The organism is Daejeonella sp. (assembly GCF_049655485.1).
In the GTDB taxonomy this organism is placed as follows: Bacteria; Bacteroidota; Bacteroidia; order Sphingobacteriales; family Sphingobacteriaceae; genus Daejeonella.
The window spans coordinates 1-46,411 of sequence record NZ_JBASJU010000014.1 but is presented as its reverse complement, the minus strand read 5'-3'; the positions used below and the strand labels follow the sequence as shown (position 1 = coordinate 46,411).

The following is a 46,411-nucleotide window of genomic DNA, read 5'->3' as shown; positions in this document are numbered from 1 at the left end:
ATTGACCACCGATTTGATCGGTTATATTCGAAAATAAAAGTTTACACCGCCAGAAATGTTACGGGCATGTCAATAAGCTACGAGTTTCGTTTGCCTGTTGCCGGTCTGGTCGGATATACTATTTGTTTAGCAATATCGGTTCCCCAAATCCTAAAGCTGTTAGCCTTGGCAATTGCGTTTTAGCATCCCCGACAATCAGCCAAATCATCTTGTCTGCATTAAGGTATTTATCAGACAGATTCCTGACTTGTTCTAAACTTAAATTCTTTACAATCTCTTCCCGTTGGTTTACATAATCAGGCTTCCAGCCAAACTTGCTAATATTCTCCAGCATATTCAGTTTTGATCCAGCAGTTTCAAAAGTTCTTGCATTACTTTTGATTAAAAATCCCTTGGTTGTTTCCAAATCTTTTTCGCTGTAATTCTTGCCATAATTTTGCAGGATTTCTTTAACCGCTTGTGCAGACTCCAGGGTCACATTGGTTCTCACACTGCTGGCGATAGTAAACGGACCTGCGGTATTTGAGCCTGAGAAACCTGAGTTAATGCCATAGGTATAACCCTTTCCTTCGCGTAATTGCTGGGTTAGCTGTGAGGCAAATCCACCACCACCCAGTATATAGTTCATCACAGTGGCAGGGTAATAATCTTTATCGGTAGCGGCCAGCGCCGGATAGCCAAAGCGCACCACAGATTGTTTTGCGTCCGGCACATCGTAAAAATACACCTGTGATTTTGCAGGCGCTTTTGGTGTGGTATAAACAGGTATGTTCACAGGCTTACTTTTCCAATTGGCAGCAAGTGCGGCCAAAGGATTTGTAATGGCTGTTTTATCTAAAGAACCAACAATGTGCATTTTGGCAAAGACTGGTGACATGCTTTTGCTGTAAAAGGATTTCAGGTCATCAAGGCTTATCGCATTTACGCTTTCAATGGTGCCGAGTAAGTTTTTTGAACGGATGTTGTCTTTCCCAAAGATCAGTTGATTGTAGCTGTTTTGCGCAATAGCCGTCGGATTTGCTTCCTGCTGACGGATTTGGCTAATGGTACTTTGTTTCAGGAGTTCAAATTCCTTTTCATCCCAGCGCGGTTCGAGCAGGATCTCCTGGAGGAGTGCCATTGTAGCCGGGTAATTTCTAGACAATGAGTTTACCCTGATGCGTACATCTTCTGTACCAGCAGAAACCGTTATGCTGGCACCCAATTGATCAATCGCTTCTTCCAATTGTACGGGTGTCTTTTTGCTTGTCCCTTGCGTCATCATCCGGGCCATCAGATTTGATACCCCCACTTTGTTAGGGTCTTCCAACAATAAGCCGCCATCAATTACCAACTCAAATTGCATGAGCGGGACTTCATTATTTTCAATCCCGTATAAACGCAAACCGTTAGCGAGTTTATCGGTCCAGATAACAGGAATTTTCACCTCGGGAGCTTTGCCGTATGACGGCTCTTTACTGCGATCGAAGCTGGACGGTGTACGGGTATAGGTTGCATTTGCGGAAGGATCAATCTTCTCCTCTGCTCCCTGTACGATTGCTTCTTCCACCACATTTGCTTTCGCAGACCCTTCCAAAGCCAATTGGATATTTCCTTTGGGTACAAAACTAGTAGCTACATAATTTTTGTTTTTGATGTATTTGTTATACACCCGCATCACATCGGCGGTAGTAACGGAAAGCGTATTGTTAATGTCTTTTTCAATGAAACCGGGATTACCCGCAAAAATGTTGTACTGAGCCAATTGGCTTCCTTTACCTAATACGCTCGAAAGCGAATTATAGAACCGCGTTTCCAGCCCTGCTTTAATGCGGTTAAGGTCGTTTTCTGAAATACCTTCTTTTTCAAATTTCACAAAGGCCTCATTCACTGCTGCTGCGACTTCATCCAGATCCTTTCCTGTAAAAGCCCTTGCAGATAACTGCATCTGCCCGGCTAATTCCGCTGTACTATTGTACATATTAACGTTCGACGTCAGCTTTTTATCTTCTACTAATACTTTGTAAAAAGGAGCTTTTTTACCATCCGAAAGGTATTGCGCCAAAACCTGCAAGGGATAAGAATCGGGGTGATAATCTTCTACAGTGACCCAGGCCATCGTTAGCTCAGGCAATCTTGCAAAATTATCTTCGTGAAAAAGCTTCACCGTTTCTTTCACAACTCCTGGCCGTTTTACAAGAGGGGGCACAGCCTCGCCTCTTTTTATTTCGATGAAATATTTTTGTACCCATTGACGGGCCTGTGCTTTATCAAAATCTCCTGCCACTACAAGCGTTACATTATTCGGCACATACCATCTTTTAAAAAACTCTTGTACGTCGGGCAGCGTAGCATTTTGCAAATCTTCCAGGGAACCTATTACCTGCCAGTTATATGGATGATCTTCCGGATACAGATGCTTATCGATCACGTAAGAAGTATGGCCATAAGGATTGTTATCGTAACTCTGGCGTTTTTCATTTTTTACTACCTGCTTTTCTTTAGCCAAAACAGCATCAGTAACTGTGTTAATAAACCAGCCCAGTTTATCCGCCTCAGCCCAAAGCATTTTTTCCAGTGCATCATTAGGAACTGTTTGCAAGTAGTTTGTGCGGTCAGTATTAGTAGATCCGTTGGCACCCGAACCACCTATCCTTGCGGTCATTTTGTCAAGCCCGCCTTTTCCAAGGTTCTCAGACTCGAGAAACAGCAGGTGTTCGAACAGATGGGAGAATCCTGTACGGCCGGGTTTTTCCCTTGCTGAGCCGACATGAGCTGTTAATGATACAGCTACAACTGGATCTGAACGGTCGATATGAAATATGACATCCAGCCCATTGGGTAAAGTAAATTTCTCGTAATCTACTTTAAAAGAAGCTTTTGCTATCAGTTGCTGGGCTAACGAAATAGTCGAAACCAATATAAAAAATGAAAAAATAAAATAGAATTTACGCATATTGATACGTGATGTTAAGTGAAAATTCGAGGGTTTGCTACAAAGATATAAAGCTATTTCTTTTGCCAGCAATAACAATAGAAACGCAACGCAAAATTAGCTATAGAGATGAGAAATATGGACAGGCGGTAATCGCGAGGTTTATTATTCATGGGTAAACTAAAACACAAACTAGCATCCCGAGTTTCAGCATCCAGCCTGGGCCGGGAGCAGCATTATTTCGTCGACGATAGCAATTATAAGTCGTACGATGAAAAGAACAATCTAACCCAGCTGTACGACAGTCGCAGCAATACGTACTATGGCTTTTGGAAAGATAAGACTGCCCACCGCATCGATGCAATGACAAGAACTTCGCAACAGTATCAGGTTACCCGGTTAAAGCAGAAGGAAACGATCCTGGGATATGAATGCGAGACTATCCAGGTGATTACTGATGAGTCCACTACGATATACTATTATTCCCCGCAACTCAGAATTGACCACAAGGCTTTTTCGAAACATAACTTTGGCGATTGGAACCGGTATTTGGAAGCGACGAACGGGGCACTCGCCCTTAAATATAAGATCACAAATCATAAGAAGGGGTATGTGTGGACGGTGCTCGCGACTAAAATTATTAGGATGACTTTAAAGGCGGGGGATTTTGAGTTTCCCCGTGGGTATGTGTTGCGTAACTAAGACTAGGATTTGTGTGGAATAGGAGTTGTCTGGAATAGGATTTATAGGATTATAGGATGAATAGGATGCTGGTCTCTCTAATTCCTAAAATTCTGCGTAACCATTAACCCGTACTTCCCTCCATCCAAAATACCAATACCAACTCTACCGAAGGCCTTATGAAGTATATTAGCCCGGTGGCCCGGAGAATTCATCAATCCGGTGTGGGCAAGTTTAAGGGTGGGTGCTAAAGCAAGATTTTCCCCTGCGGTCATGAAGCTGACATTTTCATCGCGGGCACGCTTGGCAGGACTCTCTCCTTCTTTATTTGTATGAGAGAAATAACCTTTAGCAAACATATCCGCCGAATGCAAGCGCGCTACTTTTCTCATTTCGGGATCGGCTAGCAAAGCCGGTAGCTTCTTTTTTTTCCTTTCCTGATTGATGAGTACAAGCATTTCAGCTTCCAGGTCTTCCCGGATTTTATAATTTTTGAGAGTAAAATCTAAAGCTATAGACTTGCTGGCTTCCGGCTCAACTGTAAGAGTAGTAATGGAACGATTTACAGCATCTTCAAATACAGGAGCTAATTTGTCGCCAATCCATTGAACATAAGGGCTGGCAGCAGTAGCAACCGAGCTCTCCCGGGCCCTGGCTGCGATTCCGTCCGACAAGGGTATTGCTAAGAGCAGTGAGCCGAGTACGGCTACATATATCAATCCGTTAATCATGCCTGGAACAATACCTAGTAAGCGGTTGGTGAAACTGATATGTACCCTGTGAGGAAGCTTCGTCAATCCCTTCATTGCTATAGACCATATTACCATCCTCGCTACAGCGAAACAAGCAATAAAAGCTAAAGGAAGAGTCCATAAACTTGCCGGCCCGACATACCTCTCGTAAATAGCTACTACATAACCCGACGCCCAAAAGGAAAACACCAGTCCCGCAGCTAGTACCAGCAAATCGATAGCCCCCAGAATAAACCCTTTCCGATAACCCGAGTAAGTGGCCAAGAGAATAATCAAAAGAAGTATTAAGTCTACCAAATTCATTAAATATATTCTTCAATTCTACCATCCCCTCTAAATTTTCAACCCTCTGTCCTTACTCTTTGCTCTTTGTTCCTTGCTCTTGTTCCTCGTTCCTTGCCCTACTTCCTTCTCCAGGCCTCCCCTCCTCAATCACCCGCTCCTATCTTGGCTCTGGTTCCTGGTTCCCAATCCGGCTTCTACTTCACCTCCACCACCGTCCAATTATTCTCCCTCCTATTCCAAATAATAGAATAATCCTTATTATGAATCAGCTTATAATTCACTGCATTAGGACTGTTTACAAGCCGTAAGAAACCATAGTTATATATCTCATATTTAAACACAAAAGGCTGGGTAGTTTTAAGCGTGACAGGGCTGTAATTTTTTCCGTCGTCCGAAAGATACACGGTCATTGCATTATTGCCATAAAGAGCCAAATTTATCCAGCCACCATCGCTGACTTGCGGGGGAGGATTTTCCTGTGGCTGAGGAACAGGGACCCGTGCAGAATTGGCAGTGTTAGTATTGTTTGCATTTGCATAGTACCAGCCTCTCTGAATAGCATTTACGCGTTCGGCTCTTCCCGGGTGACTTGCATTGCCTTGGGTAGGCGCAATTTTCTGTATAGCAGCGGTGGCCTCCATAAGGCTGGCTCCGATTTTCGCCAATGCATACCCCGAAAAATAGTCGGATTCAAGTTCTTTAGCCGGCGTGCTGCTCTTGCCATTGACCAGATGGTTATAATAATGATGCCCTATTTCATGAGCTAGTACACTTATTGAGGCCCAGCGGGTGTTAGAATATTGGTCCAGAGCTGTCAGGAACTTATTATCGTATATAATTACGCGCTTGCCGTTTTCAACTGCAGCGTAGGCATTATTAGTTCCACTTTCCTCACGAAGCGTAAAATTTTGTCGCCAGTTGACCTTCTCGAGAATAGCCCTGACATACCCCGCGGCTTCATAGCTATTGACAAAATTATGTACTAGAGAAGGAGGTGGTGATAATATCCCGCTGTGGTTAACCTGCTGTGCAAAAGAAAGCTGTGGAATTAAAAGCAGTAACAGGACAATTCGTTTCATCATAGGGAATTTATAACTTATAACGATAGTATCGCTAGCTATGTTATACAACTATCATTCCTGAATGAAAATCCAAAACTATTAGTTGATGCTCAGGATTCTTCTTCAAAATCACCGGGCATTCTAAACTCAGGTCAGTCTAACAGGAAGCACAGTGAAAATTGTTTATAACTACTTGTTAACAAGCTGATTACATATGTAAATATGTGGCAGGGATATTGCTAACTCTGCTTAAACTAATCATAAAAATGAAAACCTTAACAAGTACCCTATTCATGTGCTTTCTTGCGATAGCGGGAATTGCACAATCAACCAGTACCGTGAATATTATATTCCGGGGGATCACAAAAACGACCAACAACTTTGAGGTCAGGATTGATGACAAGCGGTATTTCTCCAATACCAGCCCGAACAATACACCGAACTATAAAATCGCAATTAATAATATCCTTACCGGGACTCGGGCATTAAAGCTTTATCGTTTGAGGAGCAATAATGTTTCTGCAAACGCTAATTCGCAGAACACCCTGATCTACTCTAAAAATTTCATATTAAGAGAACGCTATGACATGAACATCACCGTAAGTGCAAATGGATCTGTTCAATTTAGCGAAACTCTGTCTGAAGTGACTGAACAGCTTAACACCGGACCAATGTCTACGGATGCATTCAACACACTTAAACAGAGCGTAAATTCCCAATGGTCGCAAGCTTTGAAAGCTGAAAAAATCAGAGATGCCTTCGTGAACGCGAATAATCGATTTACCAGTGCGCAGGTGCGACAACTTCTTGTAATGGTTACTTCCGAAAGCGATAAACTTGACCTTGCTAAACTGGCTTATGCTGGTGTAACAGATACCGAAAATTTTGCTGCCCTAAGCAATGTATTCAGCAGTACTACGAGAAGAAATGAATTTGCCGAGTTTGTACGTTCAAAGGCGGAAGCTGAAGCCAGTGCGCGGGTACTTATTTCCGATTCGAACTTTAATACCCTTGTAGCTAATGTTAAAAGTAAATGGTCTCAATCTCTAAAAGGAGAAGCTTTAAGAGACGCATTTATAAACTCTAATCATAATTATACGACAATGCAGGTCAGACAATTAATGGGATTAGTGACTTCTGAAAGCGATCGTTTAGATCTAATCAAACTTGCTTACCCTGTAGTTACTGATGCAGATAATTTTGGTGCATTGTACGACGTATTTGCAAGTACTGCTAAACGTGGAGAATTCAACGATTTTGTCATATCAAAAGGCGGTGCAGCTGCGAATACAGGTGTTAAAGCTCAGATGACTGCTAACAATTTCAATGTCCTGATGACCAGCATCCAGTCCAAATGGTCGCAGGCGCTTAAAACAGATGCGGTAAGGGATGCGTTTAGAAATACGAATAATTACTTCAGCACCGAGCAGATCAGGCAATTAATGGCGCAAGTGACTTCTGAAAACGATCGGATGGAATTGATTAAAATGTCTTATCCGGCAGTAATCGACACGGATAATTTTGGTTCTCTGGTTGACGTCTTTTCAAGCACAGCCTATCGTCTTGAGTTTAACGATTTCGTGGTATCAAAAGGCGGAGTAACGGTCAACACGGGAGTTAGAGCTCAGATGACGGTCAATAATTTTAATATGCTCATGGCTGGTATTCGGTCCAAATCGTCCCAGGCACTTAGAACAGATGCGGTCAGAGATGCGTTCATCAACACGAACAACTTCTTCAGTACGGATCAAATCAGAACCTTACTTACGCAAGTAACTTCAGAATCAGATAGGCTTGCATTAGCGAAACAATCATTCCGTTCAGTAATGGATCCAAACAATTTCTATCAATTGGGTGATCTTTTTACTTCAACTACTTACAAAAATGAGTTCAACACTTTCGTAAATGCCCAAACCGGGACCACTGTAATTCTGCTGTAAAAACACCAATGTCCAACAGTGATTTTAGTGTCTTAGTTCTTACCATCAGAAGTAATTTTTTACAGATCCTTAAAGTTCAGGCTGAAAGAGATGTATTTGCTAACCCAAACAATTATTTCACAACCGCACAAGTAAAACAATTGATTTCTCTGATAAATGCAGAGCCAAGTCGTTTAGAATTGGCAAAACTTTCCTTCAAGACTATAACAGACCCCGAGAACATTTCTTTCTTATATGATCTGTTTCAACTGCAGTCGAGTAAGGATGAATTGGCGGAGTTTGTGAAGAGGTAGGGGACCGAAGTCCTAAGTCGGAGGTCGGAGGTCTGAAGACGGAAGTCGGACAGGGCTCTTCCGCGCTTGTTTGGGGATCTCGTCAATGACACGCGGCCACAGCCGCTGTGTCGCCCGGCTCGTGTCGTCTAGCTCTTCGAAGCTATCCTGACATAAAAGGCCTTTCAGAATGTCACTGAAAGGCCTTTCCCATTAACCTCACCCCCATCATCATTAACCAACCCCAAGTCCTTGCTCTTTGTTCTTTGCTCTTCTCCCCTAAACCAACCTCCCCACTACTTCAAATTTCCCAAACACGCTCACTGTATGCGGTGCATCCTTAAGCTCATCCGTTAAATCCTGCCCCGCCCAATGCTCGTAATGCTTCCCATTCTTCCACAGGCGGCTATGGGTCACATCGTAAATCAAACCTTTATAGGCAATCCAGATCTGGGGTTTGTCCTGCCCATTTCTGAGCGCCAGGTATTGCTTAGTGAACTCAGGCAAATCCATCAGCTTGAAATTGTCTTTCTGGATTTAAAGTACTCAAACAAACGGATATTGATAAGCAGCATCGACATGGAATAGAAATGATCCTCGAAGGGAATTGTACCTACCCGGAAAGCCATATTTTCCGCATCGTTATACATAACAATGGGTATAGAAGTAAGGATGCCGTTAACGATGTAGAAAGGGAGTAATGAAACCAGGAAAGCTAAATAGAACCTTCCCAGATTAGCCTTCTGGAAGAATTCAACATAGCTTAATACAACTAGTACCAGGCCGAATGTGATTAGTGTATACACGCGGTCGTAAAACATCACCAATAAAGTAATGCAGGTGATAATTAGCAGTATGCTTATGATACGGGAAACACCGGCAAGCAGATCCTTTTTGATATAGTAGTTCAGACATTCATAGATAAAGATGCACGCGAAAGGAACGGTTATAAAAAACAAGATCTCTTCGATCGGTAAATTCAGTATATAGGCTCCCATTACATAATCAGGATTAAATGACCACACATCCAGAATGGTGAAGAGGTAATCCCAAATCAGGAAAACAACCCCAGTGATCAGGAGGCCAGGAAAAGTATACTTCCAGCTTTCATAAAATCGAACGCGGCTGTCGAAGGACAGCAGGATGGGAAAGAGTATGGTCAGGAAGTTGATTAGTAGGTAGGAGGACTTCATGAACAAATATAGGAAAACAAAAAACACCGGAATTGCTCCCGGTGTCCTACTCCTAAAAGTATATATTGTTTAGTTTATGTCGATGCTACCTATAAAGTTTCTTCAATTAACCGAATACTGTGTATTTCGCGCATCCGTATCATACGGCTTCAATGATTTCTTAAGCAATTTCCTTGCAACGTGGATACGGGTTTTAACAGTTCCAATTGGAATAGTTAAGTGATCAGCAATCTCATGATATTTATGTCCGTCGAAATGCATTGTAAAAGGGATATAATACTCATCAGGAAGCTTTCCTAACGCATTTTTGATATCCTCCATGATAAACTTTGGCTCGCCCTGGTTTAATGTAGCACTGTACATCAGATTAGCAGACGAAATGTCGTCAGACTTGGTTACAAATGAACTTATCTTAACAAATCTTCTGTAATTGTTAATGAAAGTGTTTTTCATGATGGTATATAACCATCCTTTTAAATTTGTTCCTTCTTTAAACTTATTATAATAAGTGATCGCTTTTAACATGGTATCCTGTACCAGGTCGTTTGCATCGTCTGAATCATGTGTAAAGTGTAAAGCATACATTTTAAGAGAGCTCGCTTGACGCGTAACTAAGGTGTTGAATTCGATTGTATTCATTTTGTTTAGGTTTAGATGTTAAACAAATCAGTTCTTTTCTTCGCAATTCAAAAAAACGATAGTGTTTTTAAGCAGATGACACTTCAACTACAAAGTGTGTGCCCGTTTAGGGATTCTAATAAAAAGGATGGGAATATGGGGGGTGAAACAGGATGGGAAGAGGGAGTTGGAATCCTCGTTATTTGGTTCCTATAAAATATTTACTTCTCGCTCGAGGGTAATGTCAAATCTATTTTTAACGCTGAGGATAATTAATTCAGAGAAGTAATATATCTCATTTCCAGTAGCTTCTCCGTGATTCACAATGACTAAGGCCTGGTTCTTCCATGTACCGGTATTGCCTGAAACTTTGCCTTTCCAGCCGCATTGTTCAATCAGCCATCCGGCTGCAAGCTTTATAAACCCTTCTGATGCCGGGTAATAAACTATGTCCGGAAAATTGGACTGCAACTGTACAAATTTGCCTACCGGGATAACTGGATTTTTAAAGAAACTACCGGCATTGCCTATCGTTTTTGGATCAGGCAATTTGCTTACGCGGATATGCGATACAACCGAGGAAATATCCTTAATCTTCGGGTTAAGAATATTTCGCTTTTCGAGCTCTTGTTGAATCGCTCCGTAAGATATATTGGGTGAAAAGCTCTTAGAAAGTTTAAAGGTGACTTCCGTAATAATATAATGTCCTTTATATGCCGACTTAAATACACTGTCCCTATAACTGAATTTACATTCCTCTTTCGTGAATGTACGTATAGTGCCGCCCGATATTTCAAACGCTCTGCAGGAATGGAAAATATCCATCAATTCCACTCCATAAGCTCCGATATTCTGTACTGGCGAAGCTCCAACAGATCCCGGTATCAGACTCATATTTTCCATGCCTGCAAATTCATTGTCTACGGCATAATTAACTAGTTCGCTCCAAACCTCGCCCCCGCCTGCAGTCACATATACTTCATCTCCATCCACCCTGTTCCGGATACCCTGAATATTCATATGTATCACCAGCCCATCGAAATCCTGGGTGAAAAGCATATTACTGCCTCCCCCTAATATTAGTTTTGGAACTTGTCTGAGCTTTTCATCTGCAAACAATTCACTAAGGTCCTGCTCACTGTTGATATCAGCAAAATAGCGTGCCTTTGCCGGTACACCAAATGTGTTCAGTTCTTTCAGAGAAACGTTTTCTTTTAAAGTCATGAGTTGAGGGCAGCCTTATCCTTCGCGGGTTTCTTGAAATATTTCCCCGAAGCTAGTAATAATCCAAACTCCTCAGAAGGATTTTTATCCATCGACTTATGATGAATCTTATGAGCCCTCCTGATTCCCAGAAGATAAGAGTTCTTGGTTTTGAACGGTCTAACACGATTGTGTATGAACCAATCATGAAAGATGAAATATATAATCCCATAAACAGAAATCCCCACTCCGATCCAGAAACCAATATTCAAGCTTTCCCGTCCTACCCACATCAAATACAAAGAAATTCCCGCAAAAATCACACTGAACACATCATTAGCCTCAAACCATGAGGTACGCGGTTTATGATGCGATTGATGGATAAACCATAATGGCCCGTGGAAGAGGTATTTGTGGATAGCCCAGGAGAGGGCTTCCATTACGGCCACAGTTGATAAAATGATGATTACGTTTATGAGGAAGTTCATCCTTGAAATTGATTAGGCTGAAAGTGGAAAACTGAAAACTGAAGTATTAACGCTTTCCACTTATTATATTTCATTTCCAACCTAAACACAAGTTTTCTATTAAGCAGCCAGCTAAGCACCCAGTTTCAGTTTTTAATTTTCAGTTTCAATTAAGCGTCCAGTTTCAACTTTCAGTTTTCAGTTTTCAGTTCACTCTCCATTCTCCATTCTCCACTCTCCATTAAATATGTATCGCCCTGTTCTCCGTTGCCGCCATCGCAGCCTCTCTAAATGATTCCGTGTATGTCGGGTGCGCATGAGAGATCCGCGCAATATCTTCTGCAGATGCCCTGAATTCCATCGCAACCACCGCTTCAGCAATCATATCAGCTGCACGAGGGCCTATCATATGAACACCCAGTATTTCGTCAGTACTTACATCTGCAAGCACCTTGATAAATCCATCCGTATCCATGCTGGCACGTGCCCTTCCGCTTGCTTTGAAAGGGAAAGAACCTGCTTTATATTTTACACCGCGCTCTTTTAACTGCTCTTCTGTTTCGCCCACACTTGCCACTTCGGGCCAGGTATAGACTACCCCCGGGATTAGATTATAATTGATATGCGGTTTTTGTCCCGCGATACGCTCAGCAACATAAGTTCCTTCATCTTCAGCCTTATGGGCTAACATGGCTCCCTTAATTACATCGCCAATGGCATATATTCCCGGAACAGAAGTTTCCAGATGCTCATTAACCGGAATTTTCTTACCCCGCTCTTCGAGTGTGATACCAATATTCTCCAGTCCAAGGTTTTCGGTATAAGCCGTACGGCCAACTGCTACTATACAGTAATCGCCTTCAATACTTACTTTTTCGCCTTTCGCATTATCTGCGCTAACAGTAACTTTATTGCCTTTAACTGTTGCGCCGGTAACTTTATGGCTTAACAAGAATTCCATCCCCTGGCGTGAAAGAACTTTTTGAAGCTCTTTACCTAAACCTTTATCCATGGTACCGATAATAGAATCCATAAATTCTATTACCGTTACTTTAGCTCCAAGCCTGGCGTGCACTGATCCTAGTTCAAGTCCAATAACCCCACCACCAATAACTATCAGGTGCTTCGGTATTTCAGTTAAATTCAAAGCCTCGGTCGAAGTAATAATTCTCTTCTTATCCGTTTTCAGGAATGGCAGTTCAGTAGGTTTGGATCCTGTTGCCAGAATAATATGTGTACCCGTAATACTTTCTGACTTACCGTCTTCTTTGGTAATCTTAACGGTGTTCTTGTCAACCACCGAACCCATTCCCTGGTAAGCAGTAATCTTGTTTTTCTTGAACAAAAATGCAATTCCCCCTGTAGTTTGGGCAACCACGTCATCCTTACGCTTAACCATTTGTTTAAGGTCTGGCTTCAGATCTTTCAGGTTGATGCCATGCTCCTTGAAATTGTGTAATGCGTTATGATAATGCTCGGATGAATCCAATAAAGCTTTGGATGGGATACAACCCACGTTCAGGCAAGTACCGCCATAGGTGCTATATTTTTCAACAACTGCTGCTTTTAAGCCCAATTGAGCACAACGAATGGCGGCAACATATCCGCCGGGACCACTTCCAATAACTATTACGTCAAATTGCATGTAAGGATTTTTTAATTAAGCCCAAAGTTAATAAATAGGGATGAGAAACGGGAAAAGAGAAGGGTTTTATGGCTTTAGCTTGAAGATTGAGGGGAGCTATTCTTTCTGATTCTGGTAAAGTATACTTTTTTGAAAAGCAGTGCCTGTAGTCCTTTTGTTTTGTTAGTCGGGTGCTCTGCAGTAGTTTTTGCTGAAAATGGGAGCTAGACTGAAAATTTCTTCTAGCAAAAAGCTACTGCTGCCGCCCCCGTTTAGTTTACTCAGGACATTACATTTCGGATCGTCAGCAGATGGGCAATTCAGCAGCTCCATTTTTTTTACTAATTTTATAATCCTGCTAACCACAATGAATAGATATCCCGGAATGAACTTGAAATCAATATTGATATTTCTCCTTATAGCCCTGAGTACCCTTTCAGCATTCAGCCAGAATAAAACTCCTGTTTTTACAAAAGCAGATACCCTTCGTGGAAAGCTAACACCATTACGAACCTCATATGATATAGACTATTACCACCTGGATTTAAAGGTGGATATTGCCAATAGGTTCATCAGCGGCTCGAATGTGTTCAAGTTTACCGCTACAGATGACCTGCAGCGTTTACAATTTGATCTTTTTGATCACCTGGCTGTCGACAAAGTAATATACAAAGGCAAAGAGCTGCCTTTCCAACGAGAGTTTAATGCAGTCTTCATCGACTTCCCCGCACTTATTAAGCAAGGTTCAAAAGAAGAGTTCAATGTCCATTACAGCGGCAAAGCCCTTGTTGCCAAAAGGGCACCCTGGGACGGCGGCTTTACTTTCGCTCAGGATATACAAGGTAAACCCTGGGTCGGCGTATCCTGTCAGGGCCTCGGAGCCAGTTCATGGTGGCCTACCAAAGATCATCAATCGGATGAAGTTGATAGTATGATGATCAGCATTTCTGTTCCGGAAGGGCTTATGAACGTGAGCAACGGCCGCCTGCGTTCAACTGAAAAACTCAAAGACGGTTATACAAGATACAATTGGTTTGTTTCCTACCCAATCAACAATTACACGGTTACTTTGAATATCGCTGATTATGTGCATTTCGATGATTCTTATTCAGGCGAAAACGGAAACCTTACACTTGATTATTATGTACTTAGAGAAAATCTGGAGAAAGCAAAGAAACAGTTCGGCGCGAATGTGAAACCCATGTTAAAAGTGTTTGAGAACTGGTTCGGCCCCTACCCTTTTTACAGAGATGGATTCAAACTGATTGATGCACCCTACCTTGGTATGGAACATCAGAGTGCTATCGCCTATGGCAATAAATACTTAAACGGATACATGGGTACCGATCTCTCAGGCACAGGCTATGGCTTAAAATGGGATTATATTATTGTCCACGAGGCTGGCCATGAATGGTTCGGAAATAACATCACTTCAAAAGATATTGCGGATATGTGGATTCACGAAGGATTTACGATGTATTCGGAAGGCTTGGTTGTGGAGAGCATTGACGGGAAGAAAGCTGGCGCGAAGTATATAGCAGGTGTCCGGAAAAACGTAGCGAATAACATCACCATTATTGGTCCTTATGATGTGAATACCGAAGGTTCCGGCGATATGTATTATAAAGGCGCTAATCTCGTGCACATCCTGAGAACAATAATAGATGATGACACAAAATGGCGCTCAATCTTGCGGGGCTTAAACAAGGATTTCGGTCTGAAAACTACCACCACCGGGGAAGTCGAGAAATATATCGCAGCTAAATCAGGCAAGGATCTGAGTAAGATTTTTGACCAATACCTTCGCTTTAGAACTATTCCTGAGCTCCAATATAAAATTTCAGGTGGAACAGTTAGCTTTCGCTGGAATTCAGAAGTGCCGGGTTTTGATATGCCGGTTCGGATTATGGCAGGCAAGAAATATAAGTGGATACAGCCGTCAACAGAATGGAAAACCATGAAACTTAAAACGGCATTCGCGCCTGACCTGGAGAATTTCTATATTACAGCGAAGCGGCTAAATTAAATACCGGCCTTAGGCTGTTCGGTTGCTCCATCATTATTTAGCACTGAGAAGAGTTTTTACCCCTTTCTTGCAACGTTTGTAAGGTTGTGTCGTCTTATGTATATAAAGCGAAACCAAACAGACAACATATATGAAATTTTTTAAAAACTACCTGGCATTACTAGCCTTTCTGATAGCCAGTTATCAGTTGGAGGCATCATCCACTTTAATTACCGTAATTAACAAAAAAACCACTGCCGACGAAACGCGCAAAGTTTCTGGCTTTAGCGGCGTCTCTTCTTCAGGAAGCTATAACGTATTTATCACCATGGGTAATACAGAGAGTCTTCGCCTTGAAGGGGACGCTGAACACCTCGCAGAGATTGAAACCGTAGTTGAAAACGGCACCTTAAAAATCAGACACAAATCAAAGTCCGCAAGCTGGAACCGCAATTGGAATGGAAAGGTGAATATTTTTATCACTGCCAAATCATTAAAGTACATCAACTCAAGTGGCTCCGGCGAGATCGAAGTAAAAGGTGTGGTTAAATCGCCGGACATTTCCACCACACTTAGCGGTTCTGGAAGTATTTCCCTTACCCTTGATGCGACGAATTATGCCGCTACTATCAGTGGTTCCGGAGAAATCAAAGCAAGCGGTAAAACAGAAAATGCAAAGATCATGGTAAACGGATCGGGAGATTTTAATGGGAACGGGCTTCGTACCAATGTTACGAGTGCACAGGTCAGCGGTTCCGGAGATATTTCAATAAACGCTGATAAAGCAATCGAAGCCGCAATGAGTGGATCCGGTAACATCAGATATGGCGGGAATGCGGATGTTAAGTCGACTAAGAGTGGGTCGGGGAGGATTACGAAGCTTTAATTAGGATTCTTAGGATGCTGGGCGGAGTTTGTCTGGAATAGGATTCGTAGGATGATATGATGATAGGATTACACCGACCTTATACCGTCCTTATAGAGACCTTATAGCGATATACCATATGTATACATTATACCTAACCATAGTTAAACCTAATACAATCTGGAATTCACTGGATACACCATCCCGACCGCAAGGAGCGTCATCCCGACCGGAGGGAGGGAACTAAAAAAGCCCGCTGAATCCAGCAGGCTTTTTTTATATCGTATTATTCAGTTTTCAGTTTCCCCTTTTCAGTTTCCCCTTTTCAGTTTTCACCTTTCACTTTTCACCTTTCACCTCTTTAAACTCCCAACAAAAGTCTCGTCGGATCCTCCAACAACTGCTTAACCCGTACCAGGAACCCAACAGACTCCCGCCCATCAATAATCCTGTGATCGTAAGAAAGTGCTACATACATAATCGGGCGGATAACCACCTGGCCGTTTAAAGCTACCGGGCGTTCAACAATATTGTGCATCCCAAGAATAGCAGATTGCGGTGCGTTTATAATTGGAGTCGACATCATCGAGCCAAATACTCCACCATTGGTGATAGTAAATGTACCGCCTGTCATCTCCTCGATGGTCAATTTGCTATCGCGGGCTTTTACAGCCAGTTCCATAACCGAAGCTTCGATCTGGGCAAGCGACTTAGATTCGGCGTTTCTTATCACCGGCACAACTAAACCTTTCGGTGCAGAAACCGCAATTGAAATATCAGCAAAGTCGTTGAACACGATCTCTTCGCCGTCAATACGTGCATTTACAGATGGGAATTCCTTAAGGGCTTCACAAACTGCTTTAGTGAAGAACGACATAAAGCCAAGTCCTACACCATGTTTTTCTTTAAACTTATCCTTGTATTTAGTACGCAGATCCATGATTGGCTGCATATCAACCTCATTGAAAGTAGTCAACATCGCAGTTTCGCTTCTCACAGCTACTAGCCGCTTAGCAACTGTTTTGCGTAAAGAAGACATTTTCTCACGACGTTCGTTTCTTGAACCTGGAGCGGCAGCTTGTGCCGGCACTGTTGCCGACGGCTTCGCTGCTGCCGGAGCTTCAGTTTTCTTTCCAGCTTCTGCCTTTAAAGCATCTTCCTTTGTTAAGCGTCCATCCACACCTGTTCCTTTAACGCTTGATGAGTCTACACCTTTCTCAGCAAGAATTTTTGCAGCTGCCGGGGAAGGGCTGCCCGAAGCATAGGTTGATCCTTTTTCTTCTGATTTAGCCGCGGCAGGCTTATCTTCAGCTTTTGCCGGAGCAGCTTCTTCAGCCGCTGGCTTGCTTGACGCACTACCGCCTTCTTCGATGCTGCAAACTGGTGCACCGATTGCCAGGGTATCGCCTTCGCTTGCTATAGTTTTTAAAGTTCCGGCCTTCTCGGCGGTAAGTTCAAAAGTGGCCTTATCAGATTCTAATTCTGCAATTACCTCATCCATTTCCACGTAGTCGCCATCTTTTTTTATCCATTGCGACAAGGTTACTTCTGAAATAGATTCGCCAACTGGCGGAACTTTGATCACTAAACTCATATGTTTTTAAATTATATCTTATTAGTCAATATTAACCGCCTTTTGGGTTGCCTTCTCTACTTTCTTCTTTACTTCCGGACCTGCTGATGTTTCAAAAGCCTGACCGATAATAAATAATTGCTGAGCGACGTGCTGTTTTGCATAACCCGTAGCAGTACTGCTGCTTTCTTTACGGCACACCACATCAAAGTCGAATTCAGATCTGCGGAATTTCCTTGCAATATAAGGCCAAACACCCATATTTTCTGGCTCTTCCTGTACCCACACGTGCTCTTTTGCTTTTTTATACTTCAACCTGATATTATCCAGTTGTTCATACGGCATTGGATAAAGCTGTTCAACACGAACAATTGCGACATCCTTCCGCTTATCTGCCTGCTGTTTTTCCAGCAGATCGTAATAAATTTTACCGCTGCAGAATAAAACTCGTTTTACATCTGCTGCCTTTACGTAACTATCATCTATTACCTCACGGAAGCCACCATCAGTAAATTCATCCAATGTACTTACACACTGAGGGCTTCTTAACAAGCTTTTTGGTGTAAATACAACCAGCGGCTTACGGAAATCACGCTTCAGCTGACGGCGAAGCAGGTGAAAGAAATTTGCCGGGGTAGTGCAATTTGCCACTTGTATATTATCATCAGCGCAAGCTTCCATAAAACGCTCGATCCTTCCGGATGAATGTTCAGGTCCTTGCCCTTCGAATCCGTGTGGAAGTAACATAACGAGACCGTTTGAGCGCTGCCACTTGGTTTCTGCACTTGTAATAAACTGGTCTATAATAATCTGGGCACCATTCACGAAATCGCCGAACTGTGCTTCCCATATTACCAGGGCCATAGGATTAGCTAAAGCGTATCCATATTCAAAGCCCAAAACTCCGTACTCAGATAAATGAGAGTTGTAAATCTCAAATTTAGCAGCTCCATTGTCTAACTGAGCTAATGGTACATATTCTTCTTCCGAATCTTCAAGGGTAAGAACCGCATGTCTGTGCGAGAAAGTTCCACGCTCCACATCCTGCCCGCTAACTCGGACCCTGAAACCTTCCTGAAGAAGGGATCCATAAGCCATTAATTCAGCCATTGCCCAATCGAAGACTTTCGTGTCGGCCATTTTCTTACGCTCATCGAACAGCTTTTCGATCTTCTTAAAGAACTTCTTATCTGAAGGAAGTGTACTGATATCTTTAGCGATACCAAGAAGCTTTTTAGCTGGAACGATTGTATCAGTTGGCGTGCCTACCCAGTTCGTAGCCAGGCGCAGGCCCTGCCATGAGCCGGCAAGTACCGAATTCATTGCTGAGTACGACTCGTCCTCTTTCGCTTCATTTAGTCGCTCCTGCAAAAGGGCCCTGAAGTTTTTCTCCATTTCCTTCGCCAGGCTGGCGTCTACACTACCCTGATCGAGTAATTTCTTATTATAAATCTCCCTTGGGTTAGGATGTTTTTCAATAGCCTTATACAAGAGTGGCTGGGTAAATTTAGGTTCATCGGCCTCGTTATGGCCAAAACGGCGATAACAAAGGATATCGATGAAGACATCATTATGGTACTTCTGGCGATATTCAACAGCCATGTTTATAGCGTACACTATGGCTTCAACATCATCTCCGTTAACGTGAAATACGGGAGATAAGGTCGTTTTAGCGAGGTCGGTGCAATAAGTCGAAGAACGCGCGTCCTTATAATTAGTGGTAAATCCTACCTGATTGTTAATTACCAGGTGTATACTTCCTCCGGTTTTGTATCCATCGAGTTTTGCCATTTGCAATACCTCGTAGGTGATACCCTGTCCAGCAAGTGACGCGTCACCATGGATCAAAATTGGAGCGATACGTGTATAATCGCCGCCGTATTTGAAGTCTATTTTAGACCTTACCATTCCCTCTACAAGAGGGTCAACAGCTTCCAAATGTGATGGGTTCGGACATAAGCTCAAATGGACTTTCTTCCCCCCGACAGTCTCAACATCGGTTGAATATCCCAAATGGTATTTTACATCACCACCAAAAGGTGTGTTTATATCAAATCCTTTTCCTTCAAACTCTGAAAATATATTCTTGTACGTTTTGTACATGATATTGGCTAGAACGTTTAAACGTCCCCGGTGTGCCATGCCAATCACAAATTCTTCTATACCAAGCTCCGCGCCTTTTTCTATGACGGAATCAAGAGCTGGAATCACCGCTTCCGCACCTTCCAGTGAAAAACGTTTTTGCCCTAAGAACTTTGTTCCAAGGAAGTTCTCGAAAACAACTGCTTCGTTAAGTTTCTTAAGAATTCGCTTCTTAGTCTCAATACTGAAGTTTGGCGTGTTCCTTTCACTTTCCATACGCTTTTCGAACCACTTTAACTTCTCGGGGTTACGAACGTATTTGTATTCCACACCAATCGACTGGCAATAGGTTTGCTCAATCAACTCAATAATATCCTTCAGTTTGGCGGGGCCAAGGCCCACTTCAACACCCGCATTGAACACCGTTTCCAGATCCGACTCCTGTAATCCAAACGTCACAAGTTCCTTTCCGGGAAAGTAAGATCTCCTTTCGCGAACGGGATTGGTTTTAGTGAACAAGTGCCCCCGTTGACGATATCCGTTGATCATGTTTAAAACATTGATCTCTTTGAGAAAATGATCGGGAGTTTCAGCACTTACTACTTCTGCCGCAGAACCGCGTCCAAAATCAAACCCTTCAAAGAATTTCTGCCAGCCAAACTCTACTGAATTTGGATCTTGTTTATATGATTGATAGATGGAATCGATATAGGCAGAATTCGCGTGGCTGATGTATGATAAGTTATCCATTTAAAAACAAAATCTTTTGCAAGACAAAAATAAGATTTTAAGCAATAGATTGGGGAATAAAATGGTAAATCACACATCCGGTGCAAAAGCCGGCCGCACCCTATATTCACTTAGCTTGTATTCCTCCATTTCCGAACCCGACAAATTCCAGGGCTGATGGATTTTCGCACCCGGGATGGATGCCAGCTCTGGTACCCACAGACGAACATAATCACCATTTGAATCAAATTCTTTCGCTTGCTTTAAGACGTTGAAGTGCTGATATTCTTTAGGATCATTACCTACCCCTGCAATATAGGCCCAGTTCCCCCAATTATTTGCTGGACAGTAGTCGATTAGCTTTTCTTCGAAGTACGATGCTCCCCACATCCAGTTTACCCTGAGGTTTCGAACAAGAAAACCGGCAGCATTCTGGCGGCCGCGGTTGCTTATAAATCCAGTCGAATTCAATTCTCTGATGTTTGCATCAACGAAAGGGATCCCGGTCTTTCCCTGTTTCCACAATTCGAACAGGTCTTGCTGATCTTCAGTTTCTTCCGGGGCGACGCCTTTGAATCCTATTTTCTGGAAAAACTTATTTCCATACTTTTTAAACATAAAGCGAAAATAATCGCGCCAAAGTAGTTGAAGAAAAAGGGCGTAAGTAGAATCCGAGGAACCTCTTTCCTGCTCATATTTTTTAATTTCCCAATAGACCTCACGCGGTGAAAGGCAGCCGAAAGCAATCCAGGCTGAAAACTTCGAAGAGAAGTCGGCCCCGACTAAACTATTACGGGTTTGCTTATAATTCCTGACTGCATCCGTTTCCCAAAAGTAACTGTGCATCCGTTTTAATGCTTCTGTTTCGCCACCTCTGAATTTCATTAAGGAGCGTTCATCAGCTCCCGGGATATCCGAAAATCCCAAATCCGAAAGCGAAGGAAGCTCCCCGGTTTCCATATCCTGGGGTACATTGAACGGCCCGGGTGATTCTGTACATTTTCGGACAGAACTGTCGCGTTCAATTTTCTTTCGGAAAGAAGAAAAAACATCGGGGATATTATTTATTGGAAATGGAAGGTCCTCTTTATGATAAAGGGTATGCCCGATAAAGTGTTTAAGATTGATTTTCAATCTCCAGAGCGCATTCTCAACGTCTGCAGAGACCCTGGTTTCCTCAGAAGCAACTTCTCTGTGATGATATACCTCTGTGACTTTATACTTTGTTACAAGCTCCGGTAAAATATCTTCTGGCTTTCCTCTTCGGATGATCAAGTCGGCTCCAAGTTTCTTCAAGGAAGATTGAAGGTCAGCTACACAGTCGATTAAGAACCCTGCACGGATAGCGCCCGTCTTCTGGGTTTGAAATGAAGTTGTTTCAAATTGCCGCGGATCGAAACAGTATACCGGCACCACAGTCTCGCCCTTGCGAACGGCTTCGGCCAGTATCTCATTATCGTGAATTCGTAGATCTTTTCTAAACCAAACTAAAATGGTTTTCTCGCTCATATTTTGAATAGCTATTCAAATAACTTATAAATTCCGCTAGGGCAAATTAAATTTTATTCAAATTACGGGCATAGTTCTGACATTTATGATCATTTTCTTGTAAGTTTTTCATTCCCCGATTTAAATTAAGAGAAATACTCATTGAATATCTCCATTAAATATTAATATATTTAATAAAGCTAATCCTACCCTCATGAAATGCGTAAAACACATCGTCCAAAACAAATCTAATGCAATCTATTCAGTAAATCCTGACACTTCCGTACTGGACGCTCTTCAGGTAATGATGGATAAGAATATCAGCGCTTTGCTGGTTATGGAAGGCCCGGAATTAATGGGCATTTTCACTGAACGTGATTATGCACGCAAAATTATTCTTGTGGGAAAATCATCAAAGGAAACGCCAATCGCGGATGTGATGACCTCCAGGCTTGAAACAGTCGACATGAAAACTAGCATCGATCAATGTATGCAGATCATGACCACAAGGCACATCAGGCACCTGCCGGTTGTCGAAGATGCTAAGGTGGCAGGAATGATCTCCATTGGTGACCTGGTTAAATTTGTGATTGAAGATCAGAAACAAACGATCGAGCAATTGCAGACTTATATCAGTAGTTGAAACCCAGTGGCAGTTTGTCCTTGCAAGGAGGCACGACGAAGCAATCTTCTGTCAACGGTTATAGAGATTGCTTCGCTATCGCTCGCAATGACAAGCCGGTTGTCTTTGCGAGGAGGCACGACGAAGCAATCTCCTGTCAAATGTCATAGTATGTAAAAATCTCCGATACATTTGAGGTTTCACAGCATTTATGGTTTAATTATTGATTAGGTAAAGTATGATAATCAGTAATTATACAAGTAAAAAGGATGATTAAGACTATACTTATAACCGGCGGTACCGGTTTTGTAGGGACAGGATTAGTTGATTTACTGCTTAGCAAGGGATACACAATTAATTTATTGGTACGTGAACAGCCGGAGGGGCTGGAACATCCAAACCTCCGAACATTCAAATGGGATGTCTATAAAAGCGAAATCGATGAGGACTGCGTTGTGGGTGTCGATGCGATAATTCATCTCGCTGGCGAAGAAATAGCGGCCAAGCGTTGGACCGATGAGAGGAAAAAACAGATCGTAGAAAGTCGCACAAACTCTGTGCGAATGATTTATGATTTGTTACGCAGGACCAAGCATGAGGTGAACCACATCATATCCGCTTCTGCAGTAGGATATTATGGCGATAGGGGAAATGAACTCCTGACGGAGGACAGCCTGCCCTCCAAAGACTTCCTGGCAGAAACGTGTATTGCATGGGAAGAGGCGGTAGATGAGGGGCATAAACTGGGTTTACGAATAGTTAAACTTAGAAGCGGAATTATTCTTGCGAAGGATGGGGGCGTTTTGCCTCAAATGGATAAACCTTTACGATTCGGGTTCAGTTTTATTCCGGGATCAGGAAACCAATGGGTATCATGGGTGCATTACATGGACGCAGTGAATATTTACGCCTACGCCCTTGAGAATGAAAATTTAAAAGGTGTTTATAATATGGTTGCGCCGGAACCAGTAACACTTGAAAAATTGACGCATTCTATTGCAAAGGCATTGAATAAGTCTCCTCTTTTATTCCACGCACCCACATTTGCGCTCAAAATTGCAATCGGAGAGATGAGCTTAATGATACTGGAAAGCACTAAAGCTTCAGCTGAACGGCTGACAAAATCAGGTTACACATTTTTATACCCAACAATTGCTGAAGCAGTTGAGGAAATATATAAAACAAGGGCTTAATTTAAGCTCCCTGGTTAGTCCTATTTAGTAACTTCTGTTATTTTCACGTTGAAAAACAAGGCTGAGAAGGCTGGAATTCCAGTATTACCTTCCAATCCATAAGCTAAGGGCGAGGGCAAGATCATTCGTATTGTCCCACCTTCTTTGATTAATGGAATAGCCTCCTGCCAACCTTTAACTACAGTTGAGAGTAGAAAGGTAGCGGGACTTCCTGGTGAGGTTTTATCGAAAACGGTTCCGTTTAATAGTTTTCCTTCGTATTCGGCTTTAATCGTTGAGTCCAGAGCAATCGGGCTTCCGGTTCCGGGTGCATCAATTTTATAATACAGGCCGGAGGCGGTTTTTGTAAAACCCGTAAGAGAATTCGCCGCCATATACTTTTGAATCGTAAAATCCTCATAAGCTGGCAGTTTGCTCTTATCCAAAACCTTTACCGTAAGATCTAATGAGGCATTTCCTGGTATAGTACCTACGCCGTTCCGTCCAAACGCCGACCGTGAAGGGATAATCATCCGGATCGTGCCTGATTTCTTTTTAAGAACTTCCTTGATGCCTATACGGACACCTTCAGGATTAAAATAACCCAGGAAATTGTAATAGCGATTAGAAACATTAAAGGTGTCTAAGGCAGAATACTGTCCATCAAGAGATTTGATAGTAAATATCAATGGTAACTGATCAGAATATTGTACATCTTCACCTGTCCCTGGATTAATAACTTCATAATATATACCGCTATTCTGATATTCGACCATGTTAAGCTTGTTCGCCTGGATGTAAGCAGCAATATTACGATCGTCAATAACTTCTATCGTATCGTACTCCTTTTCACAAGCAACAATGATGCTCATCAAAAAAAGTCCGGGCAATGCATATTTAATAAATTGTTTCATTTTCAGTATTAATTTGTAACGTCTAACAGCTCAATATCGAAATCGAGTACTGCATTTCCTGGGATCGGTCCCTGTCCGTCCTGACCATAAGCTAAACCGGATGGAATTATCAAACGAATCTTTCCACCCTTCTGGATAAGCGGTATCCCAATCTGCCAGCCGGAAATAACCTGTCCCAGGGGAAAGGAAACCGCTTGTGTTGTTGTTCCGTCGAAAACACTTCCATTTAACAATCTTCCGGTATATTTTGTACTTACCGTGGTATTTGCGGTATACGTAGCGTTACCACTTCCGGGACTGAGAATCTGGTAATAAACACCGCTCTCATGCCTTTGAGCAGGAATATTCTTTTCGCTAATAAACTTCAGAATTGTCGCATCGTCGATTTTCACTTGCTCTTCCGCATCAAATTTCTTGCAAGAACCTAATATCAATAGTAAAGGCAGGATAAGTAGTAGTATATGTTTGATTTTCATTGAAAGGTGTATTCTCTTAATTTAATTCAAAGTGCAAATTTATCCTTTTAAAGTTGAAAAAGTAAGGATTAACATTATTTAACAAAAAACAGGGTGCGAAGGCCACAAGCCCTCACACCCTGTTTTTTGTATTGAGAGTTGAGAATGGAGAGTGGAGTTTAGCAAACGACACCTAATTCATTCATAATACTCATCTATATACGGAAATTTTCAACTCCCAATTTCCCTTACATTCTCAACTCTCCAATCTCCACTCAATAACAGTATTTATTCGCCTCAATCAACTCCTTCGCCACTCGTTGTCTGGTCTCTTTAATATTAAACGGCTCAGTTTTGGTAAATCTTCTTAATCCCACGAGCATCATTCTTAACTCATCGCCTTCGGCAAAGGAGTACAAGGCTTCCTTTCCGGCAATGGCAACTTTATCCACTGCCTGGTAAAGATAAATCCTCATCATATCGAGCTGGCCCTGGCATGCGGCTTCACCCCTCATGCTGACAAGCTTTTCAACTCGTAAAATAGTCGATTCCGCTACGTAGATATATCCGATGATATCTGATATGTTCATCAGGATTTCCTGCTCTTTGGAAAGCGTCATCATCAACTTCTGCACGGCCGCTCCGGCAATCATTAATCCGGCTTTTTTGAGATTTGCGAGGATTTTCTTTTCAGCAGCAAAGAGTGTATCATCTTCTTCGCCGAAATCAGGAATAGACATCAATTCTCCGGCAACAGCCTGTGCTGGTGTCATCAGATCGAGCTCCCCTTTCATCGCACGTTTCAATAGCATATCCAGAATCAGCATCCGGTTAATCTCATTAGTACCCTCAAAGATTCGATTGATACGGCTATCGCGATAAGCGCGGTCCATAGGTGCATCTGCAGAATAACCCATACCGCCATAAATCTGCACCCCTTCATCAACTATATAATCGAGCACTTCAGATCCCCATACTTTCAGGATAGCACATTCCACTGCAAACATCTCTGTGGATTTGAGCTTCGCTTTCGAAGGATCCATCCCTTCAGCTACAAGGCTTTCGTATGCGTCATCGATATTTTGACCAGCACGGTAAGCCGCACTTTCAATGGCAAAATTACGGGTGGCCATTTCTGCCAGTTTGTACCTGATAGCTCCAAACTTGGAGATCGGAAGATTAAATTGTATACGCTCGTTCGAATAATTAATAGCCTGATCAAGCACTCTGCGGGAAGAACCAATAGCAGCAACCCCCAGTTTAATACGCCCGATATTAAGAATATTGACAGCTATCTTGAATCCATTTTCCCTTTCGGAAAGCAGGTTCGCAACCGGCACGTGACAATCATTAAAAAATACCTGGCGGGTGGATGAGCCTTTGATTCCCATTTTATGCTCCTCAGGATTCATAGTGATCCCGCCAAATTCCTTTTCAACGATAAAGGCGGAAAGATTTTTATCGTCATCTATTTTAGCGAATACAATGAATATGTCTGCAAAGCCCCCGTTAGTGATCCACATCTTCTGACCATTAATCACATAATGTGTGCCTTCAGCATTCAGAACTGCCTTTGTCCTGCCCGAATTGGCATCCGATCCCGAATTCGGTTCAGTTAAACAATAAGAAGCCTTCCACTCACCAGATGCCAGTTTAGGAATATACTTATCTTTCTGCTCCGTATTACCATAATAAAGGATAGGTAGAGTTCCAATACCCGTATGGGCCGACAAGGCTACGGCAAACGAACATCCCGGACCTATCGAATCGGCCACAAGCATTGACGTGTTAAAGTTCTTACCGAACCCTCCATATTCTTCAGGAATGGAAACTGCCAACAAACCAAGCTCGCCGGCCTTGTCCATCAAACTTTCCATCAAGCCTTCTTCCTGCTTGTCAATCCTGTCCAGATTGGGATAGACTTCCGATTCCAGAAAATCCTCGCAAGTTTTCCGGATCATCAGTTGCTCCTCGTCGAATTCTTCAGGAATAAAAATATCATTGTATGAGGTTTCGCGGATGATGAATTCGCCACCGCGAATAGTGTTTTTGTTTATGGATTCCATATTGTATAGGGTTTGTTGATCAAGGAACAAGGAGCAAAGAGTAAAGACTTGTGACGGTTAATTTGACGTTTATCTCCCCCTTGTTCATATTATTATTGTAGTGTTTTTAAAAATTGTGACAACATTTTCTGTAGTGATATGATTTTAGTTCTAATCTCTAGCATCCTGTCATAGTTAATGAATCCAAACTCATTTGACAGGATAAGCTGTGTTTCTAACTCAAACAAAGATCCTATCGATATCTTCATAAAGTGCGAAAACTCTTTATTGGATGTTCTCGAAGAACCTTCGGCTATATTCGATGGAACTGATATACAAGCTCTGTTAATTTGAGAAACTAAGCCATATTTTTCCTCTTTAGGAAAAGTCGCAGTTATCAAATAAACTTCTTTAGCAAGTTTCATGGCATCTAACCAAATTGTAAGTTTTCTAAAATTATGCATTGAGTAAGTATTAAAACACATTCTTTAATACACTCATTATACACCTTTAATTATCAACCCAATCCCAAATCTCAATAGTGCTTCAAATTATCGAGTTAACGGCTCCAGTCCTTACTCTTTGCTCCTTGTTCGTTGTTACATTTATCAACCGCCCCAGTCTTTATTCTTTGCTCTTTGTTCCTTGTTCTATAATAATTCAAATATCCCCGCCGCCCCCTGCCCGCTCCCCACACACATCGTCACCATCCCAAATTTCTTTTCCCTTCTTTTCAATTCATTAAATAGTTGCACGGATAGTTTCGCCCCTGTACATCCAAGCGGATGTCCTAAAGCAATCGCACCACCGTTTACATTTACTATCTCCTGATTAAGGTCCAGTGTACGGATGATTGCCAGAGATTGCGAAGCAAAGGCTTCGTTAAGCTCTATCAGATCCATATCTTCCTTTTTCATCCCGGCTTTCTTTAGGGCTAATGGAATTGCTTCGATTGGTCCTATTCCCATAATCCGGGGAGGCACTCCAGCTACTCCATAACTTACCAGGCGGGCTATAGGCTGAACGTTTAATTTTTTAAGCATGCGTTCCGACACGACCAATACAAAAGCTGCACCGTCTGATGTCTGGGATGAATTACCTGCGGTAACCGAGCCTCCAGCTGCGAATACAGGTTTCAATTTTGCCAGCTTGTCTAATGCGGTGTCGGCTCTTGGACCTTCATCCGTATCTACAATATATTCCCTGGTTTTCTTTTTGAGGTTTTCGTCGAGATAATTTTCTTTGATTGTGATAGGAATAACCCCGTCCTTCAAATGGCCATTCTTAATAGCTTCTACTGCTTTCTGGTGTGATTTAAGTGAGAACTCATCCTGGTCTTCCCTGCTGACATTATATTCTTTTGCTACAGCCTCTGCGGTAAGGCCCATTCCCCAATACCAATCGGGGTGGTTTTTAGCTACCTCAGCATTCGGCACCAGTTTCCATCCGCCGAAAGGCATACCCGACATAATTTCAACACCGCCGGCTACGATGCAATCTGCCATGCCGGATCTGATTTTTGCTGTAGCGATAGCAATAGTCTCTAATCCGGAAGCGCAATAACGGTTAACGGTTACACCCGGCACTTTATCTGTGTCCAATCCCATTAATGAGATCATGCGCGCAACATTTAAACCTTGTTCTGCTTCAGGTGTGGCGTTACCAACGATTACATCATCAATTTCCTCCTTATCAAGGTTCGGTACTGATGCTACCAGGTTTTTAATGACTTCCGCTGCGAGATCATCTGCACGCGTAAAGCGGAATACACCACGTGGGGCTTTTCCAACGGCAGTTCTATATGCAGCTATTATATATGCTTGTTCCATGTTAGTTCCTTAAAGGCTTACCCTTTGTTAATATTGATTGTATCCGCTCTAAAGTCTTCTTCTCGCCACAAAGCGAAAGAAAAACTTCACGTTCCAAATCCAGAAGATATTGCTCGCTTACCAAAGTAGGTGAAGATAAATCGCCCCCGCAGAGAACATAACCCAACTTCTCCGAGATCTTCTTATCATGTTCTGAGATGAAATTCCCTGCGAACATGGAGTTAGCTCCGGCATAAATGATTCCCATTCCCTGCCTGCCTAATACCCGGATATCTTTCCGTTGTACAGGCTTAGTGTAGCCCGCATCGGCAAGTTCAATAGCCGTTTCTTTAGCATCGGCGATTAACCGGCTACGATTCATCGTAATACTATATTTATCCTTCTGGAGATAACCCAGTTCATAGGCCTCTACTCCTGATGTGGAAACTTTGGCCATTCCAATAGTTAAGAACCTATCGCGTAAAACCATCTGCTCGATCTGGCCCTCTTTAAACTCATCGGAAATCCGCAAAGCAAATTCCTTTGAACCGCCACCTCCAGGTATAAGTCCGACGCCAAACTCAACAAGGCCCATATACGTTTCAGCATTGGTTTGAACATGGTCGGCATGAAGGCACAATTCGCAGCCACCGCCGAGAGTAAGATTATGAGCTGCGGCCACTACCGGAATCGATGAATATCTTACCCTCATCATCGCATTCTGGAACATTCGAATAGCGATGTTAATCTCATCCCAATCCTGTTCAACTGCCGCCATGAAGATCATTCCAATATTTGCACCGGCTGAGAAATTAGCGCCATCGTTTCCGATAACAAGTCCGCGGTAATCTTTTTCGGCCAAATCCAGAGCTTTGTTCAATCCCTGTATTACTTCCCCGCCGATGGTGTTCATCTTTGTATGAATCTCAAGATTGAGAATGCCGTCCCCAAGATCTATAATACTCGTCCCGGAGTTCTTCCAGATCGTTTTGCTTTCGCGGATGTTATCCAGAATGACAAAATCATCGGTACCAGGAACAGCTTTATAGGATTTAGATGGGATGTCGTAATACACCTTCACCCCGTTATCTACTTTATAAAAGGACTCAATCCCGGAATCAAGCATTTCCACCACCCAGGGTGCTGGCTTGTTTCCATACTTCTCCATCCCTTCCAATGAATTTCTTACTCCCAGTGAGTCCCAAACTTCAAAAGGCCCCAGTTCCCATCCGAAACCAGCCCGCATCGCATCATCAATCCGGTACAGCTCATCTGATATTTCAGGAATACGGTCTGATACATATTCGAACAGGCCAAAAAAGGAAGTGCGGAAAAAGTCGCCTGCCTTATCGGTTCCTTTCGCAAATACTTTCATGCGTTCCCGGAGGTTTTCGACCAATTTGGTAGCCTCCAGTGTTGCCGATTTGATTTTCTGCTGCGGCTTGTATTCAAATGTTTTAAGATCAAGCGCAAGGATCTCAGATTTGCCATCAGCTCCCTTTATCTTTTTATAAAATCCCTGCTGGGTTTTATCGCCAAGCCATTTGTTTTCCTGCATTTTCTTGACGTATGCAGGTAATTCAAAAAGATCGTGAGCTTTATCGTTGGGAAGATTATTATATAAGCCGCCCGAGACATTGATCATCGTATCTAATCCAACTACATCCGTCGTTCTGAATGTCGCCGACTTCGGACGGCCCAAAGCAGGACCTGTATATTTATCAACCTCTTCTACCGTTAAGTCCATTTTTTCAACGAGGTGCAGGAGGGCCATTATGGAATACACACCCACCCGGTTGGCAATAAATGCAGGTGTATCCTTACAAAGTACAGTAGTCTTACCGAGGAATTTATCTCCGTAATGCATCAAAAAATCTATGATCTCGGGTTTAGTCTCCGGCCCGGGGATGATCTCCAGCAATCGCAGATAACGCGGCGGATTAAAGAAGTGAGTTCCGCAGAAGTGTTCACGAAAATCCTGCGAACGTCCTTCAGCCATCAGGTGGATAGGGATACCAGATGTATTAGAACTAATCAAAGTTCCCGGTGTCCGGTGTTTCTCCACTTCCTCATAAATCTGCTTCTTAATATCCAGTCTCTCAACAACCACTTCAATAACCCAATCGCATCCGGCTATATCCTTCATGTTATCCGAGAAGTTGCCTGTGGTTATATTGGTCAGAACCTTTTTAGTAAATACCGGCGAAGGATTTGATTTTACCGTACTTTCAAGAGCGGCATTGACAATCTTGTTCCTCACAAGTTTATTCTCCAAAGTCAGGCCTTTACCCTCTTCTTCGCTGCTCAGTTCTTTTGGCACCATATCAAGCAGCAATACCTCTGCCCCAATATTGGCAAAGTGACATGCAATCCGGGAACCCATTATCCCCGAACCTAAAACTGCTACTTTTCTAATTGTTCGTTTCATCTTTATGTGATTTCATTAGCTAAATCCCACCAAAGTGGGACCCAGCTACTGAGGTTTATAATCAAAGGTTAGTTGATTTATTTTATTCAGGCTCTTTATTAGCTGGAGCCGTTCTTTATCTGAAATATGAGCATTTAAATACTCGTTGAACTTCCTCACCACATCTTTAGCTATATGTCGCTTTTCCACACCGAAGGGGGTCAGAAATACCTTCACCGATCTTTTATCTGCAGGATCTGTTTCCCGATAAATCAATCCGAGTTCCTGCATATTATTCAGCATCCTGGAGAGGCTCGTTGATTTCACTCCGGATAATGAAGCTATCTGTGATACAGCGGTGCCTTCTTCATGGATATTGATAAGCATATAGCCAAGTGCTTGTGTAATACCATGTTCTGAAGCGAGCTGGTTATACTTGTTTGCAACGGTTTGCCAAACTATTTTAAGAAAGTAATCTACGGTTTCTTCTGGTTTCATCTAATTATTGCTATGCAAGCATAACAAATTTAATAATAAGAATCAAATAACCAAGTTTCTTTATAAATTTATTGAACAGGCAAAAGGAAGATAACCTAAATTCAATTCTCTGAGGAATTAGTCTGTCAATTGATCGTTAATACCAATATCTACTTACCTTTAGTGGCAAGCAAAATTTGAATTTTGAATAAGAAACTACTATATATAAGCCTTGGAGTCCTGCTGATCATTATCGCCATTATATGGAACGCAGTAAATGAGCCCGGGATTAAAGACTTAAAAGGGGATTTCAAAGAGGTAGCCTTCGTTAGAAATGAGCAAAACAGCGGACCGGTGATCCGCGTATATGCCGTGAGTGTTGAGGGTGAACCCTGGAAAGAAATGGAGCAGTTTGGAAACTATATGCCTCATACTAAATACGGCACTACCAGAGTTTACTTCTTCCCAGCGAATAAACCATACCCTTCTACACTAGTTTTGGGTGATGAGAATATAGCTGAGCATTTGAAAGAGAACTGTCTTGCTGTCTATGAAAAAGATGGAATGAGCCAGGTACATTTCCAGAGGTATCCATATGGTAATGATCATTCCAATAAATTCACATTCAAGCGGATACTTTAAATTATCTTGGACACAAGATTTAAATCAATTACCTTGGCAGACCAAAAACCATTCTAAGTGAAACACAAAAGGCTCCGCTTCTTCTCCTATTTGGTTCTAACAATTTCATGGCTGTTTGTGATGCGAAGCATGACCACTCCGCTAGAAACCACGCAGGTCTTAGAATTTGAGTTTATCGGGACAGCCCAGAAAGCAATTGCCTTTTTATCAGCCCTGGAAGCCAGTGGTCAACTGGAACTTTTGACAAGGAGTATCTTTTTGGATTGTGTTTTCCTCTTTCTATATGGGGCAACATTTTACTTCCTGGGCGCCTGGATTTGCAGCAGACTTCCGGAAAGACATGTGTTCAATAATTTCCGAATGATCAGCATCTCTATAATAACCGCAGTTATCTGTGACCTTCTGGAAAATCTTTCTATGCTGGGAATGATTTACTACCCGCCGCAAGATGCTTACGCTTACCTGGCTTTTTTCTTTGCAGCTGTGAAATTTACACTTTTAGGGCTTGTACTTATATTTTTCATTTTAAGCGGCCTTGTTCTACTGAAGACATCAAAAGAACCAGTTTCAAAGCCGGCATCCAAAACGCAGAAACAAAAATCGGATTTACCAGCCTAGTGCAGTATCGTCACCACGTGGATCTGCCCCACCCTGATAATAGCCCCACTTAGTTTTAAGAATAGCATCCACACGTCCGATAGCTCCGCGTTCACGGAACTTGTAGCCTTTCTTTGTCAGCTTGTCGATCGTAATGCTATCCAATCCTTTTCTCTCCATCTGCACATCATCCGGGAACCATTGATGATGGAACCTCTTCGCACTTACAGCTTCCTGCATTGTATTATCGAAGTCAATAACATTCAGAATAGTTTGGAAGACAGAGGTAATAATTGTAGATCCGCCAGGAGTTCCAACAACCATAAACAGTTTACCATCCTTTTCTAAAATAGTAGGCGTCATCGCACTAAGCATCCTTTTATTTGGCTGCACTGCATTAGCTTCTCCGCCCAGCAGCCCGTACATGTTCGGCGATCCCGGCTTAACTGAGAAGTCATCCATCTCATTATTAAGAAGGAAACCTGCTCCCTTGACAAATACCTTTGATCCATAACTGCCATTGATAGTTGTAGTTATCGAAACAGCATTTCCGGCTCTATCTACGATAGAAAAGTGTGTAGTCTCTTCACTTTCCTTAGGCACTTCACCAGCTTTAATATCTGTGCTTAGTGTTGCTTTATTCCAGTTAAAATTACTCATCCGGAATTTAGAGTAGATTGGAAGGATAAGATATTTTTGCGGCACTTTATAAAAGTCGGGATCCCCTAAATGAGAAGCCCGGTCGGCATATACCCTGCGTTCTGCTTCAACCATTACCTGGATCGTTGAATCGGAGTTATGTCCCCAGCGTTTTAGGGGAAAAGGTTCAACTGAATTGAGCAATTGCAGTAGTGCTATCCCCCCGCTTGAGGGAGGCGGCACTGTGATGACTTTGTGACCCCGGTAAGTCCCGACTATTGGTTCACGCCAAACAGCATGATAATTTTTAAGGTCTTCCTTACTTATTAAACCACCGCCCGACTGCATTTCTGCGACGATGTAATCTGCAACAGTACCGCTGTAAAAACCATCGCGGCCCTTATCGCGGATCAGCTCCAAAGTATTTGCAAGATCTTCCTGAATCCAAAGTTCGCCGGCTGCCCAGCGATCCTTTATATAATAGGATTTACCAGGATTGTATTTCCTGAAATCAATTTGCTCGCCTGCAAATTCTTTCGCCTGGCTCTCTGTAATAGGGAAACCATTTCTGGCTAAATCGAGTGCGGGTTGAATTACTTCGGCCCATGATAATTTGCCATATTTGGTATGTGCCTGAACCATACCATCCACACTTCCGGGTACACCAGCAGCCAAATGTCCGTAAAGACTTTTTTCTGTGATCGGATTACCCGCTGAATCGAGGTACATATCGCGGCTAGCCATACCCGGAGCCTTCTCACGGAAGTCGAGCGCTGCAACTTCACCCTGGGCAGAACGATAAACCATGAAACCACCACCGCCAATATTTCCTGCATTAGGATAGACTACAGCTAATGCAAACTGCACAGCAACCGCAGCATCCACTGCATTACCCCCCTTTTTTAAAATATCAAGGCCGACTTTTGAGGCCGAAGGGTGAGCGGAAACAACCATCCCGTTTTTGTATTCTCCACTATCATTCTTCCCAATTTGTCCGCCTACGCATGATGTAAGAAAAACCGCTGCAATTATTACAGCTTTAAAACTGCCTTTAACCTGAATTCTACTGATTTGCATTTTTGTATAACTGCTCAACTTGTGTTTTATATTTCTCTAAAATCGCTTTCCTTCTCAAGCTCAGCTTCGGAGTCAATTCTCCCCCGTCAATACTCCAGTCTACCGGAAGCAGCTCTATCTTTTTCACCTTTTCCCAGTTTCCAAAGTCCTCATTGTATTTCTCAATCTCCGACCACATTTTGTCAATAACCCGTTGGTCTTTTACCATTTCCTGATTGGTAGTGTAAGGTATATCAGACTTTTCGCACCACTTCTCGAGGGTAGAAAAGGTGGGTAATACCAGTGCTGCCGGGAAACGTTGGTTCTCCCCAATAACCATTACCTGCTCGATAAAAATAGACTCTTTGAATTTATTCTCCAACATTTGAGGCGCAATATATTTCCCGCCAGCGGTTTTGAAAATCTCCTTTTTCCTATCCGTTATTCTTAAGTATTGTCCGTCAACAATTTCACCAATATCACCTGTGTGAAAAAAACCATCTTTATCGATCACTTCAGCACTCAGGTCCGGACGATTGTAATAGCCTTTCATCACGTTAGGCCCCTTACAAAGTATCTCGCCATCTTCAGCAATCTTGACTTCCACATCTTTGATAGTCCTGCCCACCGTAGTAAACTTCGCCTCGCCTTTTCGCAAGCCGTTAACATTAATAACCGGCGATGTCTCTGTTAGCCCGTATCCTTCTAATACAGGCATACCGGCAGCCCAGAAAACGCGGGCCAGTCTGGGTTGCAACGCTGCGCCTCCTGATACTATGGCCATGATATTACCTCCAAGCGCCTCCCTCCATTTACTAAAGACCAATTTGTTAGCAATCTTTAACTGGAACTCATACCAGGGCCCGTTTTTACCATCCATCTCATAGTTTAAGCCCAGGTTTAAAGCCCAAAAGAACAGCTTGTGTTTAACTCCCGTTAAAGCCGCACCCTTCTCAACAATACGATCATACACTTTCTCGAGGAGCCTTGGTACCGTAGTAAAGCCATTCGGTTTTACATCAGCAATGTCGGCCGCAATCGTGTCCATGCTTTGTGCGTAATAAACTGATATTCCCAAATAGAAATACATATAGAATACCATTCGCTCAAAAACATGTGACAATGGCAGGAAGCTCAGAGCCCGGGAAAACCCTGCCGGATATAGCTTCGATGACTCACGAACATTTGTGACCAAATTATTATGAGTTAACATGACACCCTTAGGCGTACCTGTTGTTCCTGATGTATAAATAAGAGTTAGGAGGTCATCCGGTTTAATTTCCCTGCGGTACTGCTCGAGATCTATAGTGGAATTGTTCCTTCCCAGTTCAACGATTTCAGTCCAGTTTGGAACCCCCTCTATAGTATCAAAACTAAAAATCTCAAAGTTGGCATTGTCCCTTTGCCTAACTGTGTTTAATTTATCATACAGCGCCTTATCCGATACGAACACCAGTCTGATTTCAGCGTCTTTTGCTATAAATTTAATATCATTCTCTGCGAGTGTAGGATACATGGGAACCTGCGTTGCTCCAATTTGCATAATCCCGAAATCGCAGATATTCCATTCTGGCCGGTTTGGTGACATGATGGCAACTTTGTCATCTTTTTTAATGCCTTTACTTACCAGCCCCCGGCTTACAGCATTTGCTTCATCAACAAATTGCTGCGTGGAATACTTGATCCATTCACCATTCTTCTTGGAAGCCACTATATCTTCCTTGTTAAACTTTTCAAGAGATAGATTCAGGAGATCGAAAACCCGGGTTATTTCAGCCATAAATATTTAGAATAGGTCCTAAAGGTAATTTAGCAATTTAATGAAAATAAGTATTAGACGTAAGAAAAATTGAAAGATCGCGCAACTGGCATTGTATTTGAAAAGCCCGTGCATACAAAAACAATTATGAAAGCGGCATGAGTACGCTCTCTCACCATTAAAGAATAATAAAATATGAAAAAGTTACTGCTAATTTGCTTTACTGCCTGTGCGTTATTGATAAGCCAATCAGATGTACAAGCTCAAACCTATGAAAATGCTATCGGGGTTAGAATTGGATCCTACAACGGGTTAAACTTCAAGACATTTGTTAATACCAATAAAGCACTGGAATTTAACCTTGCAGTAAGAAGTAATGATGATTTCAAACGCTTTATCCTGACAGGATTGTACGAGGTTCACAATCCAATCAACGGTGCTCCTGGTTTGCTTTGGTATTATGGTGGTGGTGGTAGTATTGGTTCTTATAAACGTAGGGACTTCGAAGGCGACCTTTTTCTAAGTGCTGACGGTGTTCTCGGACTTGACTACAAATTCGATGGTGTTCCTTTGAATCTTGCGGTTGACTGGAGACCAAGACTTGAGCTGACTCCTGATACCAACTTTGGCACAGGTGATGTTGGCCTTGCAATAAGATTAACGCTATAAAAATTAGAGAATGAGCAAATTAGAGAATGAGCAAATTCGCTAATTCCCTAATTTGCTAATTTCCAAATTTACAATTTCAACCATCTCTTCCTCACTGCCATCTGCTGTACTGAAGGATTCTCGGTCGGAGAAATACTGTATTTTAGAGAAGGGCTTTTGCCTAGTGACACTTCTACTGCTTTTTCCATTCCATCTCTGATTACCGTAACTTTTACCTTCTCGCCAACTTTTCTGGTGGCAATATACTTAAGCATCTCCACTGACCCCGCACGTGTATTTTTTATCTGATAACTATCAATAGAAAGGATTTCATCATTTACATTCAAGCCATCGTTCCAGGCACCGCTTCCGCGTGCAACCTGGGAGATGTACATTTTACCCTCTCTTAAGGAAGTAGAGATCCCCAGGAATGGCTCAACAGATTTTTCCGCTTCGTTTTTAATTCCCAGCCCCGCGTAATTGAGATACTTATCGTAGTCAATTGTTTTCAGGCCATTTACATAGTTGTCATACATGTCATTTAAAGAATGTCCTGCAATTTTTTCAGCCATCTCTTTAAACTCCTTATCAGTATATCCTCGTTTCTGTTTTACATAGTATTCATCATACATTGCTTTCATCACTTCATCCAGACCGGCCTTACCTTTTGTAGAATGGATGATTTCCAGATCCATAATCAGGGCAACTAAGGCTCCTTTACTGTAATACGAGATCGTCGAATTGTTTGAATTCTCATTAGGGCGGTACTGCTTGATCCATGCGTCGAAACTCGATTCGCTAAGCGTTTGAATTTTGTTGCCCGGCTGATTCTCAAGGGCACTGATTGCTGATGCAAGGCCGGAAATATAGTTTTCAGAGCTCAATAATCCAGCACGCATTGTAAAGACGTCCTGGTAATAAGCGGTGAAACCTTCCGCGATCCATAAATTAGTGGTGTAGTTCTCCTCGTCATAATTAAATGGCCCAAGAGCTATCGGGCGCAGCCTCTTCACATTCCATAAGTGAAAGTATTCATGGGATACCAATGATAAAAATCTCAACAAACCTGCCTCTGTATTGTACGCATTTCTGCTTGCACCTAAAACTGTAGAGTTGAGGTGTTCGAGACCACCACCGCCAGAATTAAAATTATGTACAATGAAAACATACCGTTTATTAGGATTAACTCCGAAGACTTTGGTCTGCTCATGAACGATTTTGGCCATGTCGCGTTTCAAAACTTCCTTATCATAGTTACCCCCGCCGTACATCGCAACTTCATGAGCTACGCCAGCTGCATCAAAATAGAAAATATCCTGGTTACCTACTTCTATAGGAGAATCATAAAGGATATCATAGTTAGGGGCAGAATACGTATTCTCTTTAGCGGCAACTTTATCCAGCCCCGTAGAAATCTTCGTCCAGCCTTTATGTGGAATGATTGTAACTGTAGATGGCAATTGCAGCTTGCCTGCAGGATATAAAAATATGCCTGTAGGCGATAAAAATGCATGTGACTCATCGACAAAACTAGTCCGGACTGATATCTCATTCGAATAAACACGGTAACTAACTTTGATAGAACCCTTCACGTTGTTTACCCTCCAGGTATTCTTATCAATTTTATTAGCACTCAAACTTTTGCCGGAATTATCCACTGCTTTGAAACTTTCTACATTCTTAGCAAATTCGCGGATAAGATAAGACCCTGGCGCCCAGACTGGCATCTTAAGATCTACCTGATTATCTTTCAATCCAGATATTTCCATTTCAATGTCGGCATAGTGGGCCTGAGGTTCCGAGAAGGATACAGTAAAGGCGATTTTCTCCTGGGCACTTAAGGTCGTTGTTAGAATTGCCATAAAAATTACAAGTGATATATATTTCATATTGTTTTTTGTCTCAAAAATAAGTTTTATGCTTTGAATTAATGGTAGGTGCCGGGCTTAAGCTGTAAAATAGTTGGTACAACATCCATAATTGAAATTAGAACAAATAGCTTTGTGTGTAACCATTTTTGCTATCTTCAATATTTTTATTTTACGAGAGTTCAAAAAATGTTCCGGAAAAGGAAATATATCTATGCATGTTAAACCTTTTTTCGATTTGTAGTCTAAATTTTAGAGTCATAACCATTACAAAATATCTTTATTACCCATTTTAAATAGAAATTTCATCTAACCCAACCTCTTCAGATTAACCTATAACCCTTACTATGAAAATTAAGTATATCGTTTACGCACTTCTCGTTGTTCTTTTTGGAGTTTTTGTAGCTTACAGAATTAAATCCAATAACAAAAGGGATGCTGGGGGAAAAGGTGGTCCGGGGGGAAAAGGCGGTCCTCCGGGGGCAAGCATTCCCGTAAGCGGTATAGTGGTTGAGCCGAAAAACTTCTCAAATTCCCTTTCTGTAACGGGCTCTTTGGAAGCTAATGAGCAAATCGAAATCAGGTCGGAAGTATCCGGCATTATTAAAGGACTATATTTTAAAGAAGGAAGCAATGTCAGAAGAGGGCAAGCTTTACTAAAAATCAACGATATTGAACTGCAGGCGCAATTGTCCCAGGCATTAACCCGCGAAAAACTTGCTGCAGAAACCGAGCGCAGAGCAAAACTTCTTTTGCAAAAAGAGGCTATCAGCAAGGAAGAGTATGATATCGCCCTGGCTGATAAAAGCACCTTACAGGCAGCGACACGACTGATCAGGGCACAAATCTCAAGAACAATAGTAGTAGCCCCTTTCAGCGGACGAATCGGTCTTCGGACTGTTTCTGTTGGAGGTTACGTCACTCCTGCTACCGTTGTAGCCAGTCTCATAAGTATAAACCCTATTAAAGTGATATTTTCTGTCCCTGAAAAATATTCGCAGCAAATGCGAACCGGATCAACTATTCAATTTTCTGTTGCCGGCTCCGCCACAAAACACAGCGCCACGGTTTATGCTATTGACCCGGGCATTAACACCACCTCACGCACTCTTCAAATTGCTGCAAGGGCAGCTAATCCGGGCGGCGATTTGCTTCCAGGTAGTTTCGCGAAAGTAGACCTGCCTCTTGCGACTATAACAGATGCCATACTCATCCCGACGGAGGCCGTAATTCCAATTGAACAGGGTAAAAAAGTATTTGTTGCCAGGAATGGTAAAGCTGTTGAAGTTGTGATTGAGACAACAACCCGGACGGAGAAGGAAGTGTTAGTTACGTCTGGACTTCAGAGAGGGGACACGGTATTAACAACCGGAATCATGGCCTTAAAGGCAGATAGCCCGGTAAAAGTAAAAATAACACCGAACTAATTATGAGCTTATCTTCTACCGCCATAAAAAGACCGGTTCTGACTATTGTCATGAACCTGGTGCTTGTACTTTTCGGAGTAATTGGGTTCACTTTTCTGGGTATCAGAGAGTTCCCATCTATCGACCCTCCGATTATTTCGGTAAGGACGAGTTATGCTGGGGCTAACTCTGATGTAATCGAATCTCAGATTACAGAGCCCCTCGAGAAAGCGATCAATTCGATTGATGGAATTCGTAATATCACTTCATCCAGCAGCCAAGGATCAAGTAATATATCTGTCGAGTTTATGCTTGACAAGAATCTGGAGGAAGCTGCTAACGACATCCGGGATAAAGTCTCTCAAGCTGCGCAAAGCTTGCCTGATGATATTAACTCACCGCCGGTCGTATCCAAACAGGACGCCGACTCACAGCCGATCATGATCTATACCATGAAGAGTGATGTCCGCAGTGCACTGGAATTAAGCGACTATGCAGATAATACAATCGTACCACGGTTTCAAACCATTCCGGGCGTAAGTAGTTTGCGTATTTACGGCGAAAAACGATATGCTATGCGGCTTTGGATTGACCCAAACAAGCTGTCGGCATATGGCCTGACACCAATAGACATCCGGAATGCCCTAAATCAGCAGAATGTTGAGCTTCCATCAGGTAAACTGACCGGCGATAATACAGAACTCGGTATTAAAACAATTGGCAACCTGAACACTGTAGAAGGTTTCAACAATCTGATTCTTAAAACTGATTCAAATCGTATTACCCGTTTCAGCGATGTTGGGGAGGCTATACTCGCACCGGAAAATATGGAAAGCGTCATGAGGGAGTCGGGTACCCCTATGATCGGTCTTGCCATTACACCGCAACCGGGAACCAATTATCTGGAAATCGCAAAATTGGTTAATGAGCGCTTTGAGCAAATCTTAAAGGAATTACCAAAGGACATTGAGCTAAAACCAGCGATTGACAACACCGTATTTATTAAGAACTCCGTCATTGAAGTTGCCGAGACCATTTTAATATCTCTTATCTTGGTTATACTGATTATTTACCTCTTTTTCCGTGACTGGAGTATAGCGTTCAGACCCTTGATCGATATCCCGGTTTCCCTGATAGCTACCTTCTTTATTATGTACATTTTCGGCTTTTCCGTAAATGTACTTACGCTTCTGGCGATCGTCCTTGCCACGGGGCTCGTGGTGGATGACGGGATTGTGGTGACTGAGAATATCTATAAAAAAGTGGAAGAAGGGATGTCGCCTTTCAAAGCCGCGATTGAGGGGTCTAATGAGATATTCTGGGCGGTAATTTCGATTTCCGTAACACTGGCTGCCGTGTTCCTTCCGGTCATATTCCTGGAAGGTTTTGTCGGGCGGCTGTTTCGAGAGTTTGGGATCGTCATAGGGGCCGCGGTCCTTATTTCAGCGTTTGTTTCACTGACCCTGACACCCATGCTTAATGCCTATTTGATGAAAGGCGGGGTGCAGAAGAAATCGAAGTTTTATATGAGGACCGAGCCTTATTTCGTGAAAATGACAACCTCGTACTCAGACTCATTAAAAACATTCATGACCAGACGCTGGCTAAGCTTCCCCATAATTGCGGTGTGTATTGGTATGATCGCACTATTCTGGTTTAATCTTCAGAAAGAGACTGCACCTTATGACGACCGGAGCTTTATGAGTGTACAGGCAAGCGCACCAGAAGGAGCTACGTTTGAGTATATGGACAGGTTTATGCTCGAACTTTCCAAACTGGTTAATGATTCGATACCCGAGAAAGTTGTCAGTATTGTCTATACCTCACCGGCATTCGGCGGCGGCGGCTCTGCCAACTCAGGGTTTCTAAGAATTGGACTCTCCGAGCCAGATAAACGTGACCGCACGCAGAATGAAATTGCAAATGATCTGACCAAAATGACTAAAAAGTTCACTGCTGGCAGGACACAAGTTACCGAACAGCCTACCATTTCTGTAAACCGTCGTGGTGGATTACCTATTCAATTTATTATTCAGGCACCTAATTTTGAAAAGCTCCAGGAAAAGATTCCGCTTTTCATGGCTGAAGCAGCTAAAGATCCTACCTTTTCAAACACTGACGTAAATCTTAAGTTCAATAAACCTGAGATTAACGTAAGTATAAACCGTGACAAAGCTCAAAGTCTTGGAGTTTCGGTACTGGATGTAGCACAATCGCTTCAGTTAGCCTTAAGTGGTCAGCGTTTTGGTTATTTCATTATGAACGGTAAACAATATCAGGTATTAGGGCAGTATGCTAAGAGCGACCGGGATGACCCACTGGATCTGACTTCCACATTCGTAAGAAATGACCAGGGACAATTGATCCAATTGGACAACCTCGTCTCGGTAAAAGAAGTGAGCAGCCCTCCGCAGCTTTACCATAACAACCGTTTCCTTTCTGGAACGGTATCGGCCGGTTTAGCACCAGGAAAAAGTATTGGGGATGGCATCGAAGCGATGGACCGAATAGCCGACAAAGTACTTGATGATACGTTCACAACGGCTTTGGGTGGTGAATCACGGGATTTTCAGGAAAGTTCATCGAACACCGCGTTTGCGTTCGGACTTGCATTGCTCCTGGTTTATCTTATCCTGGCGGCCCAATTCGAGAGTTTTATCGATCCACTGATCATCATTATCACAGTTCCTATGGCAGTTGCGGGAGCCTTTTTATCCCTATGGCTATTTGGACAAACATGGAATATTTTTAGCCAGATTGGGACGATCATGCTCATTGGACTGGTGACGAAGAACGGGATCCTGATTGTGGAATTTGCAAATCAGCTTAAAGAGCGAGGGATACCCCTGCAAGAAGCTATCGTGGAAGCTTCCGTAGCGCGCTTACGCCCGATCTTGATGACCAGCCTTGCCATTGCTCTTGGCGCCCTTCCAATTGCAATGGCCCTAGGTGCTGCTGCAAAGAGCCGTATGAGTATGGGAATTGTGATTATAGGCGGAACTTTATTCTCCCTGGTATTAACCCTGTTTGTTATCCCGGCGATTTATTCATTGTGGTCGAAAGAACATAAAGCAAATCCTGAGTTCAACTCGGACGGTGACTTAAAAAATAAAAAAGAAGAAAAGCTGGAACTTGCTCACGTTTAATTAAAGGGTTTACCCATCGAAGAATGAAATTCAAAAGAATACTATTATATCTGTTAGCTGGATTCGCATTTCCGTTAAGTTCAATCGCACAAGACAGGATGACCCTGGAAGAAGCTATCCAGATTGCCCTCGAGAATAACTACGATATTAAACTCACAAGGAATGATATTGAGATAGCCAAAACCAATGTTAGCCGGGCAAATGCCGGCATGCTGCCCGTCGTTACTGGAAATTTCAACACGAATAATACTAGCTCAAATACCAGGCAAACGCTTTCGAGCGGCGTGACGCAGGAAAGAAATGGTGCAAAGAATACCAACCTGGCTTATGGGCCGGTGTTAAGCTGGCGTGTGTTTGACGGATTTGGGATGTATGCCCGGTACGATCAGCTGAAAGAACTGCAAAAGTTGGGAGAAACCAATTTCAAGCTGACAGTCCAAACTACTTTGGCCGATGTAATCAACAATTATTACGACCTCGTTCAGCAGCAGCAACAGATAAAAGCATTAGGAGGTGCAGTAGATATCTCGAGATTAAGATTTACGAATTCACAAAACAGATATACCATCGGACGTGCAGCAAAATTGGAGGTTTTAGCAGCTACTGTCGACTTAAATACGGATACGACCAATTTACTGAGGCAGCTTAATATTTATAAGGGGACTAAAATAAGGATGAATGAGTTGCTGGCAAGAGATCTTAACACCGATTTCATCGTATCAGATACTATCATCATTCAAAACAATCTTAGCCTTTCCGAATTGCAGAATTCTGCGAATCAACAAAGCCCGGGCTTACAGCTTGCGCTGATAAATAAGCGTATTGCAGAAATTAATTTAAGACAGGTTAAAGCGGATCGGTATCCTTCGGTAACGGTCAACTCTGGATATAATTTTAATAAATCGACGTCTGAACTTGGGTTTGCACGAAATTCCGTCGGACGAGGTTTTAATTATGGCATGTCGGCTTCAATTAACATTTTTAATGGGATGCTCCAGAACCGAAACGAAAAGAATGCGGAAATAGAAATCGAGAATGCCCAAATTGAATTTGAGAAAGCGAACCAAAGTGTATCAGCACAATTGAACTCCTTATATCAGACTTTTCAAACAAGCCTTCAGCTGGTGAAACTGGAACAGCAAAACCTGGAAGTTGCCCGCCAGAACCTGGACATTACAATGGAAAAATTCAGGCTGGGAAGTGTTGCGCCGCTGGAATTCAGAGAGGCGCAGAGGAATTATATTGACGCGAGTGCCCGTTTTACGAACGCTCAGTTTCAGGCGAAGTTAGCAGAAGTTGCACTTCAGCAGATTTCGGGAACATTAACTTTATAGAAATAAAAATTCTTTAGTGATAAAGTGGAAGAATTTAGTATTTTTGGTTGGATGAATGCGTACAAATATAAAAATGTCCTTCTTATTGACGATAATCATATCGACAATCTGATCAATCGTAAAATACTGGACAACGCAAGTTTCGCTGAAAGCATCACCGTGAAAGACTCCCCGCAGGAGGCTTTCGATTTTGTGCGCAATTCATTAGCTACAGGAAATGATATCCCGGAAGTTATTTTTCTCGATTTAAGAATGCCTGAGATGAGTGGGTTTGAGTTTCTCAGATCCCTGGTCGATCTTCCCAACTTAAGGCCCAACATATTCAAAATATGTGTTCTTTCTTCATCACTTGACCCTAAAGACATAAAAAGGATTAAAGAAAATGAATTGGTTTCAAAGTTTATAGGTAAGCCCTTAACTACTCAGATACTCGAAGATATATAAAAATTTACTATGTTACTAGTTGCTGACAGTGGCTCAACCAAGGCCGACTGGATATTAACACTCCCCGACAAACAGACCATACATTTCAGAACAAGAGGGATTAACCCCTTTTTTTTATCTGAAAAAGATATTACCCAGATATTTCACAACACACCGGAGATCCAGGGATATGTAGAAGAGGTTAAAGAGATTTATTTCTTCGGAGCAGGCTGTTCCAGCCCTGATCGCAGGGAAATTATAACAAACGCGCTTTCTAGGGTTTTCAAAAATGCTTTTGTCAGTGTCGATATCGACATCATTGCGTCAGTATATGCAACTTGCGGATTATCTGAGGGGATATGCTGTATTTTGGGAACAGGGTCCAACATTTCGTATTTCGATGGTACCAAAATCCATGAAAGCAAACATGGTTTGGGTTATATTCTGGGCGACGAAGGTTCAGGTACTTATTTTGGAAGAAAATTACTCACCTCTTGCTTATACGGTACGATGCCTGACGAATTAAGTGTGAAGTTCAAAGCGGAGTACGTGGCCGACAAGGAGTCTGTAATTAAACGTATTTACCAGGAGCCTTCGCCCAACTCGTTTCTGGCTTCTTTTGCGCCCTTCATGAGCGAAAATATTAATCATCCATTCATAATCGAATTGTTAAGAGTTGGTTTCGAAGAATTTGTTGAAACCAATATCCAGTCATATCCCGACTATAATAAACAAATCTGTCACTTTGTAGGATCCATTGCATTCCATTTTAAGGAAATACTTATAGAGGTATGTGAGCTTAAAGGGGTACGTGTGGGAAAAATCTTAAAACACCCAATTGACGAGTTGTCGGCTTTTATACAAAATAACGGAGTGAAGAACCTGTAGTTATCCAAAGATGACCTCGGGATTGTAGTTTATTGAATCCTGGTAAGCCTCGCTCAAGTCATTTACAGAATTTACTTCGAATTCTATTCCCCATGGCGTCCAGGAAATAAATCTTAGCTTTTCACTGGCATTTTTTTCACCACCTTCTATGCCTTTGGATATTTCTTCATAGATACCGAAATTACCCAAACTATAGTAGTTGATTTTAGTTGCCTTGTTATTTACTAAGTGTGATTTAATTAATTCAAACCCCATTTTCTTCATCCAGCTTCGGATGGCCGATATTTTATTCCTTACCATGATAGCATGTTTTTCTAGATTCTATTTCTCGTCGAAAATCAAGCCAAATCATT

The 46,411-nt window shown here is 42.4% G+C and carries 38 protein-coding genes; 15 read left to right on the top strand and 23 right to left on the bottom strand.

Going from position 1 to position 46,411, the window contains the following annotated elements; all coding sequences use genetic code 11:
- Positions 1-118: 118 nt before the first annotated feature.
- The gene (locus WBJ10_RS00855) at positions 119-2,935 is read right to left on the bottom strand and encodes a M16 family metallopeptidase (protein WP_424287664.1); all 2,817 of its coding nucleotides are present in this window, start codon (positions 2,933-2,935) and stop codon (positions 119-121) included.
- A 150-nt stretch (positions 2,936-3,085) separates the two neighbouring features.
- On the opposite strand from WBJ10_RS00855, the gene WBJ10_RS00850 reads away from it, so the two are divergent.
- Entirely contained in the window at positions 3,086-3,616 is a 531-nt protein-coding gene (locus WBJ10_RS00850) for a DUF4412 domain-containing protein (RefSeq protein WP_424287663.1), read from the top strand.
- A 77-nt stretch (positions 3,617-3,693) separates the two neighbouring features.
- On the opposite strand, the gene WBJ10_RS00845 is transcribed toward WBJ10_RS00850, so the two are convergent.
- Both WBJ10_RS00845 and WBJ10_RS00840 read right to left on the bottom strand, forming a co-directional pair.
- Complete coding sequence (locus tag WBJ10_RS00845) at positions 3,694-4,650, bottom strand: CvpA family protein (RefSeq protein ID WP_424287662.1); 957 nt, start codon at positions 4,648-4,650, stop codon at positions 3,694-3,696.
- Between the two features lie 176 nt (positions 4,651-4,826).
- Positions 4,827-5,714 carry a M48 family metalloprotease gene (locus WBJ10_RS00840; RefSeq protein ID WP_424287661.1) on the bottom strand — a complete coding sequence of 296 codons (888 nt, stop codon included), beginning with the start codon at positions 5,712-5,714 and terminating at the stop codon, positions 4,827-4,829.
- A 245-nt stretch (positions 5,715-5,959) separates the two neighbouring features.
- Between WBJ10_RS00840 and WBJ10_RS00835 the strand changes: the two genes are divergently transcribed.
- Complete coding sequence (locus tag WBJ10_RS00835; RefSeq protein ID WP_424287660.1) at positions 5,960-7,633, top strand: DUF4476 domain-containing protein; 1,674 nt, start codon at positions 5,960-5,962, stop codon at positions 7,631-7,633.
- Positions 7,634-7,641: 8 nt separating this feature from the next.
- Positions 7,642-7,926 (top strand): DUF4476 domain-containing protein, encoded by a 285-nt coding sequence (locus WBJ10_RS00830; RefSeq protein WP_424287659.1) that lies wholly within the window; start codon positions 7,642-7,644, stop codon positions 7,924-7,926.
- A gap of 258 nt (positions 7,927-8,184) precedes the next feature.
- Here WBJ10_RS00830 and WBJ10_RS00825 read toward each other — a convergent pair whose 3' ends face one another.
- The 6 genes from WBJ10_RS00825 to lpdA form a co-directional block, all read right to left on the bottom strand.
- The gene (locus WBJ10_RS00825; protein ID WP_424287658.1) at positions 8,185-8,418 is read right to left on the bottom strand and encodes a cytochrome b5 domain-containing protein; all 234 of its coding nucleotides are present in this window, start codon (positions 8,416-8,418) and stop codon (positions 8,185-8,187) included.
- Positions 8,418-9,098, bottom strand: a complete 681-nt coding sequence (locus tag WBJ10_RS00820; RefSeq protein ID WP_424287657.1) for a lycopene cyclase domain-containing protein — start codon at positions 9,096-9,098, stop codon at positions 8,418-8,420. The genes WBJ10_RS00825 and WBJ10_RS00820 overlap by 1 nt, the downstream gene beginning before the upstream one ends.
- Before the next feature lie 102 nt (positions 9,099-9,200).
- Positions 9,201-9,737 carry an RNA polymerase sigma factor gene (locus WBJ10_RS00815; protein WP_424287656.1) on the bottom strand — a complete coding sequence of 179 codons (537 nt, stop codon included), beginning with the start codon at positions 9,735-9,737 and terminating at the stop codon, positions 9,201-9,203.
- Between the two features lie 189 nt (positions 9,738-9,926).
- Positions 9,927-10,940 carry a UDP-N-acetylmuramate dehydrogenase gene (gene murB, locus WBJ10_RS00810; protein ID WP_424287655.1) on the bottom strand — a complete coding sequence of 338 codons (1,014 nt, stop codon included), beginning with the start codon at positions 10,938-10,940 and terminating at the stop codon, positions 9,927-9,929.
- Complete coding sequence (locus WBJ10_RS00805; RefSeq protein WP_424287654.1) at positions 10,937-11,407, bottom strand: sterol desaturase family protein; 471 nt, start codon at positions 11,405-11,407, stop codon at positions 10,937-10,939. The genes murB and WBJ10_RS00805 overlap by 4 nt, the downstream gene beginning before the upstream one ends.
- 220 nt (positions 11,408-11,627) lie before the next feature.
- Entirely contained in the window at positions 11,628-13,031 is a 1,404-nt protein-coding gene (lpdA, locus tag WBJ10_RS00800; RefSeq protein WP_424287653.1) for a dihydrolipoyl dehydrogenase, read from the bottom strand.
- 346 nt (positions 13,032-13,377) lie between these two features.
- On the opposite strand from lpdA, the gene WBJ10_RS00795 reads away from it, so the two are divergent.
- Together WBJ10_RS00795 and WBJ10_RS00790 are read left to right on the top strand one after the other, a co-directional pair.
- On the top strand, positions 13,378-15,036 hold the full coding sequence (locus WBJ10_RS00795) for a M1 family metallopeptidase (protein ID WP_424287652.1): 1,659 nt from the start codon (positions 13,378-13,380) through the stop codon (positions 15,034-15,036).
- Positions 15,037-15,166: 130 nt separating this feature from the next.
- Positions 15,167-15,901, top strand: coding sequence for a head GIN domain-containing protein (locus tag WBJ10_RS00790; RefSeq protein WP_424287651.1), 735 nt, complete (start codon positions 15,167-15,169; stop codon positions 15,899-15,901).
- Between the two features lie 340 nt (positions 15,902-16,241).
- On the opposite strand, the gene odhB is transcribed toward WBJ10_RS00790, so the two are convergent.
- The 3 genes from odhB to WBJ10_RS00775 all read right to left on the bottom strand — a co-directional run bounded on the left by odhB (position 16,242) and on the right by WBJ10_RS00775 (position 21,773).
- Positions 16,242-17,474, bottom strand: coding sequence for a 2-oxoglutarate dehydrogenase complex dihydrolipoyllysine-residue succinyltransferase (gene odhB / locus WBJ10_RS00785; RefSeq protein ID WP_424287650.1), 1,233 nt, complete (start codon positions 17,472-17,474; stop codon positions 16,242-16,244).
- Positions 17,475-17,495: 21 nt separating this feature from the next.
- Complete coding sequence (locus tag WBJ10_RS00780; protein ID WP_424287649.1) at positions 17,496-20,285, bottom strand: 2-oxoglutarate dehydrogenase E1 component; 2,790 nt, start codon at positions 20,283-20,285, stop codon at positions 17,496-17,498.
- A gap of 69 nt (positions 20,286-20,354) precedes the next feature.
- On the bottom strand, positions 20,355-21,773 hold the full coding sequence (locus tag WBJ10_RS00775) for a DASH family cryptochrome (RefSeq protein WP_424287648.1): 1,419 nt from the start codon (positions 21,771-21,773) through the stop codon (positions 20,355-20,357).
- Between the two features lie 193 nt (positions 21,774-21,966).
- Between WBJ10_RS00775 and WBJ10_RS00770 the strand changes: the two genes are divergently transcribed.
- Entirely contained in the window at positions 21,967-22,395 is a 429-nt protein-coding gene (locus WBJ10_RS00770) for a CBS domain-containing protein (RefSeq protein ID WP_424287647.1), read from the top strand.
- A gap of 248 nt (positions 22,396-22,643) precedes the next feature.
- Positions 22,644-23,567 carry a TIGR01777 family oxidoreductase gene (locus WBJ10_RS00765; protein WP_424287646.1) on the top strand — a complete coding sequence of 308 codons (924 nt, stop codon included), beginning with the start codon at positions 22,644-22,646 and terminating at the stop codon, positions 23,565-23,567.
- Between the two features lie 20 nt (positions 23,568-23,587).
- On the opposite strand, the gene WBJ10_RS00760 is transcribed toward WBJ10_RS00765, so the two are convergent.
- The 7 genes from WBJ10_RS00760 to WBJ10_RS00730 all read right to left on the bottom strand — a co-directional run bounded on the left by WBJ10_RS00760 (position 23,588) and on the right by WBJ10_RS00730 (position 31,673).
- On the bottom strand, positions 23,588-24,460 hold the full coding sequence (locus tag WBJ10_RS00760) for an FKBP-type peptidyl-prolyl cis-trans isomerase (protein ID WP_424287645.1): 873 nt from the start codon (positions 24,458-24,460) through the stop codon (positions 23,588-23,590).
- A gap of 8 nt (positions 24,461-24,468) precedes the next feature.
- On the bottom strand, positions 24,469-24,936 hold the full coding sequence (locus WBJ10_RS00755; protein ID WP_424287644.1) for an FKBP-type peptidyl-prolyl cis-trans isomerase: 468 nt from the start codon (positions 24,934-24,936) through the stop codon (positions 24,469-24,471).
- A 254-nt stretch (positions 24,937-25,190) separates the two neighbouring features.
- The gene (locus WBJ10_RS00750) at positions 25,191-26,981 is read right to left on the bottom strand and encodes an acyl-CoA dehydrogenase family protein (RefSeq protein WP_424287643.1); all 1,791 of its coding nucleotides are present in this window, start codon (positions 26,979-26,981) and stop codon (positions 25,191-25,193) included.
- A 92-nt stretch (positions 26,982-27,073) separates the two neighbouring features.
- On the bottom strand, positions 27,074-27,424 hold the full coding sequence (locus WBJ10_RS00745) for a four helix bundle protein (protein WP_424287642.1): 351 nt from the start codon (positions 27,422-27,424) through the stop codon (positions 27,074-27,076).
- A gap of 186 nt (positions 27,425-27,610) precedes the next feature.
- Positions 27,611-28,789, bottom strand: coding sequence for an acetyl-CoA C-acyltransferase (locus WBJ10_RS00740; protein ID WP_424287641.1), 1,179 nt, complete (start codon positions 28,787-28,789; stop codon positions 27,611-27,613).
- A 1-nt stretch (position 28,790) separates the two neighbouring features.
- The gene (locus WBJ10_RS00735; RefSeq protein ID WP_424287640.1) at positions 28,791-31,196 is read right to left on the bottom strand and encodes a 3-hydroxyacyl-CoA dehydrogenase NAD-binding domain-containing protein; all 2,406 of its coding nucleotides are present in this window, start codon (positions 31,194-31,196) and stop codon (positions 28,791-28,793) included.
- Between the two features lie 45 nt (positions 31,197-31,241).
- Positions 31,242-31,673 (bottom strand): MarR family winged helix-turn-helix transcriptional regulator, encoded by a 432-nt coding sequence (locus WBJ10_RS00730; protein WP_424287639.1) that lies wholly within the window; start codon positions 31,671-31,673, stop codon positions 31,242-31,244.
- A gap of 183 nt (positions 31,674-31,856) precedes the next feature.
- On the opposite strand from WBJ10_RS00730, the gene WBJ10_RS00725 reads away from it, so the two are divergent.
- Both WBJ10_RS00725 and WBJ10_RS00720 read left to right on the top strand, forming a co-directional pair.
- On the top strand, positions 31,857-32,294 hold the full coding sequence (locus WBJ10_RS00725; protein WP_424287638.1) for a hypothetical protein: 438 nt from the start codon (positions 31,857-31,859) through the stop codon (positions 32,292-32,294).
- A gap of 57 nt (positions 32,295-32,351) precedes the next feature.
- Entirely contained in the window at positions 32,352-32,912 is a 561-nt protein-coding gene (locus WBJ10_RS00720) for a hypothetical protein (RefSeq protein ID WP_424287637.1), read from the top strand.
- On the opposite strand, the gene ggt is transcribed toward WBJ10_RS00720, so the two are convergent.
- Both ggt and WBJ10_RS00710 read right to left on the bottom strand, forming a co-directional pair.
- A complete protein-coding gene (gene ggt, locus WBJ10_RS00715) occupies positions 32,901-34,607 on the bottom strand; it encodes a gamma-glutamyltransferase (protein WP_424287636.1) in 1,707 nt (568 codons plus the stop codon). The genes WBJ10_RS00720 and ggt overlap by 12 nt on opposite strands.
- On the bottom strand, positions 34,594-36,366 hold the full coding sequence (locus WBJ10_RS00710) for an AMP-dependent synthetase/ligase (protein WP_424287635.1): 1,773 nt from the start codon (positions 36,364-36,366) through the stop codon (positions 34,594-34,596). The genes ggt and WBJ10_RS00710 overlap by 14 nt, the downstream gene beginning before the upstream one ends.
- Before the next feature lie 174 nt (positions 36,367-36,540).
- Here WBJ10_RS00710 and WBJ10_RS00705 point away from each other — a divergent pair, with 174 nt between their 5' ends.
- Positions 36,541-37,014 (top strand): hypothetical protein, encoded by a 474-nt coding sequence (locus WBJ10_RS00705; RefSeq protein ID WP_424287634.1) that lies wholly within the window; start codon positions 36,541-36,543, stop codon positions 37,012-37,014.
- Positions 37,015-37,082: 68 nt separating this feature from the next.
- Here the strand turns inward: WBJ10_RS00705 and WBJ10_RS00700 are convergent, their stop codons facing one another.
- Positions 37,083-38,882 carry a M61 family metallopeptidase gene (locus WBJ10_RS00700; protein WP_424287633.1) on the bottom strand — a complete coding sequence of 600 codons (1,800 nt, stop codon included), beginning with the start codon at positions 38,880-38,882 and terminating at the stop codon, positions 37,083-37,085.
- 326 nt (positions 38,883-39,208) lie between these two features.
- Here WBJ10_RS00700 and WBJ10_RS00695 point away from each other — a divergent pair, with 326 nt between their 5' ends.
- From WBJ10_RS00695 to WBJ10_RS00675, 5 genes are read left to right on the top strand one after another with little or no spacing between them, the layout of a single operon-like run.
- The gene (locus WBJ10_RS00695; protein ID WP_424287632.1) at positions 39,209-40,288 is read left to right on the top strand and encodes an efflux RND transporter periplasmic adaptor subunit; all 1,080 of its coding nucleotides are present in this window, start codon (positions 39,209-39,211) and stop codon (positions 40,286-40,288) included.
- 2 nt (positions 40,289-40,290) lie between these two features.
- Positions 40,291-43,413, top strand: a complete 3,123-nt coding sequence (locus WBJ10_RS00690) for an efflux RND transporter permease subunit (protein WP_424287631.1) — start codon at positions 40,291-40,293, stop codon at positions 43,411-43,413.
- Positions 43,414-43,436: 23 nt separating this feature from the next.
- A complete protein-coding gene (locus WBJ10_RS00685; protein WP_424287629.1) occupies positions 43,437-44,747 on the top strand; it encodes a TolC family protein in 1,311 nt (436 codons plus the stop codon).
- A 51-nt stretch (positions 44,748-44,798) separates the two neighbouring features.
- Positions 44,799-45,191, top strand: a complete 393-nt coding sequence (locus WBJ10_RS00680) for a response regulator (RefSeq protein WP_424287627.1) — start codon at positions 44,799-44,801, stop codon at positions 45,189-45,191.
- Positions 45,192-45,200: 9 nt separating this feature from the next.
- Positions 45,201-46,058 (top strand): N-acetylglucosamine kinase, encoded by an 858-nt coding sequence (locus tag WBJ10_RS00675; RefSeq protein ID WP_424287625.1) that lies wholly within the window; start codon positions 45,201-45,203, stop codon positions 46,056-46,058.
- Here WBJ10_RS00675 and WBJ10_RS00670 read toward each other — a convergent pair whose 3' ends face one another.
- Complete coding sequence (locus WBJ10_RS00670) at positions 46,059-46,358, bottom strand: hypothetical protein (RefSeq protein WP_424287623.1); 300 nt, start codon at positions 46,356-46,358, stop codon at positions 46,059-46,061.
- Positions 46,359-46,411 lie beyond the last annotated feature (53 nt).

What these genes read in the sequence shown, in the direction of transcription:
- WBJ10_RS00855 (WP_424287664.1), bottom strand. Translation starts at nt 2,935, where the DNA reads ATGCGTAAATTCTATTTTATTTTTTCATTTTTTATATTGGTTTCGACT.
- WBJ10_RS00850 (WP_424287663.1), top strand. Translation starts at nt 3,086, where the DNA reads ATGGGTAAACTAAAACACAAACTAGCATCCCGAGTTTCAGCATCCAGC.
- WBJ10_RS00845 (WP_424287662.1), bottom strand. Translation starts at nt 4,650, where the DNA reads ATGAATTTGGTAGACTTAATACTTCTTTTGATTATTCTCTTGGCCACT.
- WBJ10_RS00840 (WP_424287661.1), bottom strand. Translation starts at nt 5,714, where the DNA reads ATGATGAAACGAATTGTCCTGTTACTGCTTTTAATTCCACAGCTTTCT.
- WBJ10_RS00835 (WP_424287660.1), top strand. Translation starts at nt 5,960, where the DNA reads ATGAAAACCTTAACAAGTACCCTATTCATGTGCTTTCTTGCGATAGCG.
- WBJ10_RS00830 (WP_424287659.1), top strand. Translation starts at nt 7,642, where the DNA reads ATGTCCAACAGTGATTTTAGTGTCTTAGTTCTTACCATCAGAAGTAAT.
- WBJ10_RS00825 (WP_424287658.1), bottom strand. Translation starts at nt 8,418, where the DNA reads ATGGATTTGCCTGAGTTCACTAAGCAATACCTGGCGCTCAGAAATGGG.
- WBJ10_RS00820 (WP_424287657.1), bottom strand. Translation starts at nt 9,098, where the DNA reads ATGAAGTCCTCCTACCTACTAATCAACTTCCTGACCATACTCTTTCCC.
- WBJ10_RS00815 (WP_424287656.1), bottom strand. Translation starts at nt 9,737, where the DNA reads ATGAATACAATCGAATTCAACACCTTAGTTACGCGTCAAGCGAGCTCT.
- murB (WP_424287655.1), bottom strand. Translation starts at nt 10,940, where the DNA reads ATGACTTTAAAAGAAAACGTTTCTCTGAAAGAACTGAACACATTTGGT.
- WBJ10_RS00805 (WP_424287654.1), bottom strand. Translation starts at nt 11,407, where the DNA reads ATGAACTTCCTCATAAACGTAATCATCATTTTATCAACTGTGGCCGTA.
- lpdA (WP_424287653.1), bottom strand. Translation starts at nt 13,031, where the DNA reads ATGCAATTTGACGTAATAGTTATTGGAAGTGGTCCCGGCGGATATGTT.
- WBJ10_RS00795 (WP_424287652.1), top strand. Translation starts at nt 13,378, where the DNA reads ATGAATAGATATCCCGGAATGAACTTGAAATCAATATTGATATTTCTC.
- WBJ10_RS00790 (WP_424287651.1), top strand. Translation starts at nt 15,167, where the DNA reads ATGAAATTTTTTAAAAACTACCTGGCATTACTAGCCTTTCTGATAGCC.
- odhB (WP_424287650.1), bottom strand. Translation starts at nt 17,474, where the DNA reads ATGAGTTTAGTGATCAAAGTTCCGCCAGTTGGCGAATCTATTTCAGAA.
- WBJ10_RS00780 (WP_424287649.1), bottom strand. Translation starts at nt 20,285, where the DNA reads ATGGATAACTTATCATACATCAGCCACGCGAATTCTGCCTATATCGAT.
- WBJ10_RS00775 (WP_424287648.1), bottom strand. Translation starts at nt 21,773, where the DNA reads ATGAGCGAGAAAACCATTTTAGTTTGGTTTAGAAAAGATCTACGAATT.
- WBJ10_RS00770 (WP_424287647.1), top strand. Translation starts at nt 21,967, where the DNA reads ATGAAATGCGTAAAACACATCGTCCAAAACAAATCTAATGCAATCTAT.
- WBJ10_RS00765 (WP_424287646.1), top strand. Translation starts at nt 22,644, where the DNA reads ATGATTAAGACTATACTTATAACCGGCGGTACCGGTTTTGTAGGGACA.
- WBJ10_RS00760 (WP_424287645.1), bottom strand. Translation starts at nt 24,460, where the DNA reads ATGAAACAATTTATTAAATATGCATTGCCCGGACTTTTTTTGATGAGC.
- WBJ10_RS00755 (WP_424287644.1), bottom strand. Translation starts at nt 24,936, where the DNA reads ATGAAAATCAAACATATACTACTACTTATCCTGCCTTTACTATTGATA.
- WBJ10_RS00750 (WP_424287643.1), bottom strand. Translation starts at nt 26,981, where the DNA reads ATGGAATCCATAAACAAAAACACTATTCGCGGTGGCGAATTCATCATC.
- WBJ10_RS00745 (WP_424287642.1), bottom strand. Translation starts at nt 27,424, where the DNA reads ATGCATAATTTTAGAAAACTTACAATTTGGTTAGATGCCATGAAACTT.
- WBJ10_RS00740 (WP_424287641.1), bottom strand. Translation starts at nt 28,789, where the DNA reads ATGGAACAAGCATATATAATAGCTGCATATAGAACTGCCGTTGGAAAA.
- WBJ10_RS00735 (WP_424287640.1), bottom strand. Translation starts at nt 31,196, where the DNA reads ATGAAACGAACAATTAGAAAAGTAGCAGTTTTAGGTTCGGGGATAATG.
- WBJ10_RS00730 (WP_424287639.1), bottom strand. Translation starts at nt 31,673, where the DNA reads ATGAAACCAGAAGAAACCGTAGATTACTTTCTTAAAATAGTTTGGCAA.
- ggt (WP_424287636.1), bottom strand. Translation starts at nt 34,607, where the DNA reads ATGCAAATCAGTAGAATTCAGGTTAAAGGCAGTTTTAAAGCTGTAATA.
- WBJ10_RS00710 (WP_424287635.1), bottom strand. Translation starts at nt 36,366, where the DNA reads ATGGCTGAAATAACCCGGGTTTTCGATCTCCTGAATCTATCTCTTGAA.
- WBJ10_RS00705 (WP_424287634.1), top strand. Translation starts at nt 36,541, where the DNA reads ATGAAAAAGTTACTGCTAATTTGCTTTACTGCCTGTGCGTTATTGATA.
- WBJ10_RS00700 (WP_424287633.1), bottom strand. Translation starts at nt 38,882, where the DNA reads ATGAAATATATATCACTTGTAATTTTTATGGCAATTCTAACAACGACC.
- WBJ10_RS00695 (WP_424287632.1), top strand. Translation starts at nt 39,209, where the DNA reads ATGAAAATTAAGTATATCGTTTACGCACTTCTCGTTGTTCTTTTTGGA.
- WBJ10_RS00690 (WP_424287631.1), top strand. Translation starts at nt 40,291, where the DNA reads ATGAGCTTATCTTCTACCGCCATAAAAAGACCGGTTCTGACTATTGTC.
- WBJ10_RS00685 (WP_424287629.1), top strand. Translation starts at nt 43,437, where the DNA reads ATGAAATTCAAAAGAATACTATTATATCTGTTAGCTGGATTCGCATTT.
- WBJ10_RS00680 (WP_424287627.1), top strand. Translation starts at nt 44,799, where the DNA reads ATGAATGCGTACAAATATAAAAATGTCCTTCTTATTGACGATAATCAT.
- WBJ10_RS00675 (WP_424287625.1), top strand. Translation starts at nt 45,201, where the DNA reads ATGTTACTAGTTGCTGACAGTGGCTCAACCAAGGCCGACTGGATATTA.
- WBJ10_RS00670 (WP_424287623.1), bottom strand. Translation starts at nt 46,358, where the DNA reads ATGGTAAGGAATAAAATATCGGCCATCCGAAGCTGGATGAAGAAAATG.